The following is a 50,684-nucleotide window of genomic DNA, read 5'->3' as shown; positions in this document are numbered from 1 at the left end:
TCGAGCTCGACCTGGCGCTGGCGGAAGCGGTATTCCTCGAGGACGATCGGCGACGGGTTGACGATCACCAGCCCGTTGTCGCCGTCGATGACCACCCAGTCGTCCTGGCGGATGATGCGGCTGGCCTCGCGCGCGCCGACCACCGCCGGGATGTCCATGCTGCGCGCCACGATCGCGGTGTGCGAGGTGCGCCCGCCCACGTCGGTGACGAAGCCGGTGAACACGCCGCCCTTGAAGTGCAGCATGTCGGCCGGCGCGATGTCGCTGGCCACCAGCACCAGCGGGTCCTCGCCGGCGAAGTCGCGCGGCTGCACGGCCGGCGCCGCGGCGAACCCGGCCCGCGGGCCGTGCGCCATCGCGCGCAGCATGCGCTCGACGACCTGCTCCAGGTCGGCCTTGCGCTCGCGCAGGTATTCGTCGTCCATCTCGTCGAACTGGCGCGCCAGCACCTCGAGCTGGGCCGACAGCGCCCACTCGGCGTTGTAGTGGCGCTCGACGATCCACTGCTTGGTCGCGCCGGTCAGCGCTTCGTCGTGCAGCAGCATCAGGTGCACGTCGAGCAGCGCGGACAGCTCGGCCGGCGCCTCGCCGGGCATGTCGCGCTTGAGCAGGCTGAGCTCGCCGGCCACGGCGTCGCGCGCCGCGCGCAGCCGGGCGATCTCCGACTCGACGCGGCTCTCGTCGATGAAATAGTGGGCGACGTCGACACGCGACGACGCCACCAGCACCGCGCGGCCGATGGCCACGCCGCGCGAGACAGGCAGACCGATGATCTGGAAGCTCATGGCGCCATGCTAGCCCGCGCGCCGGGCGCGGCGCCATCCGTAGTTCTTGTAGGTGGGTTACTCGCCTTCGCCGAACTTGTCGGCGATCAACGCGGTCAGGGCGTCCATCGCGGCCTGCTCGTCGGGGCCGGCGGTCTCGATCTCGACCTCGCTGCCCAGCCCGGCGGCCAGCATCATCACGCCCATGATGCTCTTGGCGTTCACGCGCCGGCCGTTGCGCGTCATGAAGACCTCGCTCTTGAAGCCGCCGGCGAGCTTGGTGAGCTTGGCCGAGGCGCGCGCGTGCAGCCCGAGCCTATTGCTGATGGTGACGGTGGTCTTGATCATGGGCGCCGGGTTTGTAGGTCTGGTTCTGCGGCCGCGCGGTGGACACCTGCATGACGCCCTGGGTGGCGCCGGCCATCGCGCGCGCCACCAGCGCGTCCAGCGACTCGTCGGCGTAGCACAGCGAGCGCCACAGCATCGGCACGTTGACGCCGGCCACCACCTTGACCTGCACGCCGTCGGCCAGCTTCTGCGCCACGTTGCAGGGCGTGGCGCCGAACACGTCGGTGAAGATCAGCGCCTCGGGGCGGCGCACGCGCGCCAGCAGCTCCCTGGCCTGCGCTTCGATCTGCTCGGGCGCCATCTCGGGGCCGACATCGAGGGCTTCGAGCCGCGCGCTGCACTCGGGGAAGGCATGGCTGGCCACGGCCTTGAGCGAGGATGCCAGCGGGGCGTGGGCAATGATCAGCAAGCCGGGCATGGGAGGCGGATTATCCGTGGCCGACGCCTTCGTGTCGGCCGGTACCGGCGGGCCGATCCCGCAAAAACCACAGTCCGGACGGCGCGCCGCATGGCTGCACAACGCCGGCGCCGCCCGGCACGCCGACATGCTTCATGCCGGAAAGCGCAGCGCGCCGAAAAAGGCCTGCGCCGCGTCGGCGCCTATGCGCGGCCCGAGCAGCGTGGCCTGGTAGACGCGCAGGCCCTTGCTGAACAGCAGGGTCTGCTGCTGCAGGACGACGCCGTCGCCCTGGCGCGCCTCGAGCCGCAGGCGCAGCGCCTGCGGATTGGGCGTCATGCCCGGCACGGCGGCCGGCTCGGTGGCGCCCGGCGCGGCGCCGAGGTTGCCGGCGGCGCGCTCGCGCAGCTCGCCCAGCGCCGCCGTCACCCGGGCCGGATCGTCGACGTCGAACCAGCCGAGCGCGAACTTGGCGCCGCCGGCGTCGCAGGCCAGCAGTTCCATGCGCACCGGCTGCACCGCGAGCGCCACCTGGCGCGAGTGGCGGTCGGGCTTGCAGGGAAAACCGGCGACGAGGCCGCTGCCCTCGGGCTGGAACTCGCGCCAGTCGAGCGCCGGGGAGCAGGCCGCCAGGGTGAGCACGCAGGCAGGCACGGTCGGGAAGCGCATCGGCGGATTATCCCGGGCGGCCGGGCGGCCTCACGCCGCCACAATGGCCGCATGAACGACACCGCTTCCCCTCCCCAGCCGCTGGCCGGCGTGCGCGTGCTCGACCTGTCGCGCGTGCTGGCCGGCCCGTGGTGCACGCAGACGCTGGGCGACCTGGGCGCCGACGTGATCAAGATCGAGCGCCCGCCGCGCGACGGCGTCGGCGGCGACGACACGCGCGGCTGGGGCCCGCCCTTCCTGCGCGACCGCGACGGCCACGACACCAGCGACGCGGCCTACTACCTGGGCGCCAACCGCAACAAGCGCTCGGTGACGGTCGACATCGCGCGGCCCGAGGGCCAGGCGCTGATCCGCAGGCTGGCCGCCGACAGCGACGTGTTCGTCGAGAACTTCAAGGTCGGCGACATGGCCCGCTACGGGCTGGACAGCGCCGCGCTGCTGGCGCTCAACCCGCGCCTGGTCTACTGCTCGATCACCGGCTTCGGCCAGACCGGCCCCTACCGCGAACGCGCCGGCTACGACTACGCGGTGCAGGGCATGGGCGGCCTGATGAGCGTGACCGGGCCGTCGCGGCGCGAGATCGCCGACGACGCGCCGGGCGGCGGGCCGCAGAAGGTCGGCGTGGCGGTGGCCGACCTGTTCACCGGCATGTACGCGACCACGGCGATCCTGGCGGCGCTGCGCCACCGCGACCTCACCGGCCGCGGTCAGGTGATCGACATGGCGCTGCTCGACACGCAGGTGGCCATGCTCGCCAACCTCGGCGCCAACTACCTCGTCACCGGCGTCGCGCCGCAGCGCCTGGGCAACGCGCACCAGAACATCGTGCCCTACCAGGTGTTCGAGGTGGCCGACGGGCACATGATCCTGGCGGTCGGCAACGACGGCCAGTTCGCCAAGTTCTGCGACATCGCCGGGCGCCCGGAGCTGGCCGCCGACCCGCGCTTCGCCCGCAACGCCGACCGCGTGCGGCACCGCGACGTGCTGGTGCCGCTGCTGGCCGGGCTGATGCGCACGCGCGCCAAGGCCGACTGGCTGGCCGAGCTGGAAGCGGCCAAGGTGCCGTGCGGGCCGATCAACGACCTGGCCGAGGTGTTCGCCGATCCGCAGGTGCGCGAACGCGGCATGGCGGTGGCGCTGCCGCATCCGCTGGCCGAGACGGTGCGGCTGGTCGCCAGCCCGATCAAGCTCTCCGCCACGCCGGTGCAGTACCGGCGCGCGCCGCCGCTGCTGGGCGAACACACCGACGAGGTACTGGCGCAGGCCGGGCTCAGCGGCGACGAGGTGCGGGCGCTGCGGGCCGCCGGCGTGGTGTGATCGTGGTGTGACATTTGCACACCCCCGGGAGCGAGGGAAATCGCGCGACCCCCACTGGTCAGTGCGCTGCCGCGCTGCGACACTGCGGCCCTCGCCCATGGACATGTCCGACATCGACCGCCCCGGCCCGGCCGGCGCCGCGCACTCGCACCCCGCCCCGCCCGCCGAGGACGGCGGCGACGCCGCGCAGCGCTGGCACCGCCTCGTCTCCGAGATCGGCGCCGCCACCGCGACGCAGTTGACCTCGGCGCTGGAGCGCATCCACGCGCTGATCGCCAGCGGCAGGATCGACCGCGCCGGCCTGCGCGCCCTGCGCGACGAGGTCGACGGCGCGCGGCAGGCCGGCATGATCGGCCAGCAGATCGCGCGCTTCGCCTCCGGCCGGCTGCGCCAGTCGCACGAACGGCTGCAACTGGCCGACACGCTCAAGGGCGTGCTGGCACACCGCCACCGCGAGACGCAGTCGCGCGGCATCGTGCTCAAGCCGGCGCTCAAGCCAGCCGAGGTGATCGTCGACGCCTCGCTGCTGTTCAGCCTGCTCAACACCGTGCTCGACTGGGCGCTGGCGCACGCGCAGTCGAACATCGAGTTCGCGATCGACATCAAGTCCTGGCCGCAGAACGCGCGGCTGGTGTGCCGCTTCGCGCACCGCCCGGTCGATCAGGCGGGTGAAGCCGACCGGCCGCCGGAGCCGGCGGCGCTCGAGTCGCTGAACTGGCGGCTGCTCGAGCAGACCGCCTGGACCATGGGCCTGCCACTGGACCGCCACGACGACGCGCTGCACACGACGTTGACGATCGAGTTCCCGCGCACCGCCACCGACGGCATCGAGGGCGTGACCACGCTGGAGATCGACGAGGGCTTCGCCCCGTCGACCAACTCCAAGCCGCTGGCCGGCAGCCACGTGCTGGTGGTGGCCTCGCGGCGCGACCTGCGCGTTCAGATCCGCGACGCGCTGCGCAACATGGGGCTGATCATCGACTTCGTCGGCTCGATCGACGAGGCCGTCGAGTTCTGCCGCGACGGGCTGCCGCACGCGATGATCATCGAGTCGATCCAGCGCGGCGAGAAGTTCGCCGACCTGCGCGAAGAGATCACCAACGAGCTGCCCGACTTCGTCTTCATCGAGATCATCGAGGAAGGCAACACCTTCGAGATGTCGGGCTTCAGCGGCTCGAACGTCGCGCGCGTCGGGCGCGACGTGATCGAAAGCTCGCTGCCGTCGGCGCTGATGTTCGAGCTGTCCAAGGGCCTCTGAGGCCCTCGGGGCCCCGGCCGCTCACTTCAGCGCGCCGAAAACCTTCTTCAGGATCGCGCTGCCGGCGGCGGCCGGGTTCTGGCGGATCTTCTTCTCCTCCTCGCCGATCATCAGGAACAGGCCGTCCAGCGCCTTGCCCGTCACGTACTGCTGCACGTTGGCGTCTTCCTTCTTGACCAGGCCCAGGCTGCTCGCCTTGCCGGCCACGGCGTTGTACTTGGAAGCCAGCGAGACCTTCTCGGTCGCCCGGGTCACGATGGGCAGGAACTTCTCGGCCAGCGGCGAGCGCGTCTTGCCGGCGAAGAAGCGCGTCACCGAATCGTCGCCGCCGCCGATGATCTTGCGCGCGTCGTCCACGCTCATGGACTTCACCGCATTGATCAGCAGCGGCTTGGCTTCGGGCACGGCGGCCTCGGCGGCGCGGTTCATCGCGGTGACCAGTTCGTCGACGCGCCTGCCCTGGCCCATGGTGCGCAGCAGCTTGGCGGCGTCGTCCAGCGCGCCGGGCAGCGGGATGCGCACCTTCGGGTTGCCGAGGAAGCCGTCGCTGCGGCCCAGCAGGCCGACCGCCGAGGTCGCGCCCTTCTCCAGCGCGGCGCGCACGCCGGCGGCGGCGTCGGTTTCGCTCAGGTCGAACGCCCAGGCCAGCGGCGACGCCAGCGCGAGCCCCGGAACGATCAGGATCTTCGAGGTGAACTGCCTACGCTGCATGACGATCTCCGGATGAATGCGTTGCGGGCCGCGATGGCCGTGGGTGGGTCAGCGCCAAAAATACCAGACGAACCAGACCAGCAGCGCGATCAGCACCGCGCGCAGGGGGTTGGTGCCGCCGCCGAGCAGGTCGCTCCAGTCCCACGCCTCGCCGCCGAGGCGGTTCCGGCCGCGCCGCGCGTCGGTTTCGGCCTCCATCTGGGCGACGTAGTCGCGCCGGCGCGGCAGGTCGGCGTCGAGCGCGTCGAGGCGGCGCTTGATCACCTCGGGCGACGGTTTCTCGGCGTGCGCGCGCAGCGCGGGCCCCAGCGTGGCGACGCGCGCGTGCGCGTCGGCGAGGCGGCTGATCGCGAGCGTCGCGCCGCATTGCGCGCAGTCCACCGCCAGCCCCGGCGGCAGCGCCGCGCCGCAGGCGCCGCATTGCAGCGCCTGCTGGCGCGCGGCGTCGCGGTGCACCGCCTGCGGCTCCAGCGCGCCCTCGGGGTCCAGCGCGCGCGCCAGGCGCGCCACGTCGAGCAGGCTGGGCACCGAGCCGCAATAGCCGCAGGTCGCGTCGTCGCGGGCTATCGCCGCGCCGCAGTTGACGCAGTCGATGCGGCCCTGCGTCTGCAGCAGCCGCGCGCGGTCGATGCGCGACATCGGCCGCAGCAGGCCTTTTTCCTGCAGGAACTGCGCGAACGACTGGTAGGCGCCGTGGCCGTTGCGGCATTCGAGGTGCAGCGAGCTGCCCCAGCGCGAGCGGTTGTGCACCGTCTTCAGGGCCGCGCCGCAGCGCGCGCAGCCGGCGCCGGGCTGCAGCGTCAGGTGGGGCAGGCTTTGTGTGCCGGCCATCGCCTCGATCAGCGCCAGCAGCGCCGCGCCCGACAGGCGCGCCGTCTCGGTCAGGTCGAACCAGACCAGGTGGCAGTGGCTGCACAGGTCGACCTCGACCGTGCGGCCGTAGTGCCCCGGCAGCCGCAGCACCTGCATCGGCTCATGGCAGTTGCCGCAGGCGATCGCTGGGTTGGCGCCCGCGGCGGCCATCGTCTTCAGGCCACCACGCCCGCCTGCGCCGCCTGCTTGTCGGCGTGGTAGCTGGAGCGCACCATCGCGCCCACCGCGGCGTGGCTGAAGCCCATCGCCGCGGCCTCGCGCTCGAACATCGCGAAGGTGTCGGGGTGCACGTAGCGGCGCACCGGCAGGTGGTGGCCGCTGGGCGCGAGGTACTGGCCGATGGTCAGCATGTCGATGCCGTGCTCGCGCATCTCGCGCATCACCTGCAGGATCTCCTCGTCGGTCTCGCCCAGGCCGACCATCAGGCCGCTCTTGGTGGGCACGCCGGGCGCGAACTCCTTGAAGCGCTTCAGCAGGTTCAGGCTGAAGGCGTAGTCGGAACCCGGGCGCGCCTCCTTGTACAGGCGCGGCACGGTTTCTAGGTTGTGGTTCATCACGTCGGGCGGCGCGGCCTTCAGGATGTCGAGCGCGCGGTCCAGGCGGCCGCGGAAGTCGGGCGTCAGGATCTCGATGCGCGTTTGCGGCGACAGCTCGCGCACGCGGCGGATGCACTCGACGAAGTGGCCGGCGCCGCCGTCGCGCAGGTCGTCGCGGTCGACGCTGGTGATCACCACGTACTTGAGCTTCAGCGCGGCGATGGTGCGCGCCAGGTTGAGCGGCTCGTCGGCGTCGAGCGGGTCGGGCCGGCCATGGCCGACGTCGCAGAACGGGCAGCGCCGCGTGCACTTGTCGCCCATGATCATGAAGGTGGCCGTGCCGTGGCCGAAGCACTCGCCGATGTTCGGGCAGGAGGCTTCCTCGCACACCGTGTGCAGCTTGTGCTCGCGCAGGATCTGCTTGATCTCGTAGAAGCGCGTGGTCGGCGAGCCCGCCTTGACGCGGATCCAGTCGGGCTTCTTCAGCGTCTCGGCCGGCACGATCTTGATCGGGATGCGCGCGGTCTTGGCCTGCGATTTCTGCTTGACGGTGGCGTCGTAGGGGGTGTCCATGCGCTTGTCAGGGCACGAACTGCGCGGCGAGGCCGTCGCCGAGCAGTCGCGCCGCCGTGTCCCAATCGGTGGAAACGCCGAGTCTAGCCAAGTCGACCGTCGCCAGGCCGGCATAACCGCAAGGGTTGATGCCCTCGAAGGGCGCCAGGTCCATCGCGACGTTCAGCGCCACGCCGTGGTAGGTGCGGTGCTGCGACACCTTGACGCCCAGCGCGGCGATCTTGCCCAGGCCGGCGAAGCTGCGCTGCTCCTCCTCGCTCAGCCGCGCGTGGCCGAAGGGGTCGGCCAGCCGCACGTAGATGCCCGGCGCGCCGCGCACGCGGTGGCCGGTGACGCCATGGCGCTCCAGCGTGCGCAGCACCGCGGTTTCGAGCCGGAAGACGTATTCCTTGACGAAGATGCCGAGCCGGCGCAGGTCGATCAGCGGATAGGCCACCACCTGCCCGGGGCCGTGGTAGGTGACCTGCCCGCCGCGGTTGGTCTGCACCACCGGGATGCCGCGCGCGTCGAGCACGTGCTCGGCCTTGCCGGCCACGCCCTGCGTGTAGACCGGCGCGTGTTCGCACAGCCAGATCTCGTCGGGCGTGGTCTCGTCGCGCGCCTCGGTGAACGCGCGCATCGCCTCGACGGTGGCCGCGTAGTCGACGCGGCCCAGCCGTCGCACCACCGGAGCGTTCAGAGCACCACCTTGACCATCGGATGGGTGGACAGCGTGCGGTACAGCTCGTCGAGCTGCTCGCGGCTGGTGGCGGTGATGGTGATGGTCACGCCCAGGTAGTTGCCGGCGCGGCTGGGGCGGAGCTCGACGCTGCCGGCGACGAAGCCGGGATCGAACTGCCGCGCCACGCTGACCACCGCCTCGGCGAAGCCGTCCGCGTTCGCGCCCATCACCTTGATCGGGAAGCGCGACGGGTACTCGATCAGCGACTGCTCGGGCGGAATGGGGCGCATGGCCGGAGCCGGAAGCTCAGATCGACTGCGCGCGCTTGGCGCGCTGGTAGGCCTCGTAGAGCCGCGCGTACACCGGCCCCGGCTTGCCGCGCAGCGCGCCGTGGCCCACCGGCTGGCCGTCGAGCGTGGTGACGGGCAGCACCTCCTTCGTCGCCGAGCTGAGCAGCAGCTCGTCGGCGGCCAGCAGCTCGCCCTCGGGAATCGGGCGCAGGTTGTAGGCGATGCCTTCCTCCTCGCACAGCTCGCGGATCAGGTCGTAGCGTATGCCTTCGAGCACGTGTTCGCTCTTCGGCGGGCCCAGCACCGCGCCCTCGTGCACCACCCAGACGTTGCTCGCCGAGGCCTCGGTGAGGTAGCCGCCGCGGAACATCACGGTCTCGAGCGCGCCCTTGTCGGCCGACATCTGCCGCGCCAGCACGTTGCCCAGCAGCGAGATGCTCTTGATGTCGGCGCGCTCCCAGCGGAAGTCGCGCGCCGTCACGCAGGCCACGCCGTGGTGGCGCTGCTCGGGCGTGGCCGGCTTCATCGCGCTGACCATCATGAAGACGGTGGGCTCGACGTCCGGCGGCATCACGTGGTCGCGCAGCGCCACGCCGCGCGTCACCTGGATGTAGACCAGTTGCTCCTGCGCGCCGCTCTGCTGCGCCAGCGCGGCCACCAGTTTGCGCGCGCGCGCCAGCCACTCGTCGCTGCCGGCCGGGTTGGCGATGCGCAGCTTGGCCAGGCTGCGGTCCAGCCGCGCGAGGTGCTCGTGCACGCGGAACAGCTTGCCGCCGTACACCGGGATCACCTCGTAGACGCCGTCGCCGAAGATGAAGCCGCGGTCCAGCACCGACACCTTCGCGTCGCGCAGCGGGCTGTATTCGCCGTTGAGGAAGCACAGCGTGTCGGGCAGGGTCTGCATGGGGGCTCCAGTCGAAAGATTCAGCTTACACCGTCGGGCGCGCGGGTCACTTGATCCACAGCCGGATCGCGTCCCAGGCGCGGCCCAGGATGCCGGCCTCGTCGACCGGCTCGAGCACCACCAGCGGCATCTCGGCCACCGGCGCCCCCGCGGCGGTGGCGACCTTCAGCATGCCGACCTTCTGGCCCTTGGCCAGCGGCGCCACCAGCGGGTCGGTGCGCTCGATCTTGGTCACCAGCGTGCCGCCCTCGCCCTTGGGCACGCTGACGAACACGCCGGCGTCGGCGCCGAGCTTCACCTCGTTGGCCTTGCCCTTCCACACCGGCGGCGTCGCCACCGCCTTGCCGGGCTCGAACAGGCGCACGGCGTCCCACGCGGCATAGCCCCAGTTGAGCAGCTTCTGGCTCTCGGTGGCGCGCGCCTCCATCGAGGTGGTGTTCAGCACCACGCTGAGCAGGCGCCGCTTGCCGTTCGGGAACTCGCGCTGCGCGCTGGCGATCAGGCAGTAGCCCGCGGCCTCGGTGAAGCCGGTCTTCATGCCGTCGACCGTCGGGTCGCGCGAGAGCAGCACGTTGCGGTTGTTCTCGTTGCTGGCCGGCGCGCCCTCGTAGCGGTACTTCTTCGTCGAGTAGATCGGGTAGTACTCGGGGAAGTCGCGGATGATGCGCGAGGCGATCACCGCGAGGTCGCGCGCCGTGCTGTGGTGGCCCGGCTCGGTCAGACCGGTGACGTTCTTGAACGAGGTGTTCTTCAGGCCGAAGGCCTGCGCCTGGCGGTTCATCATCTCGACGAAGGCCGGCAGGCTGCCGCCCACGCCCTCGGCCAGCACCACCGAGGCGTCGTTGCCGCTGTTGACGATCATGCCGCGCAGCAGGTCGGCGACCTTGGGGCGGTCGCGCGGCTCGATGAACATCAGCGAGCCGCCGCCCTTGCGCTCGGCCCAGGCGCGCAGCGACACCGGCAGCACCTGGTCTTCGCCGATCTTCTTGTCGCGCAGCGCGCCGAACACGACATACGCCGTCATCAACTTGGTCAGCGAGGCCGGGTCGGCCGGGGCATCGGCGTTGCGCTCGGCCAGCACCTGGTTGCTGGCCATGTCGAGCAGCAGGTAGCTCTTGGCGGCCACCTCGGGCGGCTGCGGCATCTGCGCGTTGGCGACCAACGGAAGCGCGAGGGCCAGCACGGCGGCCAGCCGGGAAATCAGTCTCTTCATCGTGTCGTGGGAAAAGGAATCAGGAGCCCGTGCGCAATTGCTGCACCAGCACGTTCTTGAGCAGCGCGAGCTGCCCGTGGAAAAAATGACCGGTGCCCGGGAACACGGTCACCGGCAGGGCCTGCGGACGCGCCCAGTCGAACGTGGCGGCCAGCGGCACCACGTCGTCGGCCTCGCCGTGGATCACCACCGTGTCGGCCGGCACGGCGGGGAGCTGCTGTTTCTGCGTCGACGGCCCGACCAGCGCCAGGCGCTGCGCCTTCGCGTCGTCGGGCAATCGCGCGGCGGCCTGCGCCGCGACGTAGGCGCCGAACGAAAATCCCGCCAGCAGCAGCGGTTCGTGTTCGCGGCGCAGGGCGGCCAGCACCGCCAGCGCGTCGTCGATCTCGCCGCGGCCCTCGTCCCAGCGGCCCTCGGAGGCGCCGACGCCGCGGAAGTTGAAGCGCACGCTGCGCCAGCCGAGCGCGAGCACCGCGCGCGCCAGCGTCTGCGCCACCTTGTTGTCCATGGTGCCGCCGTGCTGCGGATGCGGATGGCAGATCAGGGCGAGGCCGGCTTCGTCCACCCGCTCGGGCGCGTCGATCGCGCATTCGATCGCGCCGGCCGGGCCGGGCACGAGCTGCCTGACGGTCCTGCTGTTCACCGGCCGACGCTCGGCGGCAGCACGAGGCGCTCGACCACCTCGCCGCGCTTGAGGTGACGCTCGACGATCTCGTCGATGTCGTCGGCATCGACGTAGGTGTACCAGACCGCCTCCGGGTAGACCACCGCCACCGGTCCGCCGGCGCAGCGGTCGAGGCAGCCGGCCTTGTTGACGCGCACGCCGCCCGGCCCGGCCAGGCCTTCGGCCTTGACGCGCGCCTTGCAGCGGTCGAAGCCCTCCTTCGCGCCGTGCAGCGCGCAGGCGTCCTCGCCGTTCTCGCGCTGGTTCAGGCAGAAGAAGATGTGGCGCTGGTAGTAGCTCATGCGCGGATTCTAGGAGGCGGGCCTTCACCCCTGCCCCCTGCCCATCACTCCGGCTCGTGCGCGGCCACTCGCACCAGCAGGTACAGCAGCGCCGCGTAGGGCCACAGCCAGCCCACCCACTGCGCCGCGCCGTGGAAGTGGATGAAGCGGCCCTGCTCCCAGGCCTGCAGGCTCTGGGCGAAGTAAGGGTCGGCCGGCGCGTGCGCCACCAGCGCGACCAGCCCCGACAGCGCCACCAGCCCGACGCCCAGCGCGGCGCGGCGCGGCAGCAGCACGGCCAGCAGCGCCAGCACCGCGCCGAGCGCGAAGCCGGCCTCGGCGTTCGGCGTGCGCCAGGCCAGCGCGTGCGCCGGGCCGAAGTTCAGCGCGGTCGACAAGGTGGTGGCCGCCGCGCCCATCAGCATCGCGCCGGCCAGCAGCGCCAGGCGCCGCCAGCCCGGCCGCGCCACCGCCAGCGCCACCATGCACGGCGCGAGCAGGCCGAGCGCCACCGTGGCCAGCTCCTGCCCGGCGGACAGCGGCTCGGCCGGCGCGGCGCCGAGCCAGGGCGCGAGCGCGTCCAGCACCGGGCTGCCCTGCAGCGCCCATTGCACCCCCTCCTGCAGGCGCGGCAGCACCTGGCCCAGCCCCAGCGGCACCGGCGCCGGGAACAACAGCCCGAGCGGCCACAGCAGCAGCAGCGCCAGGCCGCCGGCGCTGCCGGCGATGAACCAGCGCTCGCGCAGCGACTGCCAGCGGTCGATGCCGCCGGCGCCCAGCACCAGCCAGCCGAGCGCCGCGCCGGCCGCGCTGCCGACACCGTTGAGCGCCAGGTCGATGTTCGACGGCACGCGCCGCGGCAGGAAGTTCTGCAGCATCTCCATCGAGAACGAGAGCAGCGTGCCGGCCAGCAGCGCTGCCAGCAGGCCGCGCGCCGGCGCCTGCCCGGCGCGCAGGCAGGCGACGAAGACCAGCACGCCGAACGGCACGTAGCCGAGCAGGTTGGCGACGATGTCGAAGGCGGTCCAGTAGCGCGGCCAGGGCAGCCAGAGGAACTGCCACGGCGAATGCCCGGGCACGCGCCAGTCGCCGAACGGATAGAGGCTGGCGTAGACGATCAGCGCCGCGTAGAAGCACGCCAGCGGCACGGCGGAGCTGGGCTGGCGGTTCACACCCTCGCCGTCAGAACGGCTTGACCACCACCAGCACGACGATGGCGGCGAACAGCAGCACGGTGACTTCGTTGAAGACGCGGAACCAGCGCTCGCTGCGCCGGTTGGCGAACTGCTCGAAGCGGCGCAGCGAGGCGCCGCACACGTGGTGGTAGCCGAGCACGCCGACCACCAGCAGCAGCTTGGCGTGCAGCCAGTAGTTGCCCGGGCCACGGCCGATGCCGTAGTACAGCCACAGCAGCAGGCCGAGCGCGAGCGCGGGCACCATCAGGATGCCGGAGAAGCGGTACAGCCGGCGCGCCATCAGCAGCAGCCGCTCGCGCTCGGCGTGGCTGTCGGCCGGCACCGAGGCGAGGTTGACGAAGATGCGCGGCAGGTAGAACAGCCCGGCGAACCAGGCCGCGACGAACACGATGTGGAAGGCTTTGACCCAGAGCATCGGACGATTATCGCGAGCTTGGGCACGCGGCCCCGTGAACGAAAAAGCCCCGGCCGAAGCCGGGGCTCGAAAAGCCTTATCGCTGTCATCACGGTAAGGCTCCTGCTCAGGGAGGAAAAGCAGGGAACGACGGCCTTACGGCTATCATTCACTTGTAACTTTAGCAGATGGACCCGGGACTGGCGACCTCGCGCGCAAGCATCCCCGAGCCTCGCAGATGGTCATGCAGACGCCGCCGCCCTACCCCGCCAGCCGCCCGCGACGCCTGCGTCGCGACACCTTCACACGCGAGCTGGTGCGCGAGCATCGGCTGCATGCCAGCGACCTGATCCTGCCGGTGTTCGTGCTGCCGGGCCGCAACCAGGTGCAGGACGTCGCCTCGATGCCCGGCGTGCAGCGCCTGAGCCTCGACCGGCTGCTGCCGGTGGCCGAGGACTGCGTGGCGCTGGGCATCCCGGTGCTGGCGCTGTTCCCGGTGATCGAGCCCTCGCTGAAGACCGAGGACGGCCGCGAGGCGCTCAACCCCGAGGGCCTGGTGCCGACGGTGGTGCGCGAGCTGAAAACGCGCTTTCCCGAACTCGGCGTGATGACCGACGTGGCGCTGGACCCCTTCACCTCGCACGGCCAGGACGGCCTGCTCGACGCCACCGGCTACATCCTCAACGACGAGACGGTGGCGGTGCTGACGCGGCAGGCGCTGGTGCAGGCCGAGGCCGGCGTCGACATCGTCGCGCCCAGCGACATGATGGACGGCAGGATAGGCGCGATCCGCGCCGCGCTCGAGCAGCGCGGCCTGATCCACACGCGCATCATGGCCTACAGCGCCAAGTACGCGAGCGCCTTCTACGGCCCGTTCCGCGACGCGGTGGGCTCGGCCGCCAACCTCGGCAGGAGCAACAAGAAGGTCTACCAGATGGACCCGGGCAACAGCGACGAGGCGCTGCGCGAGGTGGCGCTGGACATCGCCGAGGGCGCCGACATGGTGATGGTCAAGCCCGGCATGCCCTATCTCGACATCGTGCGCCGCGTGAAGGACCGCTTCCGCCTGCCGACCTTCGCCTACCAGGTCAGCGGCGAGTACGCGATGCTCAAGGCCGCCGCCCAGAACGGCTGGCTGGACCACGACGCGGTGATGATGGAGACGCTGCTCGGCTTCAAGCGCGCCGGCGCCGACGGCGTGCTGACCTACTTCGCGCGCGACGCCGCGCGGCTGCTGAAAGCGGCCTGAAGCGCGGCACGGCGCACCGCATGCGCGTCTTCCACGTCAGCGGCGAGCAGTTCAGCGAGCTGGACGCGCTGCCCGATGCGCTGCCGCCGGCCGGCTACCTGTGGATCGGCGCGGCGCGGCGCGAGTTCGAGGTCAACGTGGCGACGCTGCAGGCCCGGCTCGCGCAGTGGACCGGCGGCATGCTGGTCGACCTGCACGTCTCCGACCTGCTGAGCAACCAGTTGCCCTCGCACTTCGACACCACCTCGGGCTACGACCTGCTGGTGTTCAGGCGCCTGGCCGCCGGCGCCGGCACGGCCGGCAGCTTCGTCGACGAAACGCACGGCACGCTCGCCTCGGCGCGCGAGGCGCTCGCGGCGATCGACACCAGCCCGGTCGGCTTCGCGGTGTTCGACCGCGTGCTGCTCACCGTTCACCCGACCGACTGCCAGGTGCTCGACCACTTCGCCACGCGCCTGGCGCAGCAGTCGCAGCCCGGCGAGGCGGCGTTGCGCGCCGTCGTCAGGCTGCCCAGCAGCCCGGCCGACCTGATGCTTCGCATGGTCAACCACATGGTCGACAGCTACCTCGAACTGCGCCGCCTGCTGACGCGCCAGTTCACGCACCTGCAAAGCGAGCTGTTCCGCCCCGGCGGGTTCCGCAACTGGCAACTGCTGCTGGAATCGCGCAACGCGCTGCACATGCTGGAGGACACCTGCGAGGACCAGCGCAGCGCGCTGGCCGAATGGATCGACGCGCTCGAGGAGTGGCCCGACGACCCCGGCGCGAGCCGCGAGCGCGAGCTGCTGCGGCTGCGCTCGCGCGACATCATCGAGCACATCGAGCGCGTGCTGTCGCACGTGCGCCGGCTCGAGTCGGCGGCCGAGACGGCGGTGCAGATGCACTTCGCCGCGCAGAGTCACCGCACCAACAACATCATGCGCACGCTGACCGTGCTGACCGCGATCTTCCTGCCGCTGAACCTGCTGACCGGCTTCTTCGGCATGAACTTCGAGGGCCTGCCGCTGATCCACAGCCCGACCGGCTTCTGGGTCGTCTTCCTGCTGATGCTGGCGCTGGGTGTCGGCCTGAGCGTGTTCTTCTGGCGCAAGAACTACCTGAGCACGCGGCATTGAGCGCGGCGCACTTCAACACCCGCCAGTTGACGCTGCTGGCCGGGCTGACGCTGGTGTGGGGGCTGAACTGGCCGATCATGAAGTTCGGCGTCACGCACTTCGCGCCGCTGAGCTTCCGCGCGCTGTCGATGTGGCTCGGCCTGCCGGTGCTGTGGCTGGCGCTGCGCCGGCTCGGCGTGCCGCTGGCCGTCGCGCGGCGCGAGTGGCGCGAACTGGCCTCGCTGAGCGTCACCAACATGATCGTCTGGCACGTGCTGGCGATCGTGTCGGTGCAGGCGCTGTCGTCGGGGCGCGCCGCGATCCTCGGCTACACGATGCCGGTGTTCTCGGCGCTGTGGGGCATGGCGCTGTTCGGCCAGCGCCTGTCGGGCCGGCAGCTCGCCGGCGTGGCGGCCGCGGCGCTGGGCGTCGCGCTGCTGCTGTGGCACGAACTCGGCCGCATGGCCGGCAAGCCCTGGGCCGCCGGCGGCATGCTGGTGTCGGCCGCGCTGTGGGCGCTCGGCACGCAGCAGTTGCGCCGCACGCGCATCACGGCGCCGACGCTGGCGATCGTGTTCTGGATGACGCTGATCACGACGCTGGTGATGACCGTGCTGTCCGCCGCGCTCGAACACCCGCGCTGGCAGGCCCCGACGCCGGGCGTGTGGGCGGCGATCGTCTTCAACGCGCTGCTGATCTTCGGCTTCGCGCAGCCGGTGTGGCTGTACCTGGCGCGCGCGCTGCCGCCGGTGGCCTCGACGCTGTCGGTGATGCTGATCCCGGTGCTGGGCACGCTGTCGGGCGCGTGGTGGCTGAACGAGCAGTTGCACTGGCAGGACTTCGTCGCCATCGCACTGATGCTGGCGGCGATCGCGTCGGTGCTGCTGCCGGCGCGCGCGGCCGCCAATACCCGTTCGCCCTGAGCTTGTCGAAGGGCCCTGCGGAGCACCTCGGTGGGCTTCGACAAGCCCAGCCCGAACGGATCTATGCGTAGGGGTCCGGAAAGCCGAGCGCGGCGAGGATCGCCGTCTCGCGCGCCTCCATCGCCCTCGCGTCGCGCACGCGCTCGTGGTCCCAGCCCTGCGCGTGCAGCGTGCCGTGCACCAGCAGGTGGGCGTAGTGCGCTTCGAGCGTCTTGCCCTGCTCGCGCGCCTCGTGCTCGACCACCGGCGCGCACAGCACCAGGTCGGCGTGCACCACGGGCTCGTGCGCGTAGTCGAAGGTCAGCACGTTGGTCGCGTAGTCGCGGCCGCGGTAGTCGCGGTTCATCGCGCGGCCTTCCTCGGCATCGACGATGCGCACCGCGATCTCGGCCGGCGCTTCCAGCGCGGCGCGCATCCAGCGCGCCACCTTGTGGCGCGGCAGGTGCTCGCGGTGGCTCGCGTCGGCGAATTGCAGCGACAGGCTCAGCGCGGGGCGGGCCGCGGCCATCAGCGTTCGTCCACCCGCGCCGCGTCGTAGGCCTCGACGATGCGCGCCACCAGCGGGTGGCGCACCACGTCGGCGGCGGTGAAGCGCGTCGTCGCGATGCCGCGCACGCGCGCGAGCACGCGCTCGGCGTCGACCAGCCCGCTGGCGGTGCCGCGCGGCAGGTCGATCTGGCTCACGTCGCCGGTGACCACCGCCTTGGCGCCGAAGCCGATGCGCGTCAGGAACATCTTCATCTGCTCGGGCGTGGTGTTCTGCGCCTCGTCGAGGATCACGAAGGCGTGGTTCAGCGTGCGCCCGCGCATGAAGGCCAGCGGCGCGATCTCCAGCGTGCCCTTCTCGAAGGCCTTGGTGACGCGGTCGAAGCCCATCAGGTCGTACAGCGCGTCGTACAGCGGGCGCAGGTAGGGGTCGACCTTCTGCGCCAGGTCGCCGGGCAGGAAGCCGAGGCGCTCGCCGGCCTCCACCGCCGGGCGCGTCAGGATGATGCGCTGCACCTGGCTGCGCTCCAGCGCGTCGACCGCGCAGGCCACCGCGAGGAAGGTCTTGCCGGTGCCGGCCGGGCCGATGCCGAAGGTGATGTCGTGGCCGAGGATGTTGCGCAGGTAGGCCACCTGGTTGGGCGTGCGGCCGGACAGGTCGCTGCGGCGCGTGTGCAGCACGATGTCGCCGTCGTCGCCGGGCGGCGCGGCATCGGCCGCGGTGGCGGCGCGCAGCGGCGGCGCCTTCAGGTCGGCCATCGCCTCGACGATGGCGAGCTGCACCTGCTCGGCCGGGATCGCGCGCCGCGCGCGGTCGTACAGCGACTGCAGCAGCGCCACCGCGCGCTCGGCCTGGCGCTTGCCGCCCTCGACGCGGAACGACTCGTTGCGCCGCGAGATCGTCACGTCGAGCGCCGCCTCGATGCTGCGCAGGTGCTCGTCGAGGCTGCCGCACAGGTGGGCCAGGCGCGCGTTGTCGGACGGGATGAAAGCGTGGCGGAGGATCACGGGCGGGGATGTCGGCAAGGGTCGGCAAACGGCCGGCAAAGGACCGGCAAAGCGGGCATTGTCGCGCCAAGCCGCCGCCGGGCGTGGCACGATCGTGCCATCCGGCCGCCGCCTGCGGCGGGCCTTCCTGCACAATCGCCGCCCATGCCGCGCGCCGCCTTCGTCCGCACCGTCTCGCGCCTGGCGCTGCCGGCGCTGCTCGCGCTGCTGGCCTGGATGGCCGCCGCCGCGCCGGCGCAGCCGGCCGGCGTGCAGGTGATCGCCGAGGCGCTGGCGGTGGCGAGCAACGACGAGCGCTTCCCCGAGGGCGACCCCTCCGCCGCCAGCGTGGCGCTGCCCGACGAGTGGGACGAGAACCATCCGCACCACGACGGCAGCGTCTGGTACCGCGTGCAGTTCGACCCGGTCGGCGCGCTCGACCGCAACGACCTGCTCGGCCTGTACGTGCAGCGCGCCTGCAGCGCGCTCGACGTGCACCTGAACGGCCGGCGCATCCACAGCGGCGGCCGCGCGGGCGAGCCGCTGGCGCGCGACTGCGCCTACCCGCAACTGATCGCCATCCCCGGCGGGCTGGTGCTGTCGCGCGGCAACGTGCTCGACCTGCAGGTGCGCGGCCACGCGCTGGGCAGCGTCGCCTCGCGCGACCGCGCCGGCGGCCTGGCGGCGCTGCACATCGGCGCCTACGACGACCTGAGCGGCCGCTTCGCCGACGCGGTGTTCTGGAACGTCTCGCTCGTCAAGATCGTCAACCTCGCGCTGGCCACGCTCGGCGCGGTGATGGTGCTGCTGGCCTGGGTGAACCGGCGCGACGCGCCGCTGGGCTACTACGGGCTGATGGCGCTCGGCCTGGCGCTGCTGTCGGCGCGGCACTGGTGGCGAGGCGTGCCTCTGGACAACGCCACCGTCGAGTTCCTCGTCTGCCTGTCGTTCACGCCGGTGCTCGGCCTGGGCGTGCAGTTCCTGCTCAGCTACGCCGGCGTGCGCTCGCGCATGATCGAGGCGGCGCTGCTCGCGCAGTGCGTGCTGCTGCCGACGAGCCTGCTGCTGGCCGGCCCGTCGCGGCTGTTCGCCGTCACCAGCGGCTGGTACGTGGTGCTGGCGCTGGAGACGCTCGGCGCGATGCTGCTGCACCTGCGCATCAGCTGGCGCGACCGGCGCCGCGACTTCTGGCCGATGGCCGCGGCGCTGGCCGCCACCGCGGCGGTGATGCTGCACGAGCTGGCGGTGCAGCGCGACTGGCTGCCGCTGCCCGACTCGCCGCGCATGCAGGTGCTGCTGCCGCTGATCCTGCTGGCGTTCGGCGCGCGGCTGCTGCTGCAGCGCGCCGCCGCGCCGGCCGCCGCGCCCGACCTGCGCTACCTGGTCGACGCGCGCGTGCGCGAGGTCAGCGCCGAGATCGAGCGCAACTTCGCCGAGCAGGCCGAGGCGCGCATCGAGCAGGTGACGCAGAAGGAGCGCAAGCGCATCGCCGCCGACCTGCACGACGACCTCGGCGCCAAGCTGCTGACCATCGTGCACACCAGCGAGAGCGAGCGCATCTCGACGCTGGCGCGCGACGCGCTCGAGGAGATGCGCCTGTCGGTGCGCGGCCTGACCGGCAAGCCGACACGGCTGACCGACGCGCTGGCCGACTGGCGCGCCGAGACGGTGATGCGGCTCGGCCAGGCCAACGTCGAGATCGACTGGCGCAGCCCGGCCGAGGACAGCGACCAGGTGCTGGCCGCGCGCGTCTACGTGCAGACCACGCGCATCCTGCGCGAGTCGGTCAACAACATCATCAAGCACAGCGGCGCCTCGCACGTGAAGGTGCGCTGCGCGATCCTCGACAACCAGTTCGGCATCAACATCCAGGACAACGGCAAGGGCATTCCGATGGAGCTCGACGGCAAGCTCGACCGCGGCCACGGCATGACCAGCATGAAGCAGCGCGCCAAGCAGATGCAGGGCCAGTGCCTGGTCGAGTCCGGACCCGGCTACGGCACCGTGATAAGGCTCACGCTGCCCCTGGGCCCCGAAACCCCGGCCTCGGGCATGCGCTGATAGGATGCTCGCCCTGGAGCCGATGCGCTCCGAGTGAGGGCTCACCATGAAGAACATCCTGCTGCTCGAGGATCTGCCCGAGATCCGCGCCTGGCTGAAGGTGCTGATCGGGCAGGTCTTCCCCGACGCCCAGGTCTCCGAGTCGGCGCGCGTGCACGACGCGCTGGGCCTGGTCGGCGCGCTGCGCTTCGACCTCGCGCTGGTCGACCTCGGCCTGCCCGACGGCTCGGGCGTGGACGTGGTGGCGGCGCTGCGCGAGCAGCAGCCCGAGTGCCAGTCGGTGGTGGTGACCATCCACGACGACGACGAGCACCTGTTCCCCGCACTGCAGGCCGGCGCCTTCGGCTACGTGCTCAAGGAGCAGGCGCGCGAGCTGATCGCCGAGCAGCTCAGCCGCATGAGCCAGGGCGAGCCGCCGCTGTCGCCGTCGATCGCGCGCCGCGTGATCGCCTACTTCGCGGCGCAGGCCAAGCCGCAGAAGGACATGATCCCGCACGTGCAGTTGACCGACCGCGAGAACGAGGTGCTGCTGCGCGTCGCCAAGGGCTTCACGCTGCCCGAGATCGGCGTGCAGCTCAACCTGTCGCGCCACACCATCGCCGACTACGTCAAGCAGATCTACCGCAAGCTCAACGTGAGCTCGCGCGCGGAAGCGGCGCTGGAAGCCCAGCGCCTCGGCCTGTTCGGCCGCGGCCGATGATCGGACGCCTGAGCGGGACGCTCGCGGAGAAGAACCCGCCGCAACTGCTGGTCGACGCGAACGGCGTCGGCTACGAGGTCGACGTGCCGATGAGCACGTTCTACAACCTGCCCGCGCTGGGCGAGCGTGTCGTGCTGCTGACGCACCTCGTCGTGCGCGAGGACGCGCAGTTGCTCTACGGCTTTCTCAGCCACGAGGAGCGCGCGGCGTTCCGGCAACTGGTGAAGATCTCCGGCGTCGGCCCGCGCACCGCGCTGGCCATCCTCTCGGGCCTGAGCGTCGCCGAGCTGGCCCAGGCGGTCGCGCGGCAGGAGACCGGGCGGCTCGTGAAGGTGCCCGGCATCGGCAAGAAGACCGCCGAGCGGCTGCTGCTCGAACTCAAGGGCAAGCTCGGCGACTCGATCGCCGCGCCGGCCGCGCCGCACGGCGACGCGCAGGCCGACATCCTGCAAGCGCTGCTGGCGCTGGGCTACAACGACCGAGAAGCCGCCGCCGCGCTGAAGGCGCTGCCGGCCGAGGTGGGCGTCAGCGAGGGCATCAAGCTGGCGCTGAAAGCGCTCGCGCGCTGACCGGGCGGCGGCTCAGTGCCCTTTGTGGCCGCTGCCGTGCGCCGCCGGCGCCCCGGCCGCCCGCACCGGCACCTGCAATTCCAGCGTCTCGCGCTTGCCGTCCCTGCCTTCGATGCTGAGCGTCAGCGGCACGGCTTCGCCGGCCTTCAGCGTCTGCTTCAGATCCATCAGCATCACGTGGTAGCCGCCGGGCTTCAGCTCGACGGCCCGGCCGGCGGGCAGCTCCAGCGCCGCGACGGCGCGCATCTTCATCACGTTGCCCTCCATCGCCATCTCGTGCACCTCGGCGACGCCGGCCAGCGGCGAGCGCACGCCAACCAGTTTGCCGCCCTGCGCGGAAGTGATCTGCATGAAGGCGCCGGTGGCGCGCTGCGGCTCGACGGTGCCGCGCACCCAGGCGTCCTTGACGGTGGTCTGGGCAAAAGCGGCGGCGCTGCCGGCCAGCAGCGCGAGAGCGGCGAGGCCGCGGAGGATGTTCCTGCTCATGGTTTGCTCCTGTGTCAAGGGGGATTCAGTGCGCATGGCCGGCATGCTCGCCGGGCAGCACCTCGAGCGCCGCGGCCGGCGCCTTCAGCTCGCGCGCCGACTGGCCCGGCGCGGGCACTTCGTTCCAGTCGACGCGGCCGCGCTCGCACACCTGGCTGACCTTCCAGTACAGCGTGCCGGGCTGCTCGGGCAGCGTCGCGACGATGACGAACTCGTCGTAGAAGCCCTCGGCCAACGTGCCGCCGGCAAAGCGCACCTGCGCCACGTCTTCGTCGACCGTGCGGCCGTGGCTCTGGTAGGGGGTGGCGAGCTTGCGGCGCTCGACCTCGATGCGCCAGCCGGGCTTGAGCATCGGCTTGGCGCCGCGCACGCCGTCGGGGATCGTCACGACGATCTCCCGGATCGGCAAGCCGTCGCAGCCGTGGCCGGCGCGCAGCACGGCCTTGTAGGTGCTGCCGGCCTCGGCGCGGCGGGTTTCGAGGGTGATGTGGGCTTGCGCGCCGAACGTGGCGAGCGCGGCGAGGGCCAGAGCCGCCGCGCGGACGAGAGGAATGTGATGCGGCATGGCCGCCTCCTTGCTGGAAACCTGGGGGCACCGGCGTCGCGCCGGCGACGAACGAGCAGGAATCAGCCGAGCAAGGGTGGCGCGCGCGCCCGCGCCGCGGCCCACGCGAACAGCGTGCGCGGCGCATGCAGGAAGAGCGCGGGGCGCTGCGTGGCGCCGTCCACCTGCACGGGCTGGTACTCGGCGCCGGGCAGCATGGGTGTGTCGCCGACCTGGCCGCACAGCGGGCAGTGGCCGAGGTGCGCGCCGTCGGCGCCGGCCTGGCCGGCACCGGCGGGCGAGGCCGTCATCGTGGCGCCGCCCATCGAGCAGATCTCCGCCCACGGGTCGCCGGCCTGCGACGCGGCGACCGCCTGCGACAGCGTCGGCGCGAGCGCGAGCCCGAGCATCGCGACGAGCGCGAGCCAGGTGGCGCGGCGGAACAGGCGGCGGACGAGGTGCACGGGGCGCATGCTACCAAGGCCGCGCCCATAATTGCGCATGAGCATCCAGACCGACGATTTCGCCCCGGCCCGGCGGGTGGTCAGCGCCGCGCCGGCCTCGCCCAACGAGGAGGCGATCGAGCGGGCGCTGCGCCCGAAAGGCCTGGCGGACTACGTCGGCCAGGCCAAGGTGCGCGAGCAACTGGAGATCTTCATCGGCGCGGCGCGCAAGCGCAGCGAAGCGCTGGACCACGTGCTGCTGTTCGGCCCGCCCGGGCTGGGCAAGACCACGCTGTCGCACATCATCGCCAACGAACTGGGCGTGAACCTGCGCCAGACCTCCGGCCCGGTGCTGGAGAAACCCAAGGACCTGGCCGCGATCCTGACCAACCTCGAGCGCAACGACGTGCTCTTCATCGACGAGATCCACCGGCTCAGCCCGGTCGTCGAGGAGATCCTCTACCCCGCGCTGGAGGACTACCAGATCGACATCATGATCGGCGAGGGCCCGGCGGCGCGCTCGATCAAGCTCGACCTGCAGCCCTTCACGCTGGTGGGCGCGACCACGCGCGCCGGCATGCTGACCAACCCGCTGCGCGACCGCTTCGGCATCGTCGCGCGGCTGGAGTTCTACTCGGCCGAGGAGCTGGCGCGCATCGTGCACCGCTCGGCCGGGCTGCTCGACGTCGCCGCCGACGACGAAGGCGCCTTCGAGATCGCGCGCCGCTCGCGTGGCACGCCGCGCATCGCCAACCGCCTGCTGCGCCGCGTGCGCGACTACGTCGACGTGAAGGGCGACGGCCGCATCGTCAAGGCGCAGGCCGAGCGCGCGCTCGCGATGCTCGACGTCGACCCGCTCGGCTTCGACCTGATGGACCGCAAGCTGCTCGAGGCGGTGATCCAGCGCTTCGACGGCGGGCCGGTCGGGCTGGACAACGTCGCCGCCGCGATCGGCGAGGAACGCGACACCATCGAGGACGTGATCGAGCCCTACCTGATCCAGCAGGGCTTCCTGCAGCGCACGCCGCGCGGCCGCGTGGCGACGGCGGCGGCGTGGCGGCACTTGGGGCTGGCGCCGCCGAAGGCGGGCGCCGGGGTGGATTTGTTCGGCGAGTAGGCGCTAGGCCTTCGGCGCCTCGCGCCGCTTGCGCCACGCGATCAGCTCGCCGACGAAGCCGCGCCGGAACGCCACCACGCAGACGACGAAGATCGCGCCGATGATCACCGTCACCCAGGAGCCGACGCGGTCGGCCAGGAAGTTCTGCAGCCCGATGATCGTGAAGGCGCCGATCACCGGCCCGGCGAAGGTGCTCATGCCGCCGAGCAGCGTCATCAGCACCACCTCGCCGGACAGCGACCAGTGCGCGTCCGACAGCGTCGCGAAGCCGAGCACGACGGTCTTCAGCGCGCCGGCCAGGCCGGCCAGCGCGGTGGACAGCACGAAGGCGAGCAGCTTGTACTTGTCGACGTCGTAGCCCAGCGAGACGGCGCGCGGCTCGTTCTCGCGGATCGCCTTGAGCACCTGGCCGTAGGGCGAGTGCACGATGCGAACGATGAACAGGAACACCGCGACGAACACCGCCAGCACGACGAAGTACAGCACCAGGTCGCTGCTGAGGTCGAGCAGGCCGAACAGCTTGCCGCGCGGCACGCCCTGCAGCCCGTCTTCGCCGCCGGTGAAGGGCGCCTGCAGCCAGACGAAGTACACCATCTGCGCCATCGCCAGCGTGATCATCGCGAAGTAGATGCCCTGGCGGCGTATCGCCAGCAGCCCGACCACCAGGCCGATCGCCGCGGCGAACAGCGTGCCGCCGAGCACGCCCAGCTCGGGCGACCAGCCGGCGCTCTTGATCAGCCAGCCGGTGCCGTAGGCCGCCGCGCCGAGGTAGGCGGCGTGGCCGAACGAGAGCAGCCCGGTGTAGCCGAGCAGCAGGTTGAAGGCGCAGGCGAAGATCGCGAAGCACAGCGCCTTCATCATGAAGATCGGGTACAGCCCGATGAACGGCGCGGCGAGCAGGATCGCCAGACCCACGCCCCAGGCGATGCGGCCGAGCTTGTCGGTGCCCATCAGCGTTCCTTCCCGAACAGCCCGGCGGGCCGGATGATCAGCACGATCGCCATGATCACGAACACCACGATGTTCGAGGCCTCGGGGTAGAACACCTTGGTCAGCCCCTCGATCAGCCCGAGCACCAGGCCGGTGAGGATGGAGCCGAGGATCGAGCCCATGCCGCCGATCACCACCACGGCGAAGACGACGATGATCAGGTTGCTGCCCATCAGCGGGGTGATCTGGATCACCGGCGCGGCCAGCACGCCGGCGATCGCCGCCAGGCCGGCGCCGAAGGCGTAGGTGAGCATCACCATCAGCGGCACGTTGACGCCGAAGGCCTGCACCAGCGCCGGGTTCTCGGTGCCGGCGCGCAGGTAGGAGCCGAGCCGCGTGCGCTCGATCAGGAACCAGGTGCCGAAGCAGACGATCAGCGAGGCCACCACCACCCAGCCGCGGTAGTTGGGCAGGATCATGAAGCCCAGGTTGGTGGCGCCTTGCAGCAGCTCGGGCACCGGGTACTGCTGGCCGGAGACGCCGAACTGGTCGCGGAAGACACCCTCGGCGATCAACGACAGGCCGAAGGTCAGCAGCAGGCCGTAGATCGGGTCGATCTTGTAGAGCTGCTTGAGCAGCGTGCGCTCGACCACCAGGCCGAGCGCACCCACGACCAGCGGCGAGACCACCAGCGCGAGCCAGTAGTTCATGCCGAACTTCTCGAGCCCCAGCCAGGCCACGTACGCGCCCATCATGTACAGCGCGCCGTGGGCGAAGTTGACGATGCCCAGCAGCCCGAAGATCACCGCCAGCCCGAGGCTCAGGATGGCGTAGAACGAGCCGTTGACCAGCCCGAGCAGGAGCTGCCCGAGGAAGGCCTGCAACGGGATGCCGAAGATCTCCATGGCGTGCGCGGGCGTCGTCGCTTCAGGCGCTTACTTCCACAGCGCGCACTTCGATTCGGCCTTGGTGGTCCAGGCCTCCTCGCCCTTGAAGGTCTGCACGACGTTGTAGTAGTCCCAGGGCTCGGTCGACTTGTCGGGCGACTTCACCTGCATCAGGTACATGTCGTGCACCATGCGGCCGTCGCCGCGGATGAAGCCGCCCTTGGCGAAGATGTCGTTGATCTTGGTCTTCTTCATCTGCGCCAGCACCTTGTCGGAGTCGTCGGTGCCGGTGGCCTTCACGGCGTTCAGGTACTGCAGCGCGGCCGAGTAGTCGCCGGCCTGCAGCGAGCTGGGCATGCGCTTGACCTTCTCGAAGAACTTGCGGCTCCAGGCGCGCGTCTCGGCGTCGCGGTTCCAGTACCAGCTGTCCGTCAGGTACATGCCCTGCGTGGTCTTCAGGCCCAGCGAGTGGATGTCGTTGATGAACACCAGCAGGCCGGCCAGCTTCATCGTCTTGGTGATGCCGAACTCGTTGGCGGCCTTGATCGTGTTGATGGTGTCGCCGCCGGCGTTGGCCAGGCCGAGGATCTCGGCCTTGCTGCCCTGCGCCTGCAGCAGGAACGACGAGAAGTCGGTGGCCGACAGCGGGTGCTTGACCGAGCCGATGATCTTGCCGCCGGCGGCTTCCACGACCTTCGTCGTGTCGGCCTGGAGCTGCGCGCCGAAGGCGTAGTCGGCGGTCAGGAAGTACCAGGTCTTGCCGCCCTGCTTGACCACCGCGTTGCCGGTGCCCTTGGCCAGCGCCGTGGTGTCGTAGGCCCAGTGCACGGTGTAGGGGCTGCACTGCTCGTTGGTCAGCGCCGAGCTGGCCGCGCCGACGCTGATGTAGAGCTTCTTCTTCTCGGCCGCCACCTTGGCCATCGCCAGGCCGGTGCTGGAGTTGGTGCCGCCGACCAGCATGTCGACGCCGGCCGTGTCGAACCACTCGCGCGCCTTGGCGGCGGCGACGTCGGCCTTGTTCTGGTGGTCGGCGAACACCAGTTCGATCTTCTTGCCTGCCACCGCGCCGCCCATGTCGGCCACGGCCATCCTGATGGCCTCGACGCCGCCGGGGCCGTCGATGTCGGAGTACAGGCCCGACATGTCGGTGATGATGCCGATCCGGACGACGTCGCCCGAAATCTGGGCGTGGGCGCCGGTGGCGGCCGCGAGGGCCAGTGCGCTGGCGGCGGCGATCTTCTTGAGCTGCATGGTCGGTTCTCCGTGGGTTGAGAGGCAGGGTCGTCGGGAGGCGGCGTCAGACGCCGAGGTACTCGTGCAGGCGCTCCATGCGCGCCGGCAGTTCGGACTGGGTGAATTCCTGGATCACCTGGCCGTGCTCCATCACCAGGAAGCGGTCGGCCAGCGGGGCGGCGAAGCGGAAGTTCTGCTCCACCATCACGATGGTGTAGCCCTGCTTGCGCAGCGCGACGACCATCTCGGCGAGCTTCTGCACGATCACCGGCGCCAGGCCCTCGGAGATCTCGTCGAGCAGCAGCAGCTTCGCGCCGGTGCGCAGGATGCGCGCCACGGCCAGCATCTGCTGCTCGCCGCCCGACAGCCGCGTGCCCTGGCTGCCGGCGCGCTCCTTCAGGTTCGGGAACATCGCGTGGATCTGCTCGACCGGCATGCCGCCGTCGGCGAGCCGGGGCGGCAGCAGCAGGTTCTCGTGCGCCGACAGGCTGGCGAAGATGCCACGCTCCTCCGGGCAGTAGCCGATGCCCAGCCGCGCGATGCGGTGCGTGGCCAGCGCGATGGCCTCGGTGCCGTGCACCTTCACCGAGCCCTTGCGCGCGCCGGTCAGGCCCATGATGGCGCGCAGCGTGCTCGTGCGGCCGGCGCCGTTGCGGCCCAGCAGCGTGACCACCTCGCCCTCGTCGACGTGGAAGTTCACGCCGTGCAGCACGTGCGATTCGCCGTACCAGGCGTGCAGATCCTTCACTTCCAGGAACCGGGAGGCCATGTCAGTGGGCTCCTTTCAGTTCCACGTCCGCGCTGCCCATGTAGGCCTCGATCACCGCCGGGTTCTTCGACACCTCGGCGTAGGGCCCCTCGGCCAGCGTGGCGCCGCGCGCCAGCACGGTGATGGTGTCGGCCAGGCTCGCCACCACGCTCATGTTGTGTTCGACCATCAGCACGGTGCGGTCGGCGGCGACCTTCTTGATCAGCTGCTTGATGCGGTCGACGTCTTCCAGGCCCATGCCCTGCGTCGGTTCGTCGAGCAGCATCAGCTTGGGCTCCATCGCCAGCGTGGTGGCGATCTCCAGCGCGCGCTTGCGGCCGTAGCTCAGCTCCACCGCGGTGAGTTTGGCGTACTTGTCGAGGTCGACCGCGGCGAGCAGCTCCATCGCGCGGCCGTTGAGCGCATCGAGCGAGCGCTCGGCGCGCCAGAAGTGGAACGAGGTGCCCAGCTTGCGCTGCAGCGCGACGCGCACGTTCTCCAGCACCGTCAGGTGCGGGAACACCGCCGAGATCTGGAACGAGCGGATCACGCCGCGCCGCGCGATCAGCGCCGAGCTTTCGCGCGTGATGTCGGTGCCGTCGTAGACGATGCGGCCGGTGGTCGGGATCAGGAACTTGGTCAGCAGGTTGAAGCAGGTGGTCTTGCCGGCGCCGTTCGGCCCGATCAGCGCGTGGATGCTGCCGCGCCGCACCTTCAGGTTGACCTGGTTGACCGCGACGAAGCCCTTGAACTCCTTCGTCAGGTCGTGCGTCTCGAGGATGTAGTCGACCCCGGCCATCTCAGCCCTCCATCGCGGCCGGCACGCGGCCGCCGAGCCGCTGCGTCAGCGTGCGCGCGGCGCGCAGCACGGCGTCGCGATGCGCGCCGTCGCCGCCGGCCAGCGTGGTCTTGTGGATGCAGACGCCGAGCCCGGCCACCGGCGTGCCGGAGGCGTCGAACACCGGCGCGCCGATGCAGTAGACGCCGTCGCGCACACCCTCGTCGTCGATGCTGTGGCCGCGCGCGCGCGTGCGCGCCAGCTCGGTGAGCAGCGCGCCGACGCTGCGCGCGCCGCGGCCGGTCATGGCCGCGAGCGGCGCGCCGGCGAAGCGCTCGCGCACCGCGGCCGGCGCCTGGAAGGCGAGCATCGCCTTGCCGGTGGCGGCCAGGTGCGCCGGCAGGCGCATGCCGACGTTGAAGGCCAGCCCGAGCGGGCGCTGGCCGTTGCGCGCCCCGATGTAGACGACGTCGCGGCCGTTGAGCACCGACAGGACCACCGTCTCGTCGGGCGCGCCCTCGGCCCACAGCGCGTTGAACTCCTGCGTGATGCCGGTGCTGGAGACGAAGGCGTCGGCCAGCGGCATCACGCCCGGGCCGATGCGGAAGGCGCCGTCGTCCTGGCGCTGCAGGTAGCCGTAGCGCAGCAGCGTGCTGCACAGCCCGTGCACGCTGCTCTTGGGCAGATCCAGCTCGCTGGCCAGCCGCGCCAGGCTCATCGGCTCGCGGCGCTGGGCCAGGCGGTCGAGCAGCGTCAGCGCGCGCGACAGCGCCGGCACCAGCACCGGCGAGGTGCCGGCAGCGCGGGAGGCGGAGGTGCCGGAGTGGGCGTGCATGGGATGGGTGGGAGAACGATGTAGTTCGACATGCTGAACATGCTTCAGCCTATCGAACACGCGAGTGTAGACACGCCACGTACCGTTTTTGCACAGCTCACGGGTTATTGCTCTGAGGGATTGCCCGCGGTGACGCGGCGCAGCGGCACGTCAGCGGATGCAGCCGCGCGCCTCGATGGGCCAGACCGCCTCGACGCGCCCGGCGGCGAGCCCGCCGCGCACCACGATGAAGCACTCGTGCAAGTTGACCGTGGGGTCGCAGTGGCCGGGCACCAGCCAAACCGTCTCGCCCAGCGCCGGCAGCACTTCGTCGCCGTGGCGGCGCAGGATGCCGTGCTCGTCGCCGCCGTTGACGAACTCCAGCTCGCGGCCCCACACGCGCGGCAGGCCGGAGTCGATGGCGTGCGACTTGTGGCCGGCGTCGACCACCACGTGCGAGCTGCCCGCGCTCATCACCTGGCTCTTGACGAACAACGCGTGCTCGAAGGCCGGCGCGTGCGGCGCGGCGTGGTTGTCGGCGTAGTCGCGGTCCATGAAGACGTAGCTGCCGGGCTGGATCTCGCCGTACAGGCCGCTGGCCGCCTCGTGCACGAAGGTGCCGGTGCCCGCGCCGGTGACCAGCGGGCAGGCGATGCCGGCCGAGGTGACGCCGGCCTGCGCGGCGCGCGCCAGCCCGACGGCATGGCGGATCGCGCTCTCGCGCTCGGCCGGCGTGCGCAGGTGCTGGGCGCGGCCGTGGTAGGCCTGCAGCCCGGCGAAGCGCAGGCCGTGCGACACCACCTGGTGCGCCAGCGCCACCGCCGCCGTCGGCGCGACGCCGCAGCGGCCATGGCCGACATCGACCTCGACGAGCACGTCGAGCGTGGTGCCGGCCGCCTTCAGCGCGGCGGCCAGGCGGTCCACGCCGAGCGCCGAATCGACCGCGAGGGCGAGCTTCGCGCGGCCGGCCAGCACGGCCAGCTCGGCCAGCTTGGCGGCATCGACGATCTGGTTGCTGACATAGATGTCGGCGATGCCGGCATCGGCCAGCGCCTGCGCCTCGGAGAGCTTCTGCACGCACACGCCCACCGCGCCGGCGGCGATCTGGCGCCGCGCGAGCGCGGCGCACTTGTGCGTCTTGGCGTGCGGCCGCAGGCGCAGGCCGTGTTCGCGCGCGTAGGCGGCCATGCGCTCGATGTTGCGCTCCAGCGCGTCGAGATCGACCACCAGCGCCGGCGTGGCGATGGCATCGACCGCATCGCCCACACGCGCCGCCGGTGTCACGACCGGCTCCTGGAGGACGAGCCCGCGCCCAGCGCGTCGCTGAACTCGTCGTGCACCGCGCCGTCGAGGTGGCCGGTGTCGGCCCAGCCGACCATCATCAGGCCCTGCGGCGTGTGCAGCAGCCGGTTGATGCTGGCGTTGCCGAGCTGCCAGGTGCGCGGCGCGCCCAGCGCGACGCGCGCGGCGGCGCGGTACAGGCAGTCGAGCACGCCGCCGTGCGCCACCAGCGCCAGCACCTCGCCGGGGTGGCGCCGCGCCAGCAGCGTCACGCACTCGACGCAGCGCGCGTAGAAGTCGGCCAGGCGCTCGCCACCCTCGGGGCCGAAGTCGGGGTCGCGCTTGCGCCAGCGTTCGCTCGCCTCGGGATGGTCGCGCTCGATCTCGGCCCAGGTCAGGCCCTCGAAGACGCCGAAGGCGCGCTCGCGCAGGCCGCGCTCGGGGCGCGGCGCGTGGCCGGTGGCCTCGGCCAGCGGCTGCGCGGTCTGCCAGGCGCGTTGCAGGTCGCTCGAATAGATCGCGCTGATGCCCTCGTCGGCCAGCGCGGCGGCCAGGCGCTGCGCCTGCCAGCGGCCCTTGGCGTTCAGCGGCACGTCGAGCTGGCCCTGGATGCGGGTGTCGACGTTCCAGGCCGTCTCGCCGTGGCGGATCGCGACGATGCGGGTGACGGCGGCGTGTTCGCTCATCCGATCAAGCGGGGGTTGAGCGTGTAGGTGCCGGAATAGGTGGCCTCGGCCAGCACGTGCGGGTAGATCGCCTGGCGCGCCTGCGCGCCGGTGAACACGCCTTCGAGCGGCGCGCGCGCCACGGACAGCGCGTAGAGCGTGAACACGTAGTGGTGCACCACCGAGTCGTTGAAGGGCGGGAACGGGCCGTCGTAGCCGAAGTACTGGCCCGCCATGTCCTTGTCGGCCGCGAACCAGCCGGTGTAGTCGTTCAGCCCGTGGCGCGCGCCGTGCAGCGTGGCCGGACCGCTCTTGCCGCGCGCCGTGAAGCCGCGGCTGAACTCGCCTTCGGCGATGGCGCGCAGCGAGGCCGGCAGGTCGACCAGCACCCAGTGGAAGAAGTCGACGCGCGGCAGGTCTTCGGGCACCTCGCGGTCGGCTTGGTTGACGTCGTCGCCGCGGCTGGGCACGTCGAAGTCGTGGCAGATCAGCGCGAAGGACTGCGTGCTCGCCGGGATCTCGCTCCAGGCGAGCTGCGGGTTGAGGTTGTCGGAAAACGCCACGCCGCCGCCGCTGCGCCGCCCGGCGGCGCAGCGCTCCGGAATGCGGTCGCCGTGGATCCAGCTCTCGCTCGTCAGCTTCATCGCCGCACCCCTCCTGCTCGAATGCTCACACGCCCCAGACGATCTCGTGATTTTCCGCCTGCGCGCGCCTGAGCATCTCCACCATCGGCCAGGCGCGCTGGCGCAGCGAGACGCCGTCGCGCGGGGCGGGCGTGCGGCCTTCGGCCTGCGCCTCCTTCTCGGCCTGCGCGCGCGCCGCCTCGTCCTCGGCGACGGCGCGCTCCAGCGCGGCGATCGCCGCGGCCATCGCGGCCGGCTCGATGATGCCCTGGGGCGCGGGCTCCTTGCCGATGATGCGCAGCACCTGGTCGCCCGTCGGGCCCATCATGATCAGGTCGCCGGCGGCCTTGGACTTGAACTTGTAGAGCATGCCTGGGAAGCGGCCGGGTACATGTAGCCGCGGTTGAACGGATAGACCGATTGTGCCCCCCGCAGCGCGCCGCCGGCCGGGTCGCCGTCGGGCCGCGCGGCGAGCATCTGGTGCAGCGAGATCCAGCCGCGCTCGAAGCTCATCGCGCTGCCCGCCAGGTAGAGGCGGAAGGCGCGCAGCACGCGCTCGCCGGCGATGCGGCGCGCGGCGTCGAGCCGGGCCTCCAGGCCGTCGCTCCAGGCCCACAGCGTGCGCGCGTAGTGCGGCCGCAGGTTCTCGACGTCGAGCGCCTCCAGCCCGGCGTCGGCCAGGGTCTCCAGCACCTTGGAGGCGTGCAGTAGCTCGCCGCCGGGGAAGATGTAGCGCTCGATGAAGTCGCCGATGCCGGCGCCGAGCTGGTGGTGGCGCGTGCCGCCGGCGGTGATGCCGTGGTTCAGCAGCAGCCCGCCCGGACGCAGCAGGCGCTGCACCTTGGCGAAATAGGCCGGAAGCTGCGCCAGCCCGACGTGCTCGAACATGCCCACCGAGGCGATCTTGTCGAAGGGCTCGCGCTCGTCGAGCTCGCGGTAGTCGAGCAGGTGCATGCCGACGCGCCCGCCCAGCCCGCGCTCGTCGATCAGCCGCTGGACGTGCGCATGCTGGTGGCGCGACAGCGTGATGCCCTGCGCGCGCACGCCGTAGTGCTCGGCCGCCCACAGCAGCAGGCCGCCCCAGCCGGCGCCGATGTCGAGGAAGCGCTCGCCCTCGCGCAGCATCAGCTTGCGGCAGATGTGGTCGAGCTTGGCCTCCTGCGCCTGCGCCAAGGACATCGCGCGCTCGCGGTAGTAGGCGCACGAGTAGACACGGCGCGGGTCGAGCCACAGCGCGTAGAAGTCGTCCGAGACGTCGTAGTGGAACTGCACCTGGCGCGCGTCGGCCGCCGGGTCGTGGTTCTGGCGCGAGCGCACCTGGCGCCACAGCGAGCGCCACCAGCCCGACAGCGAGCCCGGCTCGGCCGCCGCGCGCGGCTCGCCGGCGAGCTGCCCGGCGACGGCGATCAGGTCGCGCAGCGTGCCGTCGAAATCGAGGCGCCCCTCGACGTAGTCCTCGCCGACGCGGCCGATGTTGCCGGTGGCCAGGTGGGCCAGCGTGCCCATGCCTTGCAGCCGCAGCGTCACCGCGGCGCCTTCCGGGCCGAGGCGCTGGCCGCCGGGCAGGCACACCGCCAGCGGCAGCGACAAGCCGGCGAGCCGGCGTTCCAGGACAGCATCGAGCGCACCCATGCGGACAACCTCCTTGCAAGGAGGACTTTAGCGAGCGCGGCGGACCGTGGGGGTGCCCGCGGCTCAATTCCCGGTCGGCGGGTCGGCGTCGCGGTCCGGGGCCGGCTCGAAGAAGTAGGCCACGCGCCGGCGCGGCGCCAGGTAGGCCTGCGCGGCGGGCGGCAGTTGCTTGGCGTGCAGGCTGCGGCGGATGCCGATGGTGCCGGCCTGCTCCAGGTCGAGCAGCAGCGCCTCGTCGCTGGGGACGCGCGGGTCGTGCACCATCACGCGCGGCTTGAGCGGCCGGCTCGAGTTGACCGAGACCACCAGCGCGTAGCGGTCGTCGGTGAGCTGCACCGCCGAGCCCGGCGGGTAGACACCCATCATCTTGATGAAGGCGCCCAGGATCGCCGTGTCGAATTGGGTCTGGCTCTGCGCGAACAGCGCCGACAGCGCCTCGTGCGGCGTCAGCGCGCGCGCCGCGAGCTGCGGATTGCACAGGTTGTCGTAGCGGTTCACCAGCGCGACGATGCGCGCCGGCAGCGACATGCGGTCGGTGTTCAGCTTGAGCGGGAAGCCGCTGGCGTCGGCATGTTCGTGGTGCTGCGCGATCACCAGCGTGGCCGCCGCGCTCAGGCCCATGCGGCGCGCCTGCGCGATGCCCAGCGCGACGTGCTGCTCGTACAGGCGCTGCTCGGCGGCGCTGAAGTCGTCCTCGCGGTTGCGCACGCGGTCGGGCAGGTCCAGCTTGCCGATGTCGTGCATCAGCGCGCCGGTGCCGAGGTCGATCATGTCGGCTTCGTCGAAGCCGAAGCTGCGGCCCATCAGCATCGCGATCAGCGTGACGTTCAGCGCGTGCGCGGCGGCCTTGCTGCCGGCGGCCTCGGACAGCAGCCGGATGCACAGCTCGCCGGCGCCGAGCATCTTCCCGGACAGCCCGCGCGCCAGCGCCGCGGCCTGCGCGCCGGCCTCGGCGGGCTGGCTGCCGCTGAGGTCGAAGGCGCGTTTCAACTCGTGCGTGGCCTCGGCGAACTGGCGCTCGCACTGGACCAGCCCGGCGCGCTGCGCGTGCAGGCGTTCGCGGTGCTCGCGGCGCGCGCGCGCCGTGGGGCTCTCGGCGCCGTCGGCGGGCGTCACGCCGGCATCGCCGGCCGCGCGGCCGGCGTCGAGCTCGCTGTGCGCGCTGCTCCAGCGCACGCGCTCCAGGCCCAGCGCGCGTATCGTGGCGATCTGCTCTTCCGAGCTGATGCGAAAGCTGTTGAGCGGGAAGGGGTGCGACAGCCAGCTCAGGTCGAGCTGCACGAACATGCCTACGCGCAAGGACGAGACGGCGATGGTTTCGAGGGCAGCGGCGGCGGGCATGGCGGTGAGGTTCGGCCCCGAGGCGGGAACTGCCGCCTGTTTCGGCCTGCGCGGGCGCGCGCTTGAGCCCGCCGCCCCGGCGATCGAGCAATAGGGCCGCTTTCGGGCCGTATTTCATAATCGAAGCGAGGTTCCACCCGCGAACGGAGCACCCGTGATCCATGCCTTCATCTGCGACGCGCAGCGCACGCCCTTCGGCCGCTACGGCGGCGCCCTGTCCTCGCTGCGCGCCGACGACCTGGCCGCGCTGCCGATCAAGGCGCTGATGGCGCGCCAGCCTCGGCTCGACTGGCAGGCCGTGAGCGACGTGATCTACGGCTGCGCCAACCAGGCCGGCGAGGACAACCGCAACGTGGCGCGCATGGCCGCGCTGCTGGCCGGGCTGCCGATCGAGGTGCCCGGCGCGACGCTGAACCGCCTGTGCGGCTCGGGCATGGACGCGGTGGGCAGCGCGGCGCGCGCCATCCGCGCCGGCGAGGCCGAGCTGATGATCGCCGGCGGCGTCGAGAGCATGAGCCGCGCGCCCTTCGTGATGCCCAAGGCCGAGAGCGCCTTCAGCCGCGCCAACACGGTCTACGACACCACCATCGGCTGGCGTTTCGTCAACAAGCTGATGAAGGAGATGCACGGCGTCGACTCGATGCCGGAGACGGCCGAGAACGTCGCGAGCGATTTCAGGATCGAGCGCGAGGCGCAGGACCGCATGGCGCTGGCCAGCCAGCTCAAGGCGGTGGCGGCGCAGAAGGCGGGCTTCTTCGACGCCGAGATCGTGCCGGTGACGATCGCGCAGAAGAAAGGCGATCCGGTCGTCGTCGCCAAGGACGAACATCCGCGCGAAACCAGCCTGGAGGCGCTGGCGAAGCTCAAGGGCGTGGTGCGCCCGGACGGCACGGTGACGGCCGGCAACGCCTCGGGCGTCAACGACGGCGCCTGCGCGCTGCTGCTGGCCGGCGAGGCGGCGGCGGCACGGCACGGGCTCACGCCGAGGGCGCGCGTGGTCGGCATGGCCACCGCCGGCGTGCCGCCGCGCATCATGGGCATGGGCCCGGCGCCGGCGACGCGCAAGGTGCTGCAGCTCACCGGCCTGACGCTCGAACAAATGGACGTCATCGAGCTGAACGAAGCCTTCGCCGCGCAAGGCCTGGCGGTGCTGCGCGATCTCGGCCTGCAAGACGACGACCCGCGCGTCAACCCGAACGGCGGCGCGATCGCGCTCGGCCACCCGCTGGGCGCCAGCGGCGCGCGGCTGGTCACCACCGCGGTCAACCAGCTCCACCGCACCCAGGGCCGCTACGCGCTGTGCACCATGTGCATCGGCGTGGGCCAGGGCATCGCGCTGGTCGTCGAGCGCGTCTGAGCGGCGCTCAGTGGCTCGCCACCGCGAGCCACTTGTCCAGCGTGTCGGGATCGGCCAGCAGCGCCTCGCTGTCGCCCGCGTGCACCACCGCGCCGCGATCGAGCACCACGGCGCGCTGCGTGATCGGCAGGATCATCTTCGGGTTCTGCTCGACGATGATGGCCGACATGCCCTCGTCGCGCACCACGCGCCCGATAGAGCGCAGCAGCTCCTCGACGATGATGGGCGCCAGGCCTTCGAGCGGTTCGTCGAGCAGCAGCAGCTTGGGGTTGAGCACCAGCGCGCGCGCCACCGCGAGCATCTGCTGCTCGCCGCCGGAGAGCTGGTTGCCGAGGTTGGCGCGGCGCTCTGCCAGGCGCGGGAACATCTCGTAGGCGCGCGCCACCGTCCACGGCCCCGGCCGCGCCACGGCGGCGAGGTTCTCCTCGACGGTCAGCGACTTGAAGATGTTGCGCTCCTGCGGCACCCAGCCGATGCCGGCGATGGCGCGCTTGTACGAGGGCAGCGTGCTCAGGTCCTGGCCGTCGAGCACGATGCGCCCGGCGTGCCGCCGCGTCGCGCCGACCAGCGTGTTCAGCAGCGTGGTCTTGCCGGTGCCGTTGCGGCCGAGCAGCGCGAGCGATGCACCCTTCTCCAGCACCAGGTCGATGCCCTGCACCACCACGGCCTCGCCGTAGCCGGACTTCAGGCCCTCGACGCGCAGCAGCTCGTCAGCCATGCGGCGTGCCCTCCCCGAGGTAGACCGACTTGACGCGCGGGTCGGTCGAGATGCTCTGCACGTCGCCCTCGGCGAACAGCGCGCCGTTGACCAGCACCGACACCGTGCGCGCGAAGTTGAAGACCAGGTCCATGTCGTGCTCGATCAGCAGCACCGTCACCTCGGCGGGCAGCGCGTTGACGATGTCGAAGATCTCCTGGCGCTCGCCCTCGGGCACGCCGGCCACCGGTTCGTCGAGCAGCAGCACGCGCGGCTGGCAGGCCAGCGCCGTGGCGATCTCGAGCTGGCGGCGCTTGCCGTAGGCCAGCAGCGCGACCTTCTGGTCCTGCACGTCGTCGAGGTGGAACTGGCGCAGCAGCTCGTCGCAGCGCTGCGCGACGCGCTCGTCGCGGCCCAGCGCCTGCCAGATGCGCCCGCCGATGCCGAGCTGGTTGGACACCGTCAGCGCCAGCGATTCCAGCGGCGTCAGCTCGTTGAAGAGCTGATTGATCTGGAAGGTGCGCACGATGCCGCGGCGCACGCGCTGGTGCGAGGGCAGCCTCGTGATGTCCTGCCCTTCGAGGATCACGCTGCCCGAGGTCGGCTCCAGCACGCCGGTCAGCAGGTTGATCAGCGTGGTCTTGCCGGCGCCGTTCGGCCCGATCAGCGCCTGGCGCGCGCCGCGCTCGACCTTCAGCGACACGTCGTTGGTGGCGGCGAAGGCGCCGAAGCGCTTGACCAGGTTGCGGGTTTCGAGGACGACGCTCATGGCTTCTTCTTCCACCACAGCCAGGGCTTGAAGAAGCGATCACGCCCGACCATCACCAGCACGACCAGGAACAGGCCCAGCCAGAAGGTCCAGTACTGCGGCGTCCAGGCCGACAGCACGTCGTGCAGCAGCTTGAAGCCGATCGCGCCGAGCACGCCGCCCCACAGCCAGCCGGCGCCGCCGATCACCACCATCAGCATGGTGTCGGCGCTGCGGTGGAAGTCCAGCCCGTCGAGCGAGGCGAAGCCGGTGGTCTGCGCCAGCACCGCGCCGGCCGCGCCGGCCATCGCCGCCGAGATGGTGTAGATCACGCCCAGGCGCGCGTCGACGTTCAGGCCGACGGCGGCGGCGCGCAGGCGGTTGTCGCGTATCGCCTGCAGCGACCAGCCGAACGGCGAGTTGACGATGCGCCGCGCGATCAGCAAGCCGACGATCAGCACCACCAGCGCGTAGGCGAAGGCGACGCGGCCGTACAGGTCGAACTCGAACTGCCCGAGCAGCGGCGCGATCACCACGCCCTGCAGGCCGTCGGCGCCACCGGTGAATTCCAGCTTGTTGGCCAGTTCGTAGAGCAGCGCGGCGACGCCCAGCGTGATCATCAGCCGCGCCATGTCGGAGCCGCGCATCACCAGCACGCTGCTGGCCGCGCCGAGCAGCGTGGTCACGCCGATCGCGAACACCAGCCCGACCAGCGGATCGGGCATCACGTGCTTGGCGAACAGCGCCGCCGCGTAGGCGCCGGTGCCGAAGAAGGCCGCGTGCCCGAGCGAGACGATGCCGGCGTAGCCGAGGATCAGGTCGAGCGAAAGCGCGAACAGCGCGAAGATCGCGATCTCGTTGGCCAGCAGCGAATGCCGCTCGCCGGCGACGAACCAGCTCAGCGGCAGGGCCACCAGGAAGGCGATCTCCCAGGCCTTCCAGCGGCGCCCCGCCGCGAGCGACTGCGCTGCCTTGCTCATTTGGTCGCCGCCCTTCCGAACAGGCCCTGCGGGCGCCAGAACAGGATCACCACCATCAGCGTGTAGACGACGAAGGCGCCCAGCTTGGGCACGTAGTACTTGCCGAACACGTCGGCGATGCCCAGCAGCAGCGCCGCCAGCAGCGGGCCGGTGATGGTGGTGGTGCCGCCGACCGAGACCACGATCAGGAAATAGATCATGAACTTGAGCGGGAAGCTCGGGTCCAGACCCAGCACCTCGGCGCCGAGCGCGCCGCCCAGGCCGGCCAGGCCCGAGCCGACCGCGAAGGTGACGCTGAACACCTGGTTGACGTTGATGCCCAGGCCCGCGGCCACGCGCGGATCGTCCACCGAGGCGCGCAGCCGGCTGCCGAAGCGCGTGCGCGCCAGGATCAGTTGCAGCACCGCGGTCAGCACCAGGCAGACGACCACGATGAAGAGGCGATAGCGCCCGATGCCCACGCCGGCGATCTCGAAGCGGCCCAGCAGGAACTCGGGCAGCTTGATGATCTGCTGCTGCGAGCCGACCAGGTAGTCGACCGCCGCCACCGACATGAACACGATGCCGATCGAGAACAGCACGTGGTCGAGGTGCGGGCGGTGGTACATCGGCCGGTACAGCAGCCGCTCGGCCACCGCGCCGACCAGCGCCGGCAGCAGGAAGGCCAGCGGCAGCGTGACGAGGAAAGGAACCCCGGCGCGCTCCATCAGCAGCACGGTGACGTAGCCGCCGGCCATCGCGAAGGCGCCGTGCGCGAGGTTGATGAAGTTCATCAACCCGAGCGTCACGGCCAGCCCGACCGCGAGCACGAACAGCAGCATGCCGTAGGCGATGCCGTCGAAGAGAAGCGTCAACATGAACGGTGCGCAGTGGAGTCAAGCGACCGCCGCGGAACCGGCTTTGCCGGGCCGCTGGCGGCGCCCCCTGGGGGGAGCGCCGTGAGGCGCTCCGGGGGGGTCATTTCGACTTTCCGGGGTCTTTCATGGCCTTGATGGCGTCGAACTCGACGTTCTGGAGTTCGCCGCCGACGCGCTCGACCTTGCGGATGTACATGTCGTGCACGATGTCTCGCGTCTGGCCGTCGATCAGCACCTGGCCGCGCGGGCTCTCGAACACCTGGCCCTTCATCGCGTTGAGCAGCGGCTCGCCGCCGGCGCCCTTGGTGGCCTTCAGGGCCTCGACGATGATGCGCGCGCCATCGTAGCCGCCCACCGCCATGAAGTTCGGGCGCAGGCCGTTGTTGGCCTTCTTGAAGGCCTCGACGAACTTCTGGTTCACCGCCGACTTGTGCGCCGCCGCGTAGTGGTGCGCGGTGACCACGCCCAGCGCCACGTCGCCCATGTCGTTGAGCTGGTCGTCATCGGTGATGTCGCCGGTGCCGATCAGGCGGATGCCCGACTTGTCCAGCCCGCGCTCGGCGAACTGCTTCATGAAGGCCGCGCCCTGGCCCGAGGGCAGGAACACGAACAGCGCGTCGGGCTTGGCGTCGCGCACCTTCTGCAGCACCGGCGCGAAGTCGGGGCTGCGCAGCGGCGTGCGCAGCTTGTCCATCACCGTGCCGCTGTTCAGCACGATGCGGTCGGCGAAGTACTTCTCGGCGTCGATGCCGGGCGCGTAGTCGCTGACCAGCGTGACCACCTTCTTGATGCCGTTCTTGTTGGCCCACTCGGCCAGCGCCACCGAGGCCTGCGGCAGCGTGAAGCTGCTGCGCACCGCGTAGGGCGAGGCCTCGGTGATCGCCGAGGTGGCGGCGGCCATCACGACCATCGGCGTCTTCGACTGCGTGGCGATCGGCGCGGTGGCCATCGCCGCCGGCGTGATGCCGAAGCCGGCCAGCGCGACCACCTTCTCCTGCACCACCAGTTCCTGCGCGAGGCGGCGCGTGGTGTCGGGCACGGTGGCGTCGTCCTTGACGACCACCTCGACCTTGCGGCCGTTGATCACCGGGTTGTTCTGCGTCATGTAGAGCCGCACGCCCGCCTCGACCTGGCGCCCGGTGCTGGCCTGCTGGCCGGTCATCGGCAGGATCAGGCCGATCTTGATCGGGTCGGCGGCCAGGGCCGGCGAGCCCGACAGGCCCAGGCCCGAGATCAGGGTCACGGCGGCGAGGCCGCGCAGGGCGGTGCGCTTTTGCATGAGAGTCGTCTCCAGGGAGGGGGCCCGATTGTCGCGCCGGTCCGCGACCGGCCCATCGTGGGCTTCACCTTCAGGGAGAACCCTGAGCCGGCGGCGCGTCGTGCGTTGGGCCGGGATCGTGCGGGCGCAGCGGGCGGCGGACAACGGGCGGCGCCCACTAGCAGCTATCGCAAACCGGCATGGCGAGGCGCCCGCGGCGCCTCCGGCATGCCTATCATCGTGCGACGACCCCAGCATTCCGGAGACATTCGCATGACCGCACGCACCACCCCGCCGTTCCGCGCCGACCACGTCGGCAGCTTCCTGCGCCCGGGCTACCTGCTCGAAGCGCGCGAACAGTTCTTCGCCCGCAAGACGATAAGCGCCGAGCAGCTCCGCGCGGTGGAGGACAAGGCGATCACCGAGATCGTGAAGTTCCAGCAGGACGTCGGCCTGCAGTCCATCACCGACGGCGAGTTCCGCCGCACCTACTTCCACATCGACTTCCTCGAGCAGCTCGGCGGCGTGAAGACCGACATCCCGGTCACGATCCGCAAGCCCGACGGCAGCGAGGAGCTGGCGCCGCCGGTGATCCGCGTGACCGACAAGGTCAGGCACGTCAAGGACATCCAGAAGGCCGATTTCGAGTACCTGAAGAGCCAGGTGGCCGCCGGCCTGACGCCGAAGGTGACGATCCCCAGCCCGACGATGCTGCACTTCCGCGGCGGGCGCGCCGGCATCAGCCGCGAGGCCTACCCCGAGCTGGAGCCGGCCTTCTACGACGACGTGGCCAAGGCCTACGGCGAGGAGCTGCAATCGCTCTACGACGCCGGCTGCCGCTACGTGCAGATGGACGACACCAACCTCGCCTACCTGTGCGACGAGAAGATGCGCGAGGCGGCGCGCCAGCGCGGCGACGACCCCAACGAGCTGCCGCACCGCTACGCGAAGTTCATCAACAAGGTGGTGGCGCTGAAGCCGGCCGGCATGACGCTGGCGATGCACCTGTGCCGCGGCAACTTCAAGAGCACGCACGCGGCGGCCGGCAACTACGAGCCGGTGGCCGAGGCGCTGCTGGCGGAGATGAACCTCGACGCCTTCTTCCTCGAGTACGACGACGAGCGCTCGGGCGACTTCCGCCCGCTGCGCTTCCTGCCCAAGGGCAAGATCGTCGTGCTCGGCCTCGTGACCACCAAGTTCGGCCAACTGGAAAGCAAGGACGGCCTGAAGCGCCGCATCGAGGAAGCCGCGAAGTACGCGCCGCTCGACCAGCTCTGCCTGTCGCCGCAGTGCGGCTTCTCCAGCACCGTGCACGGCAACAACATCGCGGTGGAAGACCAGCGGCGCAAGCTGGCGCTGGTGGTGGAGACGGCGCGCGAAGTCTGGGGCTGACGGACTTCCGCCGTTCGCCCCGAGCCTGTCGAAGGGCTCAGCCCGAACGGGGTCTGCCCGCGCGCAACCCGACCTTGCCGAGCAGCTCGATCAGCAGCGCGCGCTCGGCCGGCGAGAGCACGGCCAGCGTCTTCTCCTCCATCGTCGCGGCGATCTTCTGCGCGCGCGCGGCCAGCGCGCTGCCGGCCGGCGTCAGGTGGATGATCATCGCGCGGCGGTCCTGCGTGCTGCGCACGCGCTCGACCCAGCCGCGCTCGACCAGGCGGTCCAGCGTGATCGCCATGTTGGGCGCCGAGATGTCGAGCGCCTCGCCGAGCTGCTTCTGGTTGACCTCGGGGTTGCTGGCCACCAGCACCAGCAGCGAGTAGTCCAGCACCTTCAGGCCGAGCGGCCCCAGCGCGCGCTCGAAATCCCGGCGCAGCACGATGGCGGCGCGGCTGGCGACGTAGCCGACCAGGTTGGTCAGCTTCGAATGGTCGAGCCCGGGCGCGCTCATGCCAGCGACAGCAGCGCCACCTGCGCAAACGGCCGCCAGCCGGCGCGCGCCTGCGCGAGCGCGTGCTCGAACTCCGGCGCGAGGTGGGCGAAGCAGTGCGCCGCGCTCTCGCGCTTGGCGGCGTGGAAGGCGTCGCCGGCGTGCTCGGGCCGCGCCGAGACGGCGTCGGCGCGCGCCCAGGCCTGCGCCACCAGCGCCAGCGCGGTGGCGCGCAGCAGGTCGTCGGCGACGCGGTAGGGCAGCTCGGCGTCCTCGCGCGAGGCGGCCACCACGTCGGCCGCCAGCGCGCCCAGGCGGCGCAGTTGCGCCGCCGCCGCCGCGCCGTGCGCGCCGCCGGCCGGCAGCGCGGCGGCCAGCGCCTCCAGCCAGGCCGCGAACCTCCGGCCGCCGTCGGCCACCAGCTTGCGCAGCACCAGGTCGATCGCCTGGATCTGGTTGCTGCCCTCGTAGATCATCGCGATGCGCGCGTCGCGCACGCACTGCTCGACGCCCCAGTCGTGCACGTAGCCGTGGCCGCCGAACACCTGCAGGGCGTCGCTGGCGAGCGCGAAGCCGTTGTCGGTGAGGAAGGCCTTGAGCACCGGCGTCAGCAGCGCCGCCTGCTCCTGCGCGCGCTCGCGCTCGGCGGCGTCGGCGGCGTGCGCGGCCAGGTCGATCAGGTGCGCGGCCTCGTAGGCGACCAGCCGCGCGCCCTCCACCAGCACGCGCTGGCGCAGCAGCGTGCGGCGCATCGCGGGGTGCAGCACGATCGGGTCGGCGCTGCCCTTGGCATCGCCGCGCACCGGCGCGCGCGATTGCAGCCGTTCGTGCGCATACACCACCGCGTTGCGGTGCGCGTTCTGCGCGTGCGCCAGGCCTTGCAGCGCCACGTGCAGCCGCGCCGCGTTCATCATCGCGAACATCGCCTGCAGGCCGCGGTGTGCCTCGCCGACCAGCCAGCCGGTGGCGCCGTCGAAATTCATCACGCAGGTGGCGCTGCCCTTGATGCCCATCTTCTTCTCGATGCCGTCGCAGCGCAGCGCGTTGCGCGCGCCGTCGGGCAGGAACTTGGGCGCGAGGAACAGCGACAGGCCCCGGGTGCCGGCGGGCGCGTCGGGCAGCCGCGCGAGCACGAGGTGCACGATGTTGTCCGTCAGGTCGTGTTCGCCGCCGGAGATGAAGATCTTGGTGCCCTTCAGGTGGTACGAGCCGTCGGCCGCGGGCATCGCGCGCGTGGCCAGCAGCCCGAGGTCGGAGCCGGCCTGCGCCTCGGTCAGGCACATGGTCGAGAGCCATTCGCCGCTGACCACCTTGCCGAGATAGCGCTGCTTCAGCTCATCCGAGGCATGCAGGTGCAGGCATTCGTAGGCACCGTGCAGCAGCCCCGGGTACATGGTCCAGGCGTGGTTGGCCGCGGCGAGCATCTCGTAGAGCGCGGCGTTGAGCACCTGCGGCAGCCCCTGCCCGCCGACGGCCGGATCGCAGGCCAGCGCCGGCCAGCCGGCTTCGACGAAGGCGCGGTAGGCCTGCTTGAAACCACGCGGCGTGCGCACCTCGCCATCGGCGAAGCTGCAGCCTTCCAGATCGCCCGGCGCGTTGGTCGGCGCCAGCACCTCGGTGGCGAAGCGTGCGGCCTCGTCCAGCACCCGGCGCGCGGTGGGCGCGTCCAGTTCGGCGAAGGCGGGCAGCGCCGCCCACTGCGCCGGCAGGCCCAGCACGTCCTCGATCACATAGCGCATGTCGCGCAGCGGCGCGTCGTAGTGCCACATCGCGGCGGCGGCTCAGGCGGAGGTCTTCTGGCGCGCGGCACCGAGGTAGGTGTCGATCACGCGCGAGTCGCGGGCCAGCGCCTCGGCCGGGCCCTCGAGCGCGATCTCGCCCATCTCCAGCACGTAGCCGTGGTCGGCCACCTCCAGCGCGGCGCGCGCGTTCTGCTCGACCAGCAGGATGGTCACGCCGGTGGCGCGCAGCTTCTCGATGGTGCGGAAGATCTCCTTGACCACCAGCGGCGCGAGGCCGAGGCTGGGCTCGTCGAGCATCAGCAGCTCGGGCCGGCTCATCAGCGCGCGGCCGACCGCGAGCATCTGGCGCTCGCCGCCCGACAGCGTGCCGGCGAGCTGCGCGCGGCGCTCCTTCAGGCGCGGGAACAGCGTGTAGACCTGCTCCAGCATCTGCGCCGCGCCCTTGTTGCCGAGCAGCACCTGCCGGTAGCCGCCGAGCAGCAGGTTGTCTTCCACCGGCATGGTGCCGAACAGCGCGCGCGTCTCAGGCACCAGCGCGATGCCCTGCATCACGCGCTCTTCCAGCGCCTTGGTGCCGATCGGCTGGCCGCGGTAGGCGATGCCGCCGCGCGAGGGCAGCACGCCCATCAGCGCGTTGAGCAGCGTCGACTTGCCGGCGCCGTTCGGGCCGATCACGGTGACCACGCTGCCCTTCCTGGCTTGCAGGTTCAGCCCGTGCAGCACCTCGGCGCGGCCGTAGCCGGCGTGCAGGTCTTTCACATCGAGGATCAGTTCGCTCATGGCGCCTCCCGCCGGGCCGTCCCAAGGCAGGCGAGCGCCCCCTCGGGGGGCCGCGAACGAAGTGAGCTTGGGGGTTTCATTCAATGCTCCGTGCCGAGGTAGGCCGCGCGCACCGCGGGGCTCGCCTGCACCTCCTCCGGCGTGCCCTCGATCAGCTTGGTGCCGAACTCCATCACCACCACGCGGTCGACCAGGCCCATCACGAGGTCCATGTCGTGCTCGACCAGCAGGATCGCCATGCCCTCGTCGCGCAACTGGCGCAGCACGGCGGCCAGCGCCTGCTTCTCCTTCAGGCGCAGGCCGGCGGCGGGTTCGTCGAGCAGCAGCAGCATCGGGTCGGCGCACAGCGCGCGCGCGATCTCCATCAGCCGCTGCGGGCCCAGCGCCAGGTTGCCGGCCAGCTCGTGCATGCGCTCGCCCATGCCGATGCGCTCGAGCTGCTTCTGCGCCTCGCGCAGCAGGCGCTTCTCCTCGCCGCGGTCCAGGCGCAGCACGGCCGCGGCCACGCCGGCCTTGCCGCGCAGGTGCGCGCCGAGCGCGACGTTCTCCAGCACCGTCATGGTCGGGATCATCTTGACGTGCTGGAAGGTGCGCGCCACGCCGCGCGCGGCGATCTCGCGCGAGGGCAGGCTCTGCACCGGCTGGCCGCGCAGCAGCACCTTGCCGCGCGTGGCCGGCAGCACGCCGGTGACGAGGTTGAAGGTGGTCGACTTGCCGGCGCCGTTCGGCCCGATCAGGCCGAGGATCTGGCCGGCACGCACCTGGAAGCTCACGTCGTTGACGGCCACCAGCCCGCCGAACTCCTTGCGCGCGTCCTGCACGTCCAGCACCACCTCGCCGCGCGGCGGCTGCTCGCGCTGCGGCAGCGGCTCGGCGTCGCCCCAGTCGACCGCGCGCTGCGGCTTCGGGAAGCGCGCCTCGACGAAGGCCCAGATGCCGTCGCGCGCGTACTGCAGCACCAGGATCAGCAGGATGCCGAACACGATGACTTCGTAGTTGCCGCTGGTGCCGAACAGGCGCGGCAGCCAGTCCTGCAACTGCTCCTCCATCACCTTGACGACGGTGGAGCCGACGATCGCGCCCCACACGTGGCCGACGCCGCCGATCACCGCCATGAACAGGTACTCGATGCCCTTGTTCAGCCCGAACGGCGACGGATTGACCGTGCGCTGGAAGTGCGCGAACAGCCAGCCCGACACGCTGGCCAGCAGCGCGGCGAGCACGAAGGCGGTGACCTTCAGGCCGAAGGTGTTGACGCCCATCGCCTCGGCCATCGTCGTGCCGCCCTTGACGGCGCGCAGCGCGCGGCCGGTGCGCGAGTCGAGCAGCCGGATCGCGCCGAACGCCGCCAGCAGCACCAGCAGCCAGAGCAGGAAGTAGAAGCTGCGGCCGGTGTTCAGCGTCAGGCCGAAGAGCTCCAGCGCCGGAATGCCGAGCAGGCCGTCGTACTTGCCCAGCGCGTCGATGTTGCCGAGCAGGTAGTACAGGCTCAGGCCCCAGGCGATGGTGGCCAGCGGCAGGAAGTGGCCCGACATGCGCAGCGTGATCCAGCCCAGCAGCAGCGCGGCGACGTAGGTGAAGGCCAGGCCGATCCACACCGTGATCCACGGCGAGACGCCGTGGGTCAGCGTCAGGTAGGCGGCCGTGTAGGCGCCCATGCCGACGAAGGCCGCCTGGCCGAAGCTGGTCAGGCCGGCCACGCCGGTCAGCAGCACCAGGCCGATGGCCACCAGCGAATACAGGCCGATGTAGTTGGCCTGGGTGATCCAGAACTCGGGCACCGGCAGCAGCGGCAGGGCCGCCACCAGCACCACGAAGGCGATGAGCAGATTGCGGCGCAGCATCGTCATTCCTCTTCGTCGTGGTGGCCGTGCTGGAAGCTGCGCCACAGCAGCACGGGGATGATCAGCGTGAAGACGATGACCTCCTTGAAGGCGCTGGCCCAGAACGAGCCGAAGCTCTCGATCAGCCCGACGAAGATCGCCCCCAGCGCGGCGGCCGGGTAGCTCGACAGCGCGCCGAAGATCGCCGCGACGAAGCCCTTCAGGCCGATCAGGAAGCCGGAGTCGTAGAACATCGTCGTCGTCGGCCCGATCAGCAGGCCCGACAGCGCGCCGACGAAGGCCGCCAGCCCGAAGCTCAAGCGCCCGGCGCCGGAGGTGGAGATGCCCATCAGCCGCGCGCCGAGCCGGTTGACGGCGGTCGCGCGCAGCGCCTTGCCGCGCAGCGTGCGCTCGAAGAACAGGTACAGCGCGATGATCAGCGCGATCGAGACCATGAAGATGATCAGCGTCTGGCCCGACAGCGTCACCGGCCCGGCGCTGAAGCGCGCGTCCCAGAAGCTCGGGTTGCGGAAGCCCTCGGCGCCGAAGAACACCAGGCCCAGGCCGGTGAGCGCGAAGTGCGCGCCGACCGAGACGATCAGCAGCACCAGCACGGTCGCGTCGGCCAGCTTCTCGTAGGCCAGCCGGTACACCAGCGGGCCCAGCGGCGTGACGATCGCCAGCGTCAGCAGGCTTTGCAGCAGCAGCGGCAGGTTGCGCGGCGCGGCCCACCAGGCGAAGGCCGTCACCGCCACCGGGAAGGCGAGCGACTTGAGCGCCCCCAGCGCCACCGCGCCCGCCGGCAGCCCGCGCCGCAGCGCGGCCACGGCGTCGAGCGCGGTCGCGACCAGCGCCATCACCAGCAACAGCCACACCGTGCCGGGCACCTGCCCGAGCTGCAGCAGCGCGAGCGTCAGCGCGCCGTAGGCGGCGAACTCGCCCTGCGGAATGAAGATCACCCGCGTGACGGCGAACACCAGCACCAGGGCCAGCGCCAGCAGCGCGTACACCGCGCCGCTGGTGACACCGTCCAGCGTCAGGATGCTGGCAATGGAGAAGTCCATAAGCTACTCGAAGCTGGGTTGTCCGGCGCCGGGCCGCCCCAAGCCGGACGGCGCCCCTTGGGGGCAGGAGCGAAGCGACCGGGGGGCCGTCATCTCATTCCACCTTCCAGTCGCCGTTGACCACCTTCAGGACCACGCCGGTCTCGGTCGTGAAGCCCCAGTGGTTGTCCTTGGTGTAGTTCAGCACGCCGTGCGAGACGACGGTGCGGCCCATGTTCTCGACCGCGTCGCGCAGCGCGACGCGGAACTCCCGGGTGCCGGGCTTGCCCTTCTTCAGCGCCACCGGCACGACCTTCTCGAGCACGACGATGGTGTCGTAGGCGTGGCCGCCGAACTGGTTGCGGCTGTTCGGGCCGTAGGCCTTCTCGTACTTGGCGACGAAGTCGGCCGCCAGCGCCCGCGACGGATGCGAGGCCGGCAGTTGCTCGGGAATCACCGCCGGGCCCGACACCACGTAGGCGCCCTCCACGTCCTTGCCGCCGACGCGCACGAGGTCGCGCGAGGCCGCGGCGTGGGTCTGGTAGATCTTGCCCTTGTAGCCGCGCTCGACGATGGCCTTGTGCGGCATCGCCGCGCCCGAGCCGGAGGCGACGACCAGCATCGCGTCGGGGTTGGCGCTGACGAGCTTGAGCGCCTGCGCGGTGACGCTGGTGTCGGCGCGCGCGAAGCGCTCGACCGCCACCACCTGCGGCCCGCCCAGCAATTGCGACTGCGCCTTGAAGTCGTTCAGCCAGCTCTCGCCGTAGGCGTCGGTGTAGCCGAGGAAGCCGACGGTCTTGACGCCGAGCTTCTTCATGTGCTCGATCATCGCGTAGGCCATCACCGCGTTGCCCTGCGGCAGGCGGAACGACCAGGTGTCCTTGCCGGCCGGCAGCACCGCCGGCGAGTACATGAACTGCACCGTCTCCGCCTCGGCGGCCGGGCCGGCCATCGCGATGGCCACCGGCGTGGCGGCCGAGCCCATGATGATGTCGGCCTTGTCCTCGGTGATGAACTTCTTCGCGTTGGTCACGCCCTTGGTCGGGTCGGTGGCGTCGTCGAGCACGATCACGTTGAGCTTCTCGCCGGCGATGCTCTGCGGCCACAGCTTGATGTAGTTGGCCATCGGGATGCCCAGGCCCGAGGCCGGGCCGGTCAGCGGCAGGCTGATGCCGATGGTGATGTCGGCCTGCGCGGCGCCGGCCAGCAGCATCGCCGCCGCGGCGGCCAGGATCTTCAGCGTTTTCATGCTCTTGTCTCCGGTGTGGGTGTGGGGGTCGCTCAGGCGCACAAGGCCCTGATGTCGTCGGGAACGGGGATCGCGCGCAGGCGATCGGGGTCGTCGGCGTCGCGCCGGACGAAGGCGCGCACCTCGCGGCCCTCGCAGATCAGCTCGTCGCCGCGCGTCACGCGGTGCATCTGCACGAACACCTTGTCGCGCCACTCCTCGACCCAGGTGGCGATACGGATCGTCTCGCCGTAGGTCGCGGCCTTGACGAAGCGGGTGTTGATCTCCAGCAGCGGCGTGCCGACGATGCCGCGCGTCTTGACCAGCTCGCGCCACGGCGGCACGCCGCAGTCCATGAAGAACTTCAGCGAGGCGGCGTCCATCCAGCGCGAGAAATTCGGGAAGAACACGATGCCCGCGGGATCGCAGTCTCCGAAGTGAACCTCGACGGTGTGGTGGGTGGTCTTGGGCATGGCCTGGAAATCCTCAGCGCGGCGCCATGCGCAGGGCGCCGTCGAGCCGGATCACTTCGCCGTTCAGCGAGCGGTTGCGGATGATGCCCGCGGCAAGCTCGGCGAACTCTTCGGGTTTGCCCAGCCGCTTGGGGAAGGGGATGCTCGCCGCCAGGGAATCCTGCACCGTCTGCGGCAGCTCGGCCATGAGCGGCGTCAGGAACAGCCCCGGCGCGATGGTGCACACGCGCACGCCGAACTGCGCCAGGTCGCGCGCCAGCGGCAGCGTCATGCCGACCACGCCGCCCTTGCTGGCGGCGTAGGCCTCCTGGCCGACCTGGCCGTCGAAGGCGGCCACCGAGGCGGTGTTGACGATCACGCCGCGCTCGCCATCTTCCAGCGCGTCGAGCCCGACCATCTCGGCCACCGCCAGGCGCGTGATGTTGTAGGTGCCCACCAGGTTGACGCGCACCACGCGCTCGAAGTCCTCCAGCGGCGCGGGCGAGCCGTCCTTGCCGACGATGCGGCGGGCGGTGCCGATGCCGGCGACGTTCATCAGCAGCCGCGCCGGGCCGTGCGCGGCGCGCGCCGCCTCGAGCGCGGCGGCGACGCTGGCGCTGTCGGTGATGTCGCACTCGAGTCCGATGCCGCCGATCGCGGCGGCGACGGCCCGCGCGCCCTCGGCGTTGCGGTCCAGCACCGCGACCCTGGCGCCGAGCCGCGCCAGCTCGCGCGCGGTGGCCGCGCCCAGGCCCGAGGCCCCTCCGGTGACGAGTGCGGCGTGTCCGGCGATGTCCATGGATGCTCCTTCGGCGGTGCGTCGTTCAGCGTTGCGGGAGGTAGACGCCGTCGCCGGCGGCGTACAGGTGCTCGACCAGCGCCTCGCGCCGCGTCAGCACCGCGCGCTGGTTGATCGAACCCTTGTCGGTGACCTCGCCGTGGTCGATGCTCGGCGGGTCGACCAGCACCAGCGCGCGCGCCACGCGCGTGGCGCTGCCGGTGCCGGCCGCCCACTGGCCGTCGACGAGGCGCTGGAAGAAGCCGCGCACCCGCGGCGCGGCCAGCACCTCGGCGGGCGGCGCGTCGGGCGGCAGGCCGGCGAAGGCGCGGCAGGCGTCCAGGCGCGGGAAGATCAGCAGGCCCAGCTCGTCGCGGTTCATGCCGGCCACCACCACGTCCTGCACGCAGGGGTCGCCGGCGCCGATCACGCGC

General features: G+C 71.3%; 57 protein-coding genes (1 of these 57 running past the window's edge). 11 read left to right on the top strand and 46 right to left on the bottom strand.

The annotated features are described in order from the left end of the window. From QM792_RS03920 to QM792_RS03905, 4 genes are all read right to left on the bottom strand, one after another. Window positions 1–785, bottom strand: a 785-nt coding sequence (locus tag QM792_RS03920) for a phosphoenolpyruvate-utilizing N-terminal domain-containing protein (protein WP_415147879.1), incomplete at its 3' end; no start/stop codon positions are given. A 57-nt stretch (window positions 786–842) separates the two neighbouring features. Beyond that, window positions 843–1,112: an HPr family phosphocarrier protein gene (locus QM792_RS03915; RefSeq protein WP_415147878.1), complete on the bottom strand. Its 270-nt coding sequence runs from the start codon at window positions 1,110–1,112 to the stop codon at window positions 843–845. Then, complete coding sequence (locus QM792_RS03910; protein WP_415147877.1) at window positions 1,081–1,530, bottom strand: PTS sugar transporter subunit IIA; 450 nt, start codon at window positions 1,528–1,530, stop codon at window positions 1,081–1,083. Before QM792_RS03910 ends, QM792_RS03915 begins: the two co-directional genes overlap by 32 nt. A 132-nt stretch (window positions 1,531–1,662) precedes the next feature. Further along, window positions 1,663–2,178, bottom strand: a complete 516-nt coding sequence (locus QM792_RS03905) for a hypothetical protein (RefSeq protein ID WP_415147876.1) — start codon at window positions 2,176–2,178, stop codon at window positions 1,663–1,665. 51 nt (window positions 2,179–2,229) lie between these two features. On the opposite strand from QM792_RS03905, the gene QM792_RS03900 reads away from it, so the two are divergent. Together QM792_RS03900 and QM792_RS03895 are read left to right on the top strand one after the other, a co-directional pair. Continuing rightward, window positions 2,230–3,495: a CaiB/BaiF CoA transferase family protein gene (locus tag QM792_RS03900; protein WP_415147875.1), complete on the top strand. Its 1,266-nt coding sequence runs from the start codon at window positions 2,230–2,232 to the stop codon at window positions 3,493–3,495. Window positions 3,496–3,592: 97 nt separating this feature from the next. Continuing rightward, on the top strand, window positions 3,593–4,753 hold the full coding sequence (locus QM792_RS03895; protein ID WP_415147874.1) for a hypothetical protein: 1,161 nt from the start codon (window positions 3,593–3,595) through the stop codon (window positions 4,751–4,753). Between the two features lie 21 nt (window positions 4,754–4,774). Here QM792_RS03895 and QM792_RS03890 read toward each other — a convergent pair whose 3' ends face one another. From QM792_RS03890 to QM792_RS03840, 11 genes are read right to left on the bottom strand one after another with little or no spacing between them, the layout of a single operon-like run. Further along, on the bottom strand, window positions 4,775–5,464 hold the full coding sequence (locus QM792_RS03890; protein WP_415147873.1) for a DUF4197 domain-containing protein: 690 nt from the start codon (window positions 5,462–5,464) through the stop codon (window positions 4,775–4,777). A gap of 48 nt (window positions 5,465–5,512) precedes the next feature. Beyond that, a complete protein-coding gene (locus tag QM792_RS03885) occupies window positions 5,513–6,487 on the bottom strand; it encodes a hypothetical protein (RefSeq protein WP_415147872.1) in 975 nt (324 codons plus the stop codon). 5 nt (window positions 6,488–6,492) lie between these two features. After that, complete coding sequence (lipA, locus tag QM792_RS03880) at window positions 6,493–7,446, bottom strand: lipoyl synthase (RefSeq protein WP_415147871.1); 954 nt, start codon at window positions 7,444–7,446, stop codon at window positions 6,493–6,495. 7 nt (window positions 7,447–7,453) lie between these two features. After that, window positions 7,454–8,113 (bottom strand): lipoyl(octanoyl) transferase LipB, encoded by a 660-nt coding sequence (gene lipB, locus QM792_RS03875; protein WP_415147870.1) that lies wholly within the window; start codon window positions 8,111–8,113, stop codon window positions 7,454–7,456. Between the two features lie 8 nt (window positions 8,114–8,121). Continuing rightward, window positions 8,122–8,397, bottom strand: coding sequence for a YbeD family protein (locus QM792_RS03870; protein WP_415147869.1), 276 nt, complete (start codon window positions 8,395–8,397; stop codon window positions 8,122–8,124). 16 nt (window positions 8,398–8,413) lie between these two features. Continuing rightward, entirely contained in the window at window positions 8,414–9,301 is an 888-nt protein-coding gene (locus tag QM792_RS03865; protein WP_415147868.1) for an aminotransferase class IV, read from the bottom strand. Between the two features lie 46 nt (window positions 9,302–9,347). Next, window positions 9,348–10,514, bottom strand: a complete 1,167-nt coding sequence (locus QM792_RS03860; RefSeq protein ID WP_415147867.1) for a D-alanyl-D-alanine carboxypeptidase family protein — start codon at window positions 10,512–10,514, stop codon at window positions 9,348–9,350. Between the two features lie 19 nt (window positions 10,515–10,533). Then, window positions 10,534–11,157, bottom strand: a complete 624-nt coding sequence (locus QM792_RS03855; RefSeq protein WP_415147866.1) for an alpha/beta hydrolase — start codon at window positions 11,155–11,157, stop codon at window positions 10,534–10,536. Then, window positions 11,154–11,480, bottom strand: a complete 327-nt coding sequence (locus tag QM792_RS03850) for a (2Fe-2S) ferredoxin domain-containing protein (protein ID WP_415147865.1) — start codon at window positions 11,478–11,480, stop codon at window positions 11,154–11,156. The genes QM792_RS03855 and QM792_RS03850 overlap by 4 nt, the downstream gene beginning before the upstream one ends. A gap of 44 nt (window positions 11,481–11,524) precedes the next feature. Beyond that, a complete protein-coding gene (locus QM792_RS03845; protein WP_415147864.1) occupies window positions 11,525–12,631 on the bottom strand; it encodes a VanZ family protein in 1,107 nt (368 codons plus the stop codon). Window positions 12,632–12,641: 10 nt separating this feature from the next. Then, the gene (locus tag QM792_RS03840) at window positions 12,642–13,070 is read right to left on the bottom strand and encodes a CopD family protein (RefSeq protein WP_415147863.1); all 429 of its coding nucleotides are present in this window, start codon (window positions 13,068–13,070) and stop codon (window positions 12,642–12,644) included. A 223-nt stretch (window positions 13,071–13,293) separates the two neighbouring features. Between QM792_RS03840 and hemB the strand changes: the two genes are divergently transcribed. The 3 genes from hemB to QM792_RS03825 are packed head-to-tail and all read left to right on the top strand — an operon-like array spanning window position 13,294 to window position 16,315. Next, a complete protein-coding gene (gene hemB / locus QM792_RS03835) occupies window positions 13,294–14,298 on the top strand; it encodes a porphobilinogen synthase (protein ID WP_415147862.1) in 1,005 nt (334 codons plus the stop codon). Window positions 14,299–14,318: 20 nt separating this feature from the next. Further along, a complete protein-coding gene (locus QM792_RS03830; RefSeq protein ID WP_415147861.1) occupies window positions 14,319–15,413 on the top strand; it encodes a magnesium transporter CorA family protein in 1,095 nt (364 codons plus the stop codon). Continuing rightward, window positions 15,410–16,315 (top strand): DMT family transporter, encoded by a 906-nt coding sequence (locus tag QM792_RS03825; RefSeq protein ID WP_415147860.1) that lies wholly within the window; start codon window positions 15,410–15,412, stop codon window positions 16,313–16,315. The genes QM792_RS03830 and QM792_RS03825 overlap by 4 nt, the downstream gene beginning before the upstream one ends. Window positions 16,316–16,376: 61 nt before the next feature. Here the strand turns inward: QM792_RS03825 and ybeY are convergent, their stop codons facing one another. Next, on the bottom strand, window positions 16,377–16,823 hold the full coding sequence (gene ybeY / locus QM792_RS03820; RefSeq protein WP_415147859.1) for an rRNA maturation RNase YbeY: 447 nt from the start codon (window positions 16,821–16,823) through the stop codon (window positions 16,377–16,379). After that, a complete protein-coding gene (locus tag QM792_RS03815; RefSeq protein ID WP_415147858.1) occupies window positions 16,823–17,809 on the bottom strand; it encodes a PhoH family protein in 987 nt (328 codons plus the stop codon). The genes ybeY and QM792_RS03815 overlap by 1 nt, the downstream gene beginning before the upstream one ends. A 144-nt stretch (window positions 17,810–17,953) precedes the next feature. Here QM792_RS03815 and QM792_RS03810 point away from each other — a divergent pair, with 144 nt between their 5' ends. From QM792_RS03810 to ruvA, 3 genes are read left to right on the top strand one after another with little or no spacing between them, the layout of a single operon-like run. Then, complete coding sequence (locus QM792_RS03810) at window positions 17,954–19,849, top strand: sensor histidine kinase (RefSeq protein ID WP_415147857.1); 1,896 nt, start codon at window positions 17,954–17,956, stop codon at window positions 19,847–19,849. A gap of 46 nt (window positions 19,850–19,895) precedes the next feature. Next, window positions 19,896–20,549, top strand: a complete 654-nt coding sequence (locus QM792_RS03805) for a response regulator (protein ID WP_415147856.1) — start codon at window positions 19,896–19,898, stop codon at window positions 20,547–20,549. Further along, entirely contained in the window at window positions 20,546–21,118 is a 573-nt protein-coding gene (gene ruvA / locus QM792_RS03800) for a Holliday junction branch migration protein RuvA (RefSeq protein WP_415147855.1), read from the top strand. The genes QM792_RS03805 and ruvA overlap by 4 nt, the downstream gene beginning before the upstream one ends. Before the next feature lie 12 nt (window positions 21,119–21,130). Here ruvA and QM792_RS03795 read toward each other — a convergent pair whose 3' ends face one another. From QM792_RS03795 to QM792_RS03785, 3 genes are all read right to left on the bottom strand, one after another. After that, entirely contained in the window at window positions 21,131–21,604 is a 474-nt protein-coding gene (locus tag QM792_RS03795) for a copper chaperone PCu(A)C (RefSeq protein WP_415147854.1), read from the bottom strand. A gap of 25 nt (window positions 21,605–21,629) precedes the next feature. Next, window positions 21,630–22,169: a YcnI family protein gene (locus QM792_RS03790; protein WP_415147853.1), complete on the bottom strand. Its 540-nt coding sequence runs from the start codon at window positions 22,167–22,169 to the stop codon at window positions 21,630–21,632. Window positions 22,170–22,231: 62 nt separating this feature from the next. Then, a complete protein-coding gene (locus QM792_RS03785) occupies window positions 22,232–22,612 on the bottom strand; it encodes a DUF2946 family protein (protein ID WP_415147852.1) in 381 nt (126 codons plus the stop codon). A 37-nt stretch (window positions 22,613–22,649) separates the two neighbouring features. Between QM792_RS03785 and ruvB the strand changes: the two genes are divergently transcribed. Further along, window positions 22,650–23,708 carry a Holliday junction branch migration DNA helicase RuvB gene (gene ruvB, locus QM792_RS03780; protein WP_415147851.1) on the top strand — a complete coding sequence of 353 codons (1,059 nt, stop codon included), beginning with the start codon at window positions 22,650–22,652 and terminating at the stop codon, window positions 23,706–23,708. Window positions 23,709–23,711: 3 nt separating this feature from the next. Here ruvB and QM792_RS03775 read toward each other — a convergent pair whose 3' ends face one another. The 12 genes from QM792_RS03775 to QM792_RS03720 form a co-directional block, all read right to left on the bottom strand. Continuing rightward, window positions 23,712–24,659, bottom strand: coding sequence for a branched-chain amino acid ABC transporter permease (locus tag QM792_RS03775; protein ID WP_415147850.1), 948 nt, complete (start codon window positions 24,657–24,659; stop codon window positions 23,712–23,714). Continuing rightward, complete coding sequence (locus QM792_RS03770) at window positions 24,659–25,543, bottom strand: branched-chain amino acid ABC transporter permease (RefSeq protein ID WP_415147849.1); 885 nt, start codon at window positions 25,541–25,543, stop codon at window positions 24,659–24,661. Before QM792_RS03770 ends, QM792_RS03775 begins: the two co-directional genes overlap by 1 nt. Window positions 25,544–25,573: 30 nt before the next feature. Next, window positions 25,574–26,776: an ABC transporter substrate-binding protein gene (locus tag QM792_RS03765; protein ID WP_415147848.1), complete on the bottom strand. Its 1,203-nt coding sequence runs from the start codon at window positions 26,774–26,776 to the stop codon at window positions 25,574–25,576. Window positions 26,777–26,822: 46 nt separating this feature from the next. Continuing rightward, window positions 26,823–27,527 carry an ABC transporter ATP-binding protein gene (locus QM792_RS03760; protein ID WP_415147847.1) on the bottom strand — a complete coding sequence of 235 codons (705 nt, stop codon included), beginning with the start codon at window positions 27,525–27,527 and terminating at the stop codon, window positions 26,823–26,825. 1 nt (window position 27,528) lies between these two features. After that, a complete protein-coding gene (locus tag QM792_RS03755) occupies window positions 27,529–28,305 on the bottom strand; it encodes an ABC transporter ATP-binding protein (RefSeq protein ID WP_415147846.1) in 777 nt (258 codons plus the stop codon). A 1-nt stretch (window position 28,306) separates the two neighbouring features. Then, window positions 28,307–29,119 carry an IclR family transcriptional regulator gene (locus QM792_RS03750; RefSeq protein ID WP_415147845.1) on the bottom strand — a complete coding sequence of 271 codons (813 nt, stop codon included), beginning with the start codon at window positions 29,117–29,119 and terminating at the stop codon, window positions 28,307–28,309. A gap of 150 nt (window positions 29,120–29,269) precedes the next feature. After that, the gene (locus tag QM792_RS03745; protein ID WP_415147844.1) at window positions 29,270–30,382 is read right to left on the bottom strand and encodes a DSD1 family PLP-dependent enzyme; all 1,113 of its coding nucleotides are present in this window, start codon (window positions 30,380–30,382) and stop codon (window positions 29,270–29,272) included. After that, on the bottom strand, window positions 30,379–31,065 hold the full coding sequence (locus QM792_RS03740) for a histidine phosphatase family protein (protein ID WP_415147843.1): 687 nt from the start codon (window positions 31,063–31,065) through the stop codon (window positions 30,379–30,381). The genes QM792_RS03745 and QM792_RS03740 overlap by 4 nt, the downstream gene beginning before the upstream one ends. Then, window positions 31,062–31,688, bottom strand: a complete 627-nt coding sequence (locus QM792_RS03735; RefSeq protein ID WP_415147842.1) for a YbhB/YbcL family Raf kinase inhibitor-like protein — start codon at window positions 31,686–31,688, stop codon at window positions 31,062–31,064. Before QM792_RS03735 ends, QM792_RS03740 begins: the two co-directional genes overlap by 4 nt. Before the next feature lie 25 nt (window positions 31,689–31,713). Continuing rightward, a complete protein-coding gene (locus tag QM792_RS03730; protein WP_415147841.1) occupies window positions 31,714–32,037 on the bottom strand; it encodes a DUF1840 domain-containing protein in 324 nt (107 codons plus the stop codon). Continuing rightward, complete coding sequence (locus QM792_RS03725) at window positions 31,998–33,299, bottom strand: class I SAM-dependent methyltransferase (RefSeq protein WP_415147840.1); 1,302 nt, start codon at window positions 33,297–33,299, stop codon at window positions 31,998–32,000. The genes QM792_RS03730 and QM792_RS03725 overlap by 40 nt, the downstream gene beginning before the upstream one ends. A 63-nt stretch (window positions 33,300–33,362) precedes the next feature. Further along, complete coding sequence (locus QM792_RS03720; protein ID WP_415147839.1) at window positions 33,363–34,640, bottom strand: HD-GYP domain-containing protein; 1,278 nt, start codon at window positions 34,638–34,640, stop codon at window positions 33,363–33,365. Between the two features lie 154 nt (window positions 34,641–34,794). Here QM792_RS03720 and pcaF point away from each other — a divergent pair, with 154 nt between their 5' ends. Beyond that, window positions 34,795–35,997, top strand: coding sequence for a 3-oxoadipyl-CoA thiolase (gene pcaF, locus QM792_RS03715; protein WP_415147838.1), 1,203 nt, complete (start codon window positions 34,795–34,797; stop codon window positions 35,995–35,997). Between the two features lie 7 nt (window positions 35,998–36,004). Here pcaF and QM792_RS03710 read toward each other — a convergent pair whose 3' ends face one another. From QM792_RS03710 to QM792_RS03690, 5 genes are all read right to left on the bottom strand, one after another. Then, the gene (locus QM792_RS03710) at window positions 36,005–36,715 is read right to left on the bottom strand and encodes an ABC transporter ATP-binding protein (RefSeq protein WP_415147837.1); all 711 of its coding nucleotides are present in this window, start codon (window positions 36,713–36,715) and stop codon (window positions 36,005–36,007) included. Continuing rightward, window positions 36,708–37,463, bottom strand: coding sequence for an ABC transporter ATP-binding protein (locus tag QM792_RS03705; RefSeq protein WP_415147836.1), 756 nt, complete (start codon window positions 37,461–37,463; stop codon window positions 36,708–36,710). Before QM792_RS03705 ends, QM792_RS03710 begins: the two co-directional genes overlap by 8 nt. Beyond that, on the bottom strand, window positions 37,460–38,422 hold the full coding sequence (locus QM792_RS03700) for a branched-chain amino acid ABC transporter permease (RefSeq protein WP_415147835.1): 963 nt from the start codon (window positions 38,420–38,422) through the stop codon (window positions 37,460–37,462). Before QM792_RS03700 ends, QM792_RS03705 begins: the two co-directional genes overlap by 4 nt. Continuing rightward, window positions 38,419–39,279: a branched-chain amino acid ABC transporter permease gene (locus QM792_RS03695; protein WP_415147834.1), complete on the bottom strand. Its 861-nt coding sequence runs from the start codon at window positions 39,277–39,279 to the stop codon at window positions 38,419–38,421. Before QM792_RS03695 ends, QM792_RS03700 begins: the two co-directional genes overlap by 4 nt. A gap of 100 nt (window positions 39,280–39,379) precedes the next feature. Then, a complete protein-coding gene (locus QM792_RS03690; RefSeq protein ID WP_415147833.1) occupies window positions 39,380–40,558 on the bottom strand; it encodes an ABC transporter substrate-binding protein in 1,179 nt (392 codons plus the stop codon). A gap of 252 nt (window positions 40,559–40,810) precedes the next feature. Here QM792_RS03690 and QM792_RS03685 point away from each other — a divergent pair, with 252 nt between their 5' ends. Then, the gene (locus tag QM792_RS03685; protein WP_415147832.1) at window positions 40,811–41,929 is read left to right on the top strand and encodes a 5-methyltetrahydropteroyltriglutamate--homocysteine S-methyltransferase; all 1,119 of its coding nucleotides are present in this window, start codon (window positions 40,811–40,813) and stop codon (window positions 41,927–41,929) included. Between the two features lie 37 nt (window positions 41,930–41,966). On the opposite strand, the gene QM792_RS03680 is transcribed toward QM792_RS03685, so the two are convergent. The 9 genes from QM792_RS03680 to QM792_RS03640 form a co-directional block, all read right to left on the bottom strand. Then, a complete protein-coding gene (locus QM792_RS03680; RefSeq protein ID WP_415147831.1) occupies window positions 41,967–42,425 on the bottom strand; it encodes a MarR family winged helix-turn-helix transcriptional regulator in 459 nt (152 codons plus the stop codon). Beyond that, window positions 42,422–44,173, bottom strand: coding sequence for an acyl-CoA dehydrogenase family protein (locus QM792_RS03675; protein WP_415147830.1), 1,752 nt, complete (start codon window positions 44,171–44,173; stop codon window positions 42,422–42,424). The genes QM792_RS03680 and QM792_RS03675 overlap by 4 nt, the downstream gene beginning before the upstream one ends. Before the next feature lie 12 nt (window positions 44,174–44,185). Continuing rightward, window positions 44,186–44,926 carry an ABC transporter ATP-binding protein gene (locus QM792_RS03670; RefSeq protein ID WP_415147829.1) on the bottom strand — a complete coding sequence of 247 codons (741 nt, stop codon included), beginning with the start codon at window positions 44,924–44,926 and terminating at the stop codon, window positions 44,186–44,188. Between the two features lie 80 nt (window positions 44,927–45,006). After that, window positions 45,007–46,770, bottom strand: coding sequence for an ABC transporter permease subunit (locus QM792_RS03665; RefSeq protein WP_415147828.1), 1,764 nt, complete (start codon window positions 46,768–46,770; stop codon window positions 45,007–45,009). 2 nt (window positions 46,771–46,772) lie between these two features. Next, window positions 46,773–47,813 carry a branched-chain amino acid ABC transporter permease gene (locus tag QM792_RS03660; RefSeq protein ID WP_415147827.1) on the bottom strand — a complete coding sequence of 347 codons (1,041 nt, stop codon included), beginning with the start codon at window positions 47,811–47,813 and terminating at the stop codon, window positions 46,773–46,775. A 94-nt stretch (window positions 47,814–47,907) separates the two neighbouring features. Beyond that, a complete protein-coding gene (locus QM792_RS03655; RefSeq protein WP_415147826.1) occupies window positions 47,908–49,041 on the bottom strand; it encodes an ABC transporter substrate-binding protein in 1,134 nt (377 codons plus the stop codon). Window positions 49,042–49,073: 32 nt separating this feature from the next. Beyond that, on the bottom strand, window positions 49,074–49,493 hold the full coding sequence (locus tag QM792_RS03650) for an acyl-CoA thioesterase (protein ID WP_415147825.1): 420 nt from the start codon (window positions 49,491–49,493) through the stop codon (window positions 49,074–49,076). 13 nt (window positions 49,494–49,506) lie between these two features. Further along, a complete protein-coding gene (locus QM792_RS03645; RefSeq protein WP_415147824.1) occupies window positions 49,507–50,271 on the bottom strand; it encodes an SDR family NAD(P)-dependent oxidoreductase in 765 nt (254 codons plus the stop codon). Between the two features lie 25 nt (window positions 50,272–50,296). Beyond that, window positions 50,297–50,684, bottom strand: partial view of a feruloyl-CoA synthase gene (locus QM792_RS03640; RefSeq protein WP_415147823.1) — the final stretch only. The gene runs 1,463 nt beyond the window's last position; only the last 388 of its 1,851 coding nucleotides appear in the window; its start codon lies off the right edge, out of view; the stop codon is at window positions 50,297–50,299.

This window comes from Piscinibacter sp., from assembly GCF_047600445.1.
Taxonomy (GTDB): Bacteria; Pseudomonadota; Gammaproteobacteria; order Burkholderiales; family Burkholderiaceae_C; genus Piscinibacter.
This window is presented reverse-complemented; position numbering and strand designations above follow the sequence as displayed.

Excerpts from the sequence above, each read along its gene's own strand:
- QM792_RS03915 (WP_415147878.1), bottom strand. The coding sequence starts at position 1,112 with ATGATCAAGACCACCGTCACCATCAGCAATAGGCTCGGGCTGCACGCG.
- QM792_RS03910 (WP_415147877.1), bottom strand. The coding sequence starts at position 1,530 with ATGCCCGGCTTGCTGATCATTGCCCACGCCCCGCTGGCATCCTCGCTC.
- QM792_RS03905 (WP_415147876.1), bottom strand. The coding sequence starts at position 2,178 with ATGCGCTTCCCGACCGTGCCTGCCTGCGTGCTCACCCTGGCGGCCTGC.
- QM792_RS03900 (WP_415147875.1), top strand. The coding sequence starts at position 2,230 with ATGAACGACACCGCTTCCCCTCCCCAGCCGCTGGCCGGCGTGCGCGTG.
- QM792_RS03895 (WP_415147874.1), top strand. The coding sequence starts at position 3,593 with ATGGACATGTCCGACATCGACCGCCCCGGCCCGGCCGGCGCCGCGCAC.
- QM792_RS03890 (WP_415147873.1), bottom strand. The coding sequence starts at position 5,464 with ATGCAGCGTAGGCAGTTCACCTCGAAGATCCTGATCGTTCCGGGGCTC.
- QM792_RS03885 (WP_415147872.1), bottom strand. The coding sequence starts at position 6,487 with ATGGCCGCCGCGGGCGCCAACCCAGCGATCGCCTGCGGCAACTGCCAT.
- lipA (WP_415147871.1), bottom strand. The coding sequence starts at position 7,446 with ATGGACACCCCCTACGACGCCACCGTCAAGCAGAAATCGCAGGCCAAG.
- QM792_RS03870 (WP_415147869.1), bottom strand. The coding sequence starts at position 8,397 with ATGCGCCCCATTCCGCCCGAGCAGTCGCTGATCGAGTACCCGTCGCGC.
- QM792_RS03865 (WP_415147868.1), bottom strand. The coding sequence starts at position 9,301 with ATGCAGACCCTGCCCGACACGCTGTGCTTCCTCAACGGCGAATACAGC.
- QM792_RS03860 (WP_415147867.1), bottom strand. The coding sequence starts at position 10,514 with ATGAAGAGACTGATTTCCCGGCTGGCCGCCGTGCTGGCCCTCGCGCTT.
- QM792_RS03850 (WP_415147865.1), bottom strand. The coding sequence starts at position 11,480 with ATGAGCTACTACCAGCGCCACATCTTCTTCTGCCTGAACCAGCGCGAG.
- QM792_RS03840 (WP_415147863.1), bottom strand. The coding sequence starts at position 13,070 with ATGCTCTGGGTCAAAGCCTTCCACATCGTGTTCGTCGCGGCCTGGTTC.
- hemB (WP_415147862.1), top strand. The coding sequence starts at position 13,294 with ATGCAGACGCCGCCGCCCTACCCCGCCAGCCGCCCGCGACGCCTGCGT.
- QM792_RS03830 (WP_415147861.1), top strand. The coding sequence starts at position 14,319 with ATGCGCGTCTTCCACGTCAGCGGCGAGCAGTTCAGCGAGCTGGACGCG.
- ybeY (WP_415147859.1), bottom strand. The coding sequence starts at position 16,823 with ATGGCCGCGGCCCGCCCCGCGCTGAGCCTGTCGCTGCAATTCGCCGAC.
- QM792_RS03810 (WP_415147857.1), top strand. The coding sequence starts at position 17,954 with ATGCCGCGCGCCGCCTTCGTCCGCACCGTCTCGCGCCTGGCGCTGCCG.
- QM792_RS03805 (WP_415147856.1), top strand. The coding sequence starts at position 19,896 with ATGAAGAACATCCTGCTGCTCGAGGATCTGCCCGAGATCCGCGCCTGG.
- ruvA (WP_415147855.1), top strand. The coding sequence starts at position 20,546 with ATGATCGGACGCCTGAGCGGGACGCTCGCGGAGAAGAACCCGCCGCAA.
- QM792_RS03795 (WP_415147854.1), bottom strand. The coding sequence starts at position 21,604 with ATGAGCAGGAACATCCTCCGCGGCCTCGCCGCTCTCGCGCTGCTGGCC.
- QM792_RS03790 (WP_415147853.1), bottom strand. The coding sequence starts at position 22,169 with ATGCCGCATCACATTCCTCTCGTCCGCGCGGCGGCTCTGGCCCTCGCC.
- ruvB (WP_415147851.1), top strand. The coding sequence starts at position 22,650 with ATGAGCATCCAGACCGACGATTTCGCCCCGGCCCGGCGGGTGGTCAGC.
- QM792_RS03775 (WP_415147850.1), bottom strand. The coding sequence starts at position 24,659 with ATGGGCACCGACAAGCTCGGCCGCATCGCCTGGGGCGTGGGTCTGGCG.
- QM792_RS03770 (WP_415147849.1), bottom strand. The coding sequence starts at position 25,543 with ATGGAGATCTTCGGCATCCCGTTGCAGGCCTTCCTCGGGCAGCTCCTG.
- QM792_RS03765 (WP_415147848.1), bottom strand. The coding sequence starts at position 26,776 with ATGCAGCTCAAGAAGATCGCCGCCGCCAGCGCACTGGCCCTCGCGGCC.
- QM792_RS03760 (WP_415147847.1), bottom strand. The coding sequence starts at position 27,527 with ATGGCCTCCCGGTTCCTGGAAGTGAAGGATCTGCACGCCTGGTACGGC.
- QM792_RS03755 (WP_415147846.1), bottom strand. The coding sequence starts at position 28,305 with ATGGCCGGGGTCGACTACATCCTCGAGACGCACGACCTGACGAAGGAG.
- QM792_RS03750 (WP_415147845.1), bottom strand. The coding sequence starts at position 29,119 with ATGCACGCCCACTCCGGCACCTCCGCCTCCCGCGCTGCCGGCACCTCG.
- QM792_RS03740 (WP_415147843.1), bottom strand. The coding sequence starts at position 31,065 with ATGAGCGAACACGCCGCCGTCACCCGCATCGTCGCGATCCGCCACGGC.
- QM792_RS03735 (WP_415147842.1), bottom strand. The coding sequence starts at position 31,688 with ATGAAGCTGACGAGCGAGAGCTGGATCCACGGCGACCGCATTCCGGAG.
- QM792_RS03730 (WP_415147841.1), bottom strand. The coding sequence starts at position 32,037 with ATGCTCTACAAGTTCAAGTCCAAGGCCGCCGGCGACCTGATCATGATG.
- QM792_RS03725 (WP_415147840.1), bottom strand. The coding sequence starts at position 33,299 with ATGGGTGCGCTCGATGCTGTCCTGGAACGCCGGCTCGCCGGCTTGTCG.
- QM792_RS03720 (WP_415147839.1), bottom strand. The coding sequence starts at position 34,640 with ATGCCCGCCGCCGCTGCCCTCGAAACCATCGCCGTCTCGTCCTTGCGC.
- QM792_RS03710 (WP_415147837.1), bottom strand. The coding sequence starts at position 36,715 with ATGGCTGACGAGCTGCTGCGCGTCGAGGGCCTGAAGTCCGGCTACGGC.
- QM792_RS03705 (WP_415147836.1), bottom strand. The coding sequence starts at position 37,463 with ATGAGCGTCGTCCTCGAAACCCGCAACCTGGTCAAGCGCTTCGGCGCC.
- QM792_RS03700 (WP_415147835.1), bottom strand. The coding sequence starts at position 38,422 with ATGAGCAAGGCAGCGCAGTCGCTCGCGGCGGGGCGCCGCTGGAAGGCC.
- QM792_RS03695 (WP_415147834.1), bottom strand. The coding sequence starts at position 39,279 with ATGTTGACGCTTCTCTTCGACGGCATCGCCTACGGCATGCTGCTGTTC.
- QM792_RS03690 (WP_415147833.1), bottom strand. The coding sequence starts at position 40,558 with ATGCAAAAGCGCACCGCCCTGCGCGGCCTCGCCGCCGTGACCCTGATC.
- QM792_RS03685 (WP_415147832.1), top strand. The coding sequence starts at position 40,811 with ATGACCGCACGCACCACCCCGCCGTTCCGCGCCGACCACGTCGGCAGC.
- QM792_RS03680 (WP_415147831.1), bottom strand. The coding sequence starts at position 42,425 with ATGAGCGCGCCCGGGCTCGACCATTCGAAGCTGACCAACCTGGTCGGC.
- QM792_RS03675 (WP_415147830.1), bottom strand. The coding sequence starts at position 44,173 with ATGTGGCACTACGACGCGCCGCTGCGCGACATGCGCTATGTGATCGAG.
- QM792_RS03670 (WP_415147829.1), bottom strand. The coding sequence starts at position 44,926 with ATGAGCGAACTGATCCTCGATGTGAAAGACCTGCACGCCGGCTACGGC.
- QM792_RS03665 (WP_415147828.1), bottom strand. The coding sequence starts at position 46,770 with ATGCTGCGCCGCAATCTGCTCATCGCCTTCGTGGTGCTGGTGGCGGCC.
- QM792_RS03660 (WP_415147827.1), bottom strand. The coding sequence starts at position 47,813 with ATGGACTTCTCCATTGCCAGCATCCTGACGCTGGACGGTGTCACCAGC.
- QM792_RS03655 (WP_415147826.1), bottom strand. The coding sequence starts at position 49,041 with ATGAAAACGCTGAAGATCCTGGCCGCCGCGGCGGCGATGCTGCTGGCC.
- QM792_RS03650 (WP_415147825.1), bottom strand. The coding sequence starts at position 49,493 with ATGCCCAAGACCACCCACCACACCGTCGAGGTTCACTTCGGAGACTGC.
- QM792_RS03645 (WP_415147824.1), bottom strand. The coding sequence starts at position 50,271 with ATGGACATCGCCGGACACGCCGCACTCGTCACCGGAGGGGCCTCGGGC.